The following is a 56519-nucleotide window of genomic DNA, read 5'->3' as shown; positions in this document are numbered from 1 at the left end:
GACGGTCGAAATAGGCCGGAACCGTGCGCACGGCAGGTTGCGCCTTTTGCGTCATCAGCGCCCGGAACAACTGGTCATTGGCCGTCGCCGTCGTTGCCCCGGCATATTGCGGATAAAGCGGCAGGAACACGATCCGGTCACACCCTGCCCTGACCATCCGATCCAGCACATCAGGGGTCGAGGGGTTCCCATAACGCATACAAAAATCGACCATCACCCGGTCGCCCCAACGCGCGGCAGCAGCCTCGGCGATGCGGGCGGTCTGCGCCTTCGTAATCGTCATCAGCGGGCTTTCCCCCGCCTCATGGTTCCAGATCAGCTTGTAATTCGCGCCCGACGTAAATGGCCGCTTGGTCAGGATGATCCCTTGCAGGATCGGTTGCCATTTCCACGCCGGATAGTCGATCACCCTTTTATCCGACAGAAACTCATTCAGATAGCGGCGCATCGACCAGTAATCATAGTTATCCGGCGTGCCAAGATTGGCAATCAGCACCCCAATCTTGCGGGCGGGCAGTTTCGGATGGTCAGCAGGAAGATGGATCATGGTTTGCTCTGGCTATTCAGCGCCTCGGCCAAAGAGGTCGTTGCCGACCCCGGCCGCAGCGGCTTTTGCTGGTTATCGGCCGGAGACCAGCCGGTCAGGAAAATCATCTCATAGGTAACGCTGATCCGCGCCGGATCGTTCACATCAGCCTGCTCGCGGGCCATGATTTCACCCGCACGGGTGAAAATCGCCCGTCGCGACAGGCTGCGCAGCCGGGCCGTCAGCGCGTTGGTTTCCCCCATCGCCCGCAGATCTCGTGCCAGATGCGGAAGGTCACGATAGCTGACCTTCTGGCTGATCTGATCCGCCACCGGCAGTGCCAGCCCGGCCCGGCCCAGCAGCCCGCCCCAGTCACGGATTTCAGCCATCGGCAAGCTGCGCGGCGACAACCCTCCGGTCATTTCAGCCTCGGCCCGACGCAGCGCATCGCGCAGCCCGGCCAGCGTTTCGCCTCCAAGAACCACCCCGATGAACAGCCCGTCCGGGCGCAGGGCGCGAGCCGCCTGCACCATCTGCCCGACCGGATCATTGGACTGATGCAGCGCCAGCGCGTGAATCACCAGATCAAGGCTTGCCGGGGCAAGGTCCAGCACGTCATCATCGTGCAATTGACGCGCCTGTGGGAAGATTTCTGACCAGATTTCAGGAAAACCGCTGATAACGGCGGTGTCGGTAAACCTTCTGTTAATCTCTTCGAGTCTAAAGTGAATCTCGTCACCGGCGATTCGGTGCAGGAAATCCGCCAGCCCAAGGCGCAGGGCGCGGGCGCGATTCCTGCTCAGGGCAGGCCGGTCGATCAATGGTAAGGTTTTGGGATCGGAAGTCATGGGCATTGCCTCTACCCCGTTTCGGCTGATGTTGAAAGGCGCCTTGCGCGTGCTTTACCCGCCACAATGCCCTTGCTGCGCCGAAGGCGTGGCGGGGGATGGGGCGCTCTGCCCAGCCTGCTGGTCAGACATGCACTTTATCACCCGCAGCACCTGCCGGGGCTGCGCGGCACCTCTGCCCGACGCCGGAGAGGTGGCGCGGGACGCGCTATGCGACGATTGCCTGATCTCACCACCAGCATGGGACGGCGCAAGGGCCGCAACCATCTATGACGGCAGCGCCAAACGCATGGTGCTGGCGCTGAAACACGGCGACCGGCCCGACCTTGGGCCGCTGATGGGGCGCTGGCTGGCGCAAGCCCTGCATGGAACCGACCCCGGCAGCGTGGTAATTCCGATACCGCTGCACCCGCGCAGGCTGCTGCGGCGCAAGTATAATCAGGCGGAATTGATGTCGCATATGGTGGCCCGCAGCCTTGGCCTCGCCCATGAACCGCTGGCGCTGCGCCGCGCCCGCAACACTCTGCCACAGGGGCATCGCTCGGCCGAGGACCGGCGGCAAAACATGGACCGTGCCTTTACCGTGCCACGGGTCGCGGCGCAGCGGTTGGCGGGGCGGCCGGTGCTGCTGATCGACGACGTGATGGCCTCGGGCGCAACCATGTCCGAGGCGACGCGGACGCTGCGCATGGCGGGTCTTGGCCCGGTGACGGTCGCGGTGCTGGCGCGGGCGGTCAAGGACAACTAGACAGAGGGTAACGCAACACCAGAACGGAAAGCATCATGGCAAAAGTTGAGATCTACACCACACCGACCTGCCCCTATTGTAAGCGGGCCAAGACTTTGCTGCAAAGCAAGAATGTCACTTACACCGAAATCGACGTGTCGCGTGATCCTTCCCTGCGCGATGCGATGACGGCCCGCGCGAATGGCCGCCGCACCGTGCCGCAGATTTTCATTGACGACAAAGGCATCGGCGGCAGCGACGACCTGCACGCACTGGACGCACAGGGCAAGCTGGACGCCCTTCTGGCCGCCTGATCCATGGAACAGGGGCAAGGTGAGGTGTTGCGGGTGGCGCTGGCGCAGCTTTGCGTCTCGGACGATATGGCAGCCAATCTTGCCTTGACGCAGGAGAGCATCGCACAGGCGGCAGCAGGGGGTGCGCAGCTTGTGCTGACACCCGAGGCAACAAATCTGCTGACGCCTGAGACCGGGCGTCTGCCGGATTTGCTGCACCCCGAGGATAGCAACCCGACGCTTGCCGGGCTGCGGCAGGCCGCGGCGCGGCATGGGATATGGCTGGCCATCGGCTCGCTGCTGTTGCGGGCGGATCATCAGGCCGCGGGGCAACCGCCCTTCGTCAACCGCAGCTTCCTGATCGACCCGACGGGCCGGATCACTGCACGTTACGACAAGATCCATATGTTCGACGTGGACCTTCCCGGCGGGCAGAGCATCCGCGAATCGGCCCGTTACCAGCCCGGCGACCGCGCGGTGCTGGCACAAGGGCCGGGCGGCGCATCCTTGGGGTTAACCATCTGCTACGATCTGCGTTTTCCACATCTTTATCGCAGCCTTGCGCAAGCAGGAGCGCAGATTTTGCTGATCCCGGCGGCGTTTCACCCTCTGACCGGGGCGGCGCATTGGCATACGCTGCTACGCGCCCGCGCAATCGAGACCGGCTGTTTCGTGCTGGCGGCAGCGCAGACCGGGCGACATCCGCTGCGCGATGGTGCCAGCGCCGCACCCCGCGAAAGCTATGGTCACGCACTGGCGGTTGACCCTTGGGGCAAGGTGCTGGCCGATGCGGGGGCAACGCCGGGTGTGATGCTGACCGACCTTGACCTGAGGGCGGTAAAAGAGGCACGATCCCACATTCCCGCCCTTGACCAGACCCGCGCCTTTATCGCGCCCCAAGACCTGCCACAATGAACAAACTTTCGCCCGAATCGCTCTATGACCCGCTGGCTGCCAGCCTGTTTTCCGAATTGCTGATCTCGGAACAGCTTGCGCGTGGACTGTTGCAACGGGCCTTGCCGCGCGGGATGCAGATTTCGCACTTTTCGGTGCTGAACCTGCTGGCCCATGTGAACGAAGAACGCAGCCCCGCACAACTGGCACAGGCGTTTCACGTCACCCGTGGCGCCATGACCAACACGCTGGCACGGCTGGAATGGGCGGGTCACATCCATATCCGCCCGGATTGGGACGATGCCCGGCGCAAGTTCGTGGCGATCAGCCCGGCGGGACGGGCCGCGCGGGATGCCGCGCTGGCCGCCATGATGCCGGTGATGAGCGATATGGTCCGCGATATCGGCACCGATCAGGTGCGCGGAGCCTTGCCCGTGCTGCGTGAATTGCGCAAGAAACTGGATGCCGCGAACGCAGGTTAAAAGGGCCACCATCGCATCCGCATTGGCTTCCATCCACAGGCGCAACAAGGGCGTTTGACCCGTTTGCCGTTTCAGCCGACACATCCCGACGGGACCGGAAAGCGGTAGCATAACGAGAGCAACAACAGCGCCTTATCCCTATGCGGTCGAAACGAGCGGCTTCGATTGACCGATCGGCAGGCCAATGGCTTACCCCTGCGAATATGACGGCAAAGCCATAATCTTGGTCATAGCGTCTGGTCCGCTTTATTCGGCGGCCAGTTTACACCACTTCAAGCGCATCTGCGCATCTGGAAACCGGACGGCCAGCCCACCGCTTCCCCTGCCGATACAGGCTAACAGACCTTCAGCCCTCGCGCCGGGCTGTGATGGCGTAATTCACCGACAGGTCGCGGTCCGACAGCGACCAGCCCCATGAAATCGGGGTGAAAACCATGCCGCTGCGGTCCAGCACCACCAGCCCGGCATTGCGGATCTGCTGAGCCAGTTCATCCGGGGTGATGAAACGCGACCATTCATGCGTCCCGCGCGGCAGCCAGCGCATCACCCATTCCGCCCCGATGATGGCGGCGGCGAAACTGCGGGCGGTGCGGTTCAGCGTCGAACAGACCATCACCCCACCCGGCCGCAACAACCCCGCACAGGTGTCGATGAACGCTTGCGGATCAGCGACATGCTCAACGATTTCAAGGCAAAGGACAACATCGAACGCCTCACCCACCTCGGCCAGCGCCTCTGCGGTGGTGGCGCGATAGTCGATCTGCACGCCCGATTGTTCCGCGTGAATCCGCGCCACTTCGATATTCGCTGCCGCCGCATCCGCCCCGACCACGGTTGCGCCAAGCCGCGCCATCGGTTCCGACAACAGCCCGCCCCCGCAGCCAATATCCAGCAGACGCAGCCCGGCAAAGGGCTGCGGCGCGGTCAGGTCGCGGCCCGTTTCCGCAGCAATCTGGTGGGTGATATAGTCCAGCCGCACCGGGTTCATCATATGCAGCGGCTTGAACTTGCCCGTTGGCGACCACCATTCGGCGGCCATAGCCTCGAACTTGGCGACTTCGGCGGGGTCGATGCTGCTGGTCATGGGCTGTCCTTCTCTGGCGGAGCGCAGGTCTTGCTTATATAGTTGCGCCATGAATGAAAATGCTGGCCATCTGAAATCCGAACCTGCGCGGCTCTATGACGCGACGCAACCCTTCGACCGGCGCCGGATTGAGGTCGGGGACGGCCACACGCTTTATCTGGAGCAGTCCGGCAACCCGGCGGGTCAGCCGGTCATCGTGCTGCATGGCGGGCCGGGCGGCGGATGCAGCCCGGCAATGCGGCGGTTCTTTGATCCTGACCGCTGGCGGGTGGTGATGTTCGACCAGCGCGGCTGCGGACAATCGACACCCCATGCCGAGATCACCGCCAACACCACCGCGCATCTGGTGCAGGACATCGCGCTGATCTGCGACCTGTTGGCGCTGCCCCCTGTGATTTTGTTCGGCGGCTCATGGGGCGCGACGCTGGCGCTGACCTTTGCGCAGGCCCATACTGAACGGGTGGCGGGGCTGGTCCTGCGCGGGGTTTTCCTTGGCCGTCAGGCAGAGCTGGACTGGTTCTATGGCAGCGATGGCCAGCCCGCAGGTCCGGCACGATTTTATCCAAAGGAGTGGGCGCAGTTTATCGCCCCTATCCCCGAGGATGAGCGCGGTGACATGATCGCCGCCTATCACCGCCGTTTGTTTGGCACCGATTACCAAACCGAAGTCACCCATGCCCAACATTGGGCGCGCTGGGAAAACGCACTGGCTTCGGTTGCGGAACACAGCATGGGTATGCCACCCGCCAGCTATGCACGGGCCTTCGCCCGGCTGGAATGTCACTATTTCCACAACCGCTGTTTTCTGGACGAAGGCCAATTGCTGCGCGACCTGCCACGCATGGCGCATCTGCCGGGCGTGATTGTGCAGGGGCGCTGCGATATGATCTGTCCACCGCAATCGGCCTATGATCTGGCGGCGGGCTGGCCGCTGGCACGGTTGCAGCTTATCCCCGGCGCAGGTCACGCAATGACGGAACCGGGGATCGCTGCGGCGCTGGTCCGGGCGATGAACCACTGGCCCCGCTGACCCCTTGCGTTTGCCGATGGTTTGGCCTATATCCCTTTCCAACAGCGGCGCGGGGGTCCACACCCTGCCCCACCGAAGATGACAGCGGGCCGTTGCAGCCCGCTTTTTTATTTTGGAGACGCCATGTCCGACCTGATCGCCAAGACCGCCATTGACCGGCGTCTGGCCGAGATCATCCAGCCGGTGATCGAAGGCATGGGCTATGAACTGGTCCGCGTCCGCCTGCAAGGCGGCAAGACCGCGCTGTTGCAGATCATGGCCGACCGCCCCGAAGGCGGCATCAACGTCGAGGATTGCGCAGAGATTTCCACCATGCTCAGCGCCACGCTGGACGTGGAAGACCCGATCGAGGACAACTACACGCTGGAGGTTTCCAGCCCCGGCATCGACCGTCCGCTGACCCGGATGAAGGATTTTGCGACCTTCGAAGGCTATGAGGTGCGGCTGGAAACCAACCAGCCCATCGACGGGCGCAAACGCTTCAAGGGTGTGCTGGCCGGAACCGAGGGCGATGAGGTTTTACTGAACATTGACGAAGGTGGCGCGGTGCAGACCATCGGCCTGCATTTCGACTGGCTGGCCGATGCCAAGCTGCTTCTGACCGACGAGTTGATCGCGGAAATGCTGCGCCAGCGCAAAGAGGCGGGCGTCGAGATCGAACATCTGGACGAAACCGCCTTTGACGAGATCGAAACCGAAAACGACACCGACAGCGCCAAAGAGTAAGCCGCCATGAACACCAACGAACCGAGCCAGAAAACCGAAACCCGCATCACGGTCGATAAGGAACGCGGCGTCGCCTATATGCGCCGGGTTCCCGTCGATACCCCTGCTGAATCGCTGGAATCGCTGCGCAACCGCGCCGAAACCGCGAAGCCTGCTGTCAAAAAGGACTGACCAATGGCAATCACCTCTGCCAACCAGCTTGAGCTGCTGCAAACCGCCGAAGCCGTCGCGCGCGAAAAGATGATCGACCCGGCGCTGGTGATCGAAGCGATGGAGGACAGCCTCGCGCGGGCCGCCAAATCGCGTTACGGCGCGGAAATGGACATCCGCGTCAAGATCGACCGCAAGACCGGCAACGCCACTTTTACCCGCGTGCGCACCGTGGTCGAAGATGATCTGGTCGAGAATTATCAGGCCGAGTTCACCGCCGAACAGGCCGCGCCCTATTTCGTCGCCGCCAAGAATGGCGCGGCTTTCTGGCTGCGCGACGGTGAGCTGGTCGAGGATTTCACCGGCAAGCCGCAGGTTGGCGACGTGTTCCAGGAACAGGTTCCCGCCGTCGAGTTGGGCCGCATCGCTGCGCAATCCGCCAAACAGGTGATCTTGCAGCGTGTCCGCGAAGCCGAGCGTGACAAACAGTTCGAGGAGTTCAAGGACCGCAAGGGCAGCATCGTGAACGGTGTCGTCAAGCGCGAGGAATACGGCAATGTCATCGTGGACGTTGGCGTGGGCGAGGCAATCCTGCGCCGCAATGACAAGATCGGCCGTGAAAGCTATCGCCCGAACGACCGCATCCGCGCCTATGTCAAGGACGTGCGCCGCGAAACCCGTGGTCCGCAGATTTTCCTGTCGCGCACCGCGCCCGAGTTCATGGCCGAATTGTTCAAGATGGAAGTGCCGGAAATCTATGACGGCGTCATCGAGATCAAGGCCGTGGCCCGCGATCCCGGCAGCCGTGCCAAGATCGGCGTGATTTCCTATGACAACTCGATCGACCCGGTTGGTGCCTGCGTCGGGATGCGCGGCAGCCGCGTTCAGGCCGTCGTGGGTGAATTGCAGGGCGAGAAAATCGACATCATCCCGTGGTCGGAAGATCAGGCGACTTTCCTTGTCAACGCCCTGCAACCGGCCGAGGTCAGCAAGGTGGTCTTTGACGAGGATGCACCGCGCATCGAGGTCGTCGTCCCCGAGGAACAGCTTTCGCTGGCTATCGGCCGGCGCGGCCAGAACGTGCGTCTGGCCAGCCAGTTGACAGGTCTGGACATCGACATCCTGACCGAAGAAGAAGAATCCAAGCGTCGTCAGGCCGAGTTCAACGCCCGCACCAAGCTGTTCATGGATCAGCTTGATCTGGACGAGTTCTTCGCTCAGCTTCTGGTGGCCGAAGGCTTCACCAATCTGGAAGAAGTCGGCTATGTCGATGTGGACGAACTGCTGTCCATCGAGGGCGTGGACGAATCCACCGCCGAGGAATTGCAGGCCCGCGCCCGCGATGTGATCGAGGCACAGAACCGCAAGGCACTGGAAACCGCCCGCGAACTGGGTGTCGAGGACAGCCTGGTTGAATTTGAGGGGCTCACCCCCCAAATGATCGAGGCACTGGCCAAGGATGGCGTGAAATCGCTGGAAGATTTCGCCACCTGCGCCGATTGGGAACTGGCAGGCGGCTGGACGACTTCGGACGGCCAGCGGGTCAAGGATGACGGCGTTCTGGAACCTTTCGGCGTAACGCTGGAACAGGCGCAAGACATGGTGATGACCGCCCGCGTCATGCTGGGTTGGGTCGATCCGACCGAACTGGAGGCTGACGAAGCCACCGACGACACCGAGGAGGCCGGGGTGTAACGCCCCGGAACGCCTTTGAGCCGCGGGGGTCGGGAAAAGGACCGCGAGGTATCGGAACGCCGCTGTCTGGTCAGCGGCGGGGTTCAGCCCAAACACGGGCTGATCCGCTTTGTCGCCGCCCCGGATGGCACCGTAGTGCCGGATCTGGCTGAAAAGCTGCCCGGTCGTGGTTTCTGGGTCGGGGCCGATGCCGCGCTGATTGAAAAGGCTGCCGCCAAGGGGCTGTTCTCTCGCGGCGCCAAGGCGCCGGTGAAGGCTGCCGATGATCTGGTCGCCATGATCGAGGCCGGGCTGGCCCGACGGGTGGTTGATCTGGTATCGCTGGCCCGCAAGGGCGGCTATGCGGTCGCCGGGTTTGAAAAGGTCAAGACCTGGCTGGCCGAGGGCCGCGCAAAGGTTCTGTTACAGGCCAGCGATGGCTCGGACCGGGGCAAGGGCAAATTATGGACGCCGCAGGGGGGCCGCTGGTTCGGCTGCCTGACGGCAAATGAATTGGGTTTGGCTTTCGGGCGCGATCATGTCATACACAGCGCAATTGCGCCGGGTGGCCTGACCGACAAGCTGATCAGGGATGCGGACAGGCTGACGGGCCTGCGCCGGCAAGATGGTGGCACAGCCACCAAGAAGGATTGATGACGCAGATGAGCGATAGTGACGGCAAGAAAACTTTGGGTCTTGGTGGCGGCAACCGCTCTGGTCAGGTGAAGCAGAGCTTCAGCCACGGCCGGACGAAAAGCGTGGTGGTTGAAACCAAGCGCAAGCGGGTCGTGGTGCCAAAACCCGCAGCGGCCTCGGGCGAGCAGTCCAAGACACCGGATAACGTGGCCCGCGCGGTCGCCTCGGCCAGCCGTCGCCCGGCCGGGATTTCTGATGCCGAGATGGAACGCCGCCTGAAGGCGCTGGCCGCCGCCAAAGCCCGCGAGGAGGAGGAAGCTGCCGCCCGCGCCGCCGAGGAAAAAGCCCGCGAGGAGGAGCGCGAGCGCCGCCGCGCCGAAATCGAGGCCAAGGAACGCGAGGAGCGTGAGCGCGAAGAGGCCCTGAAAGCCAAGGCCGAAGAAGACGCCCGTCGCACCCGCGAAGAAGAAGCCCGCGCCAAGCGCAAGGAAGAAATCCGCAAACCCGCCAAAACGGACGCGCCGGCGGCCCCTGCCGACCGCGCCGCGGCCGAGGCGGCGGCTGCGCGTGCCGAAACCAAAGGTGTGCAGGCCAGCGGCCCGCGCAAAACCGACCGCGACCGCACCGATCAGGCCGCCGACCGCAACGACCGCAGCAAGGGCAACCGCGACGAAAACCGCCGCAGCGGTAAACTGTCGGTCAGCGCCGCTCTGGATGGTGAGGGCGGACGCCAGCGCAGCCTTGCGGCAATGAAACGCAAGCAGGAACGCGCCAAGCAAAAGGCGATGGGCGGCGGTCACAAGGCCGAAAAGCAGGTGCGCGACGTGCAACTGCCCGAAACGATCGTGGTCAGCGAACTGGCCAACCGCATGGCGGAACGGGCCGCCGATGTGGTCAAGTCGCTGATGAAAATGGGCATGATGGTCACGGCGAACCAGTCCATCGACGCCGACACCGCCGAACTGGTGATCGACGAATTCGGCCACAAAGCCGTGCGCGTTTCGGATGCCGACGTGGAACAGGTGATCGACACGGTTGAGGATCGCGCCGAAGACCTGCAACCACGCCCGCCGGTCATTACCATCATGGGCCATGTTGACCACGGCAAAACCAGCCTTCTGGACGCGATCCGCAATGCGAATGTCGTCTCGGGCGAGGCTGGCGGGATTACCCAGCACATCGGTGCCTATCAGGTGAAAACCGAATCCGGCGCGCTGCTGAGCTTCCTCGACACGCCGGGCCACGCAGCCTTTACCTCGATGCGGGCGCGTGGGGCGCAGGTGACGGATATCGTCGTGCTGGTGGTCGCCGCCGATGACGCGGTGATGCCGCAAACGATCGAGGCGATTAACCACGCCAAAGCCGCCAAAGTGCCGATGATCGTCGCTATCAACAAGGTGGATAAGCCCGCTGCGAACCCGCAAAAGGTGCGCACCGACCTGCTGCAACACGAAGTCGTGGTCGAAGCCATGTCCGGTGAGGTGCAGGATGTCGAGGTCTCGGCCAAGACAGGCCAGGGCCTGGACAACCTGCTGGAAGCCATCGCGCTGCAAGCCGAAATCCTTGAGCTGAAAGCCAACCCCGGCCGCGCTGCCCAAGGTGCTGTGATCGAGGCCAAGCTGGACGTCGGACGCGGCCCGGTCGCCACTGTTCTGGTGCAGAACGGTACGCTGAAACGCGGCGACATCTTTGTTGTCGGTGAGCAGTGGGGCAAGGTTCGCGCGCTGATTAACGACAAGGGCGAGCGTATCGACGAGGCCGGCCCCTCGGTCCCGGTTGAGGTTCTCGGCCTGAACGGCACCCCCGAGGCCGGCGACGTTCTGAACGTCGTCGAAACCGAGGCACAGGCCCGCGAAATCGCGGATTACCGGATTCAGGCCGCCAAAGACAAACGCGCCGCCGCAGGTGCCGCCGTGACGCTGGATCAGATGCTGGCCAAGGCCAAGGCTGATGAAAGCGTGGCCGAACTGCCTGTCGTGGTTAAGGCCGACGTGCAAGGCTCGGCCGAGGCGATCGTGCAGGCGCTGGAAAAAGTCGGCAATGATGAGGTGCGCGTCCGCGTGCTGCATTACGGTGTCGGCGCGATCACCGAATCGGATGTCGGTCTGGCCGAAGCCAGCCAAGCCCCTGTCATCGGCTTCAACGTCCGCGCCAATGCGCCCGCGCGCAACAGCGCCAACCAGAAGGGTGTCGAGATCCGCTATTACTCGATCATTTACGATCTGGTGGACGACATTAAGGCAGCGGCCTCTGGCCTGCTCTCGGCCGAGGTGCGTGAGCATTTCATCGGTTACGCCGAAATCCGCGAGGTGTTCAAAGTCACGGGCGTGGGCAAAGTCGCCGGTTGCCTTGTCACCGAAGGCGTGGCCCGGCGCAGTGCCGGGGTGCGTCTGCTGCGCGACAACGTGGTGATCCACGAAGGCACGCTGAAAACGCTGAAACGCTTCAAGGATGAGGTCAAAGAAGTGCAATCCGGTCAGGAATGCGGCATGGCCTTTGAAAACTACGACGATATTCGCCCCGGCGATGTCATCGAAATCTTCGAGCGCGAGGAAGTCCAGCGCGCGCTGTGATTCCATTAAAATTGTAAGCAAAAGGTCGCCCTCGGGCGGCCTTTTTCATTCGGCGTTAGGGGGATATTAAAGAAACGGCACTAGGGTTCACGGCAGACCAGAAGGATACCGAGATGCAGAATGTGAAACCCGCCACGACCCCAATCAACATCCGACAACTGCTGGACAATGATCGGTTTCTGTTTCTGGATAGATATCCGCTTTTTTCGGGCTTTGAACCTTTGCCCCTTATGGCAGAGGCTCAAAGACTGCCATCGCCTGAGATGCCATTGTCCGATCTGGATCGCCCGGTCTTTGAATCGCGGTAAATGGGGCCATTGATCGGCGGCATGAACTGACTGTCAGCGGGTAGTGGCGGTCACACCAAAGGAATGGCAGACACAGCCAGTCTTGAGAAACGGGCTTCCTGCGGGCGTCAGGTGAAAGTAGGCGGAGCAGCGACCCCACTGTTCTGGATGGATAAATTTGGGTTCCGCTGCGCCGGACGCTTGTGACGTCGGCAGATCGTAGCCAATCCATAAAGCGCAGCATCTAGCCTGCCGCAGATATAGTTATGAAGAAGGTTAAACGGCCTCACGGACCAAACGGCCTCACGGACCATGCAGAGGGCGCAAACGCCCCCTGCCCATTCCTGCAATCAGGCGACCGGCTGGCCGGTATAGGTCAGATTGCCAACCCGAACCGTCACGCGGCCATCTTCGGCCACATTTTCAACCATGCCCTGCACCGAGATATAGTTGCCGATGGTGATCGTGCGAATCATGTTGAATACTCCCTCTCTTGCGAAGGCAGTATGCAGCAGCGATTCTTAACTTCCAGTTAAAAATGTATTCTTAGTTCACTTTTTCACCCTTCGCGGGTGCGGCGTGAAAATGCTGCACCACAGCGATAGCGGTCACAGAAGGTCGCGCAGCACCGGAATCAGCGGCAAATCAGCGGGGGGCATCGGGTAATCCCGCAATTGATCGACCCGCGCCCAAGCCAGTTTTTGCCCCTCGCGCGGCTGCGGAGTGCCTTCCCACCTGCGGCACGCAAACACCGGCATCAAAAGGTGAAAATCTTCGTAAGCGTGGCTTGCAAAGGTCAGCGGGGCCAGACATGAGGTCCATGTGCCGATCCCCAGCTCCTCATGCAATTCGCGGATAAGCGCGGCTTCCGGGGTTTCGCCGGGTTCGACCTTGCCGCCGGGAAACTCCCACAGGCCAGCCATGGATTTACCCTCGGGGCGTTGCGCCAAAAGCACACGCCCGTCGGGATCAATCAGCGCAACCGCCGCAACCAGAACGACGCGGGTCACGAGCGGTAATCGGCGTTGATGTCGATATAGCGGTGGGTCAGGTCGCAGGTCCACACGGTCCGGCTGAACTTGCCCAGCCCAAGATCGACGCCAAGCACCAGATGATCGCCCTTCATATAGGCGCTGGCCGCAGCCTCGTCGTAAGCGGGGCTGCGCCAGCCGTTTTCGGCCACGACCATATCCCCGAACCTGATCGACAGCAGGTCGCGGTCTGCCTCGGCCCCGGATTTGCCGACCGCGGCAACCACGCGGCCCCAGTTGGCATCCTCTCCGGCGATGGCAGTCTTGACCAGCGGCGAGTTCGCCACGGCCATCGCCACCCGATGCGCGTCAGCATGCGATTTCGCGCCCGTCACCTGCACTTCGACAAACTTGGTCGCGCCTTCTCCGTCCTTTACCACCTGCTGCGCCAGATCCAGCATGACCCCGTGCAGCGCCTTGATGAAATCGCGGGCAATCTTGGACCGCATGTCACGGATTGGCTTGGCGGGCGAAGTCCCCGTCGCGGCCACGATCAGCGCGTCCGAGGTCGACGTGTCGCTGTCCACGGTAATCGCGTTGAAGGTGTCATCCACCTGTTTCGACACGATCCGTTGCAGCACCCCCGGCGCGACATTGGCATCGGTAAAGATATAGACCAGCATCGTTGCCATATCCGGCGCGATCATGCCCGAACCTTTGGCAATCCCGGCGATGCGGATGGTGCCGCCCTCGGCCTCGATCACCGCGCCCGCGCCTTTGGGGAACGTGTCGGTGGTCATAATCGCCCGCGCGGCGGCCTCAATATCGCTGTCAGACAGGCGTGCGGCCATGTCTGGCAGGGCAGCGGTGATCCGCCCGGCGGGCAGCGGTTCGCCAATCACCCCGGTCGAGGATGTGAACACCCGATCCGCAGGCACACCAAGCGCGGCGGAGGCAGCGGCGCTGATCTCATCGACCGACGCCTGCCCACCCTTGCCGGTGAAGGCATTGGCATTGCCCGAGTTCACCACGATAGCCGCGCCCTTTTCGCTGTCCTGCTTGCCCTTCAGCTTGATCTGATTGTCCAGCACGCAGGCCGCGCGGGTGGCGCTGCGGGTAAAGGCCCCGGCGATGGCGGTGCCGGGGGCAAGCTGCACCAGCAGCAGGTCGGTGCGGTTTTTATATTTCACCCCGGCTTCGGCGGTGGCGAACTTGGCCCCCACGATCAGCGGCAATTCCGGGAAAGCTGCCGGGGCCAGCGGCGACACCGGGTTCGCCGCTTTGGCCTTGGCTTGGCTATCTGCCTTGGGGGCCTTTTTCGCGGCCTTGGCCTCTGCCCGTGCCGCCTGCTTGGCAGCCTTTGCGGCGGCTTTTTCGGCAGCTTTCGACAGCTTTTCTTCAAGCTTTTTCAGCTTGCCGCTTTTGGATTGGCCCTTTGCCATAACTTAGTCCCCCAGCAGATCGGTTTTCGTCACCAGCACCGGGTCCAGCCCTTCCATGCGCGTGACCTTGGCATCAGACACAAGTTTCTGAATTGCAGCCTCGACCCGCTCACGGCGGATCTGCATGTCAAGCTGTTCACGCACGGCCTCCAGCTCGGGGCGGGCCTGATCGCGCTGACCTTCCAGCTTGATGATATGCCAGCCGAATTGCGATTGAACCGGGTCGGAGATCTGCCCCTCGGCCATCTCTTTCACAGCATCGCTGAACGGCTGCACCATACGATCCAGCGTGAACCAGCCCAAATCGCCGCCATTCACCCCGGCAGGATCGGTGGATTTTTCCCGCGCCACCTGCGCGAAATCAGTGCCGCCGTCCAGCTCGGCCTTGACGGCCTCGGCCGCGTCCTCGGTCTCCAGCAGGATATGGGCGGCGTGGTATTCCTTGACCGGCTCGGCCGCGGGATCAAAGGTGGTGTTATAGGCGGCGGTGATTTCTTCCTCGGTCGGCGCGGGTTCAGCGACTTTTTCCAGCGCGCGGGACGAATAATAGGCCCGCTGATCCAGCGCCATTGCGGCAATATCGCGCGGGGTCGGGTTCTGCGCCCCGGCCTGCGCAACAGATGCCTGACGCACCGCCTGATCCAGCAGCAGATCCCACACCGCCTGATCCGGCATCTGTTCCAGCATCTGCGCAGGCACACCCTGTTTCATCAGCAGGATCTGACCCAGCGTAATATCCTCGCCATTAACGGTCGCCACCACCGTATCAGCGGTTTCATCAGCCGCCAGCGCCGGCATGGCCAGCACAGCCGTCAGGGCAAAAACGGAAAGAGCAGATCTAAGCATCATGGCCTCGGGGTTCGGTGCCGCGCTTTCGGGGCGCAAGCGTTGACAGACTGGCAGGCGGCGCATACATCCGGCAACAACCGGAAAGGCGCTTCCGCCCTTTTATTCGGGCCTTTGATAGGCAAGGCGGAGGGTTCGGGCAAGTGTCCGCAACACGCCTTCACCCAAACGCGACTGCCTGCTTAGGATGCCTTGATGCTCGGACTTGGAAAATTGGCGAAAAAGGTCTTTGGGACGCCCAATGACCGCAAAATCAAAAGCGCCCGCCCGCTGGTGGCGCAGATCAACGCGCTGGAGGCAGATATTCAGCCGCTGAGCGACGCCCAACTGGTCGAGAAAACCCGCGAATTGCAGGCCCGCGCCCAAGACGGCGAAAGCCTTGACGCGCTGCTGCCCGAAGCCTTTGCCATCTGCCGCGAGGGTGCGCGCCGGGCGCTTGGCCTGCGGGCCTTTGACACGCAGCTTATGGGCGGGATTTTCCTGCATCAAGGCAACATTGCCGAGATGAAAACCGGCGAGGGCAAGACCCTTGTTGCCACTTTCCCTGCCTATCTGAACGCACTGGCGGGCAAGGGGGTGCATGTCGTTACCGTCAACGATTATCTGGCGAAACGTGACGCCGAATGGATGGGCAAGGTGTTCCGCCACCTTGGCATGACCACCGGCGTTGTCTATCCGCAGCAGCCCGACGACGAAAAGCGCGCCGCCTATGCCGCTGATGTGACCTATGCCACGAATAACGAGCTTGGCTTTGACTATCTGCGCGACAACATGAAGGCGACGCTGGAAGATATGGTCCAGCGCGATCACTTCTTCGCTATCGTCGATGAGGTGGACAGCATCCTGATCGACGAGGCCCGCACCCCGCTGATTATTTCCGGCCCCTCGCAGGACCGTTCCGAGCTGTATCGCACGCTGGACGCCTTCATGCCGGAGTTGCAGCCAGAGCATTACAAGATCGACGAAAAGACCCGCAACGCCACCTTTACCGAGGAAGGGAATGAGTTCCTCGAACAGCGGTTGACGCAGGCAGGCGTGCTGCCCGAGGGGCAGACGCTCTATGATCCCGAAAGCACCACCATCGTTCACCATGTCACGCAGGCGCTGCGGGCGCATACGCTGTATCACCGTGACCAGCAGTATATCGTGCGCGACGGCGAAATCGTCCTGATCGACGAGTTCACCGGCCGGATGATGTCAGGCCGCCGCCTGTCCGACGGGCTGCATCAGGCGATCGAGGCAAAAGAGGGCGTCGAGATTCAGCCCGAAAACGTGACGCTGGCCAGCGTGACGTTCCAGAACTACTTCCGCCTTTACGACAAACTGTCCGGCATGACCGGCACCGCCGCCACCGAAGCCGACGAATTTGCCGAAATCTACAAGCTGGGCGTGGTCGAGGTTCCGACCAACCGCCCCATTCAGCGCGTGGACGAACACGACCGCGTGTATCGCACCGGCACCGAGAAATATCAGGCCGTGATCGAGGCGATTCAGGAAGCACATGCCAAGGGCCAGCCGATCCTTGTCGGCACCACCAGCATCGAAAAATCCGAAATGCTGTCGCAGATGCTGACGCAGGCGGGGATTGCTCATAACGTGCTGAACGCCCGCCAGCACGAGCAGGAAGCCTATATCGTGGCCGAGGCAGGCAAGCTGGGTGCCGTTACCATCGCCACCAATATGGCCGGCCGCGGCACCGATATTCAGCTTGGCGGCAATGTCGAAATCAAGGTCATGCAGGCGCTTGACGCCGACCCCGAGGCCAACCCCGACACCCTGCGCGAGCGGATCGAGGCCGAACATGCCGGCGATAAACAGGCGGTTCTGGACGCGGGCGGCCTGTTCGTTCTGGCCACCGAACGCCACGAAAGCCGCCGCATCGACAACCAGTTGCGCGGTCGCTCGGGCCGTCAGGGCGATCCGGGGCGGTCGCTGTTCTTCCTGTCGCTGGAAGACGATCTGATGCGGATTTTCGGCTCGGAACGTCTGGAGGCGGTGCTGTCCCGCCTTGGGATGAAAGAGGGCGAGGCCATCGTTCACCCCTGGGTCAACAAATCACTGGAACGCGCACAGGCCAAGGTCGAGGGGCGCAACTTTGACATCCGCAAGCAGTTGCTCAAGTTCGACGACGTGATGAATGACCAGCGCAAGGCAATCTTCAGCCAGCGCCGCGAGATCATGGAATCCGACGAGGTGGCCGAGGTCGCCCGCGACATGCGCCTGCAAGTGATTGATGATCTGGTCGATGACTTCATGCCGCCGAAAACCTATGCCGAACAATGGGATATGCAGGGGATGCATAAAGCCGTGATGGAGCGGCTGAACATGAACCTGCCGCTGGCCGACTGGGCCGCCGAAGATGGCGTCGATCAGGATGCCATGCGCGAACGGCTGGAGCAGGCCACCGATGGCTATATGAATGAAAAGGCGGAACAATTCGGCGCCGAAAACATGCACCAGATCGAAAAGCAGGTGCTGTTGCAGATGATCGACAGCAAATGGCGCGATCACCTGATCACGCTGGAGCATCTGCGCTCTGTCGTCGGCTTCCGCGGCTATGCCCAGCGCGACCCGTTGTCAGAATACAAGACCGAAGGCTTCCAGCTTTTTGAAACCATGCTGGACGGTCTGCGCAGCGACGTGACCCAGCGACTCGCGCAAATCCGCCCGCTGACTGATGCGGAACGCGAACAGATGCTGGCCCAATACCGGACGCAGCAAGAGGCCGCCGTTTCGACCTCACACGCCGAACATGAGGATACCGAAGGCGGTCCCGTCACCGCCCGCGCCCCCGGTTTCGACGAAAACGATCCCGAAACCTGGGGCAGCCCGTCGCGCAACGACCCCTGCCCCTGCGGCTCGGGCGAAAAGTTCAAACACTGCCACGGGCGGTTGAGCTGATCTTGCGGGGGCTTCGGCCCCCGTTTCCATTTGAGGCAACCGATGATCCAAGGGCTGACCTGCCCCGCTGAACAGCAAAGACAATTTCCCCACCCCGTCAATCTTCTGGCCCAAAACCGCGCCAGAACGGTTCGCGGATCCCCCCCGGCACACGTCCAAAACCAATACCGGATTTCCAACGGCAAAGCCGTCCCCCTCAGACGCCAGCCGAACATCCCCTGAAACTGCACGACTGGCCATAATCGCCCAAAGACGGGGCTTTATGCAGCAACTTGCAATGATGAAGGCAATGATCGGGAACAGTAGCCCCTATCCGCGCCGCAGCGCATCAGGCTGGCCACTGTCTGGACGCAGAGCCACCCCGCTTTCTTCTTCACTTAAATATCCCGGGGTCCGGGGCAGCGCCCCGGAAAGCGTCGCGGCGGCCTTCAGCTATCCGCCTGCAACATATAGCCCGCCCCGCGCACGGTTTGCAGAAAGCGCGGCTCTCGCGGGTCGGCCTCGATCTTGCGGCGCAGGCGGGTGATCTGCACGTCGATGGCGCGTTCGGACTGGTCGCCCTCATCCGATGGGCTGCGGCCAAGGTCTTCGATCAAGTCGGCGCGGCTGACGGGTTCCCCCGGCGTTTCGGCCAGACGTTTCAGCAGCGCGGCCTCGGTGCTGGTCAGGCGGATCAGGCTGTCACCCTGCCACAATTCCCCCTTGGCCAGATCATAGCGCATCGGGCCAAGGCCCAGAAACTTCGGCCCCGCAGGTTCAGCCTGAGGCACACGGCGCAGGATGGCGGCAATGCGCAGCAGCAGCTCTCGCGGTTCAAACGGCTTAGGCAGGTAATCATCGGCGCCGCTTTCCAGCCCCTCGATGCGGTCGCCGGTCTCGCCCCGCGCCGTCAGCAGCAGAATCGGTGTGTCGATCTTGCGGCGCAGATCGCGGGTCAGGCTGAATCCATCCTCGCCCGGCATCATCACATCCAGCACGATCAGGTCAAAGGCCAACCCCGACAACAGCCGCCGGGCCTGCGCCGCATCGCGGGCCGTCGTGACCATATAACCGCTGCGCATCAGGAAACGGCGCAGCAGGCTGCGGATACCCTCGTCATCGTCAACAATCAGGATGTGGCTGTCGGGTTCGTCCATGTCAGGCATCCTCGGGCATGTCCTTCATCGCCTGATACTGCCGCAGGGTCTGCGCGTCCATCATCGCCTCCAGCACCTGCCGGAAACCCGCCACGGCCTGCGGTCCGGCGCTGCGATAGGCGGCACGCATCCGCGCGCGCTGCGCCTCGGACAGACGACGCTCCAGCGCCTCGCCTTCGGAGGTCAGACGCAGCTCACGCTCGCGCCGGTCGCGGCGACCGATACGGCTGTCCACCAGCCCGTCCTCGATCAGCGTGCGCAGCACCCGGTTCAGCGATTGCTTGGTCACGCCCAGCACATCCAGCAGCGCGGTCACGGTCAGCCCCGGTTCACGCTGGATGAAATGCAGCGCCCGGTGATGGGCGCGGCCATAGTCCATCTCCTGCAAAATCGCATCCGGGTCAGCAGTAAAGGCGCGATATGCAAAGAACATCGCCTCGATCCCGCGGCGAAGCTGGTCATCGGTCAGAAACAGCAGCGTCTCACCCGAGGGTGGCGTGATCCGGGCAGGGTCGGCCATGCGCGGTCCTTTCTGTTGGTCGCACCTTATTAGGACAGAGGCGTTGACTTTCCAAGAATGAATTGTTAGCCGGGACCAGATATTGCGCAATTTTATGCGCAATTATATGGCTAAAACGAAATTATCGCAAAGAGAATGAGCATGATCGGCACCTATGACGACCGCGACGGCAAGATCTGGATGGATGGCAAGCTGGTGGAATGGCGCGATGCCAAGGTGCATATCCTGACCCATGCGCTGCATTATGCCAGTTCGGTGTTCGAGGGCGAACGCTGCTATTCCGGCAAGATCTTCAAAAGCCACGAACATTCCCTGCGCCTGATCGAATCCGCGCGTTTGCTGGATATGCAATCGCCCTATAGCGCCGAGGAAATCGACGCCGCCAAGGATGCGGTTCTGGCCGCCAACGGGCTGCGCGACGCCTATGTGCGCCCGGTGATGTGGCGCGGCTCCGGCCCTGATATGGGCGTGTCAGCGGCCCGCAACCCGGTGCATCTGGCCATCGCCGTGTGGGAATGGGGAGCTTATTACGGCGATGCGAAATGGCAGGGTGCAAAACTGGACATCGCCAAGTGGTGCCGCCCCGACCCGCGCACCATCCCCACGGCGGCCAAGGCGGCGGGACTGTATATGATCTGCACCATGTCCAAACACGCGGCCGAGGCCAAGGGCTGCTCCGACGCGCTGTTCATGGATTGGGAAGGCTATGTGGCCGAAGCCACCGGCGCGAACGTGTTTTTCGTCAAGGATGGCGAGGTCCATACCCCCGACGCCGATCGCTTCCTGAACGGTATCACCCGTCAGACCGTCATCGCCATGCTGCGCGACCGTGGCGTGACCGTCCATGAACGCCGCATCAAACCCGAAGAAATGGCCGGTTTCGAAGAATGTTTTCTGACCGGCACGGCAGCAGAGGTGACACCTGTTGCCGAAATCGGGGATTACCGCTTTACTGTCGGGCAAGTGACCCGTGACATTGCCGAGGCTTACGAAGCATTGGTGCGCAGTTAAGACGCGATGAAAGCCCCGACCTCAGAGCAGTGCCTCAGATCAGCGGCAGCGAGGTCAGAAACTTTGCTCGGGGCGGACAGGCAACCACTTGCGGCCGCCCCGCAGGGACGAATCGCGCCGTGCGCGGCGACCAGCTATAGCTGCGCATCTCTGCGCCATTCTGGACAAACAAAACCCCGTGGGGATTGTCAGGAACCGCAGTATAAAAGGCAAACCCCCGCAGATCAGCCAATGACGATACCGGGCCTGCTCCTGATATAGCCAGACAATAAGGCTGTCCTTTGCTGATGGATTTCGCGGAACCGGCAATCACGCCAAGGATCGCCAGCACCAGCATCACAACCCGTCGCAAACGCCCCAGCATCAGGATGCCGGCCCCCGCAGCACAGCACAACATGACACCATGCACGAAAACCAACCATGATCCCGAGAGCAACAGGCTGATAACGCAGGCTATCAGCCCGACCACCCCCACAATCAGGGCCAGCGTAACAGCCAGCCTGTCAACCAGTCGCCATGTGGTGAAATACGCCGTTATTGCGGCACAAAGCGGCAAAAAGGGTGCAATAAGGACAAAGAAAACGCTGGCTCCAAGGATATACCCAAGCCATCCCGGCTCGATCCGCCAAGCATCAGGCAAAAGCAGCGCAGGGCCAAGATTGGCATAACCAAGCGCAACAAGACTTGCCAGAAACACCCGTCGCATGATCCGCCCGCAGGCAGCGCCCCGCCTTACGCCAGCTTCACCCCATTGGCCGCCGCCAGAACCGCGTGCAGCGCCACCGGGTCGGTGTTTGCCCGCAGCTTGTCGCGCAACGCCGCATCGCGCAGGTTACGCGAAACCAGCGCCAGCGCCTTCAGATGCTCGACCCCGCCCTTGTTCGGAGCCAGCAGGCCGAACACCAGATCGACGGGCTGGCGGTCCACCGCGTCGAAATCCAGCGGTTTTTCCAGCCGGATAAACAGGCCCACGACCTTATCCAGCCCATGCAGCCGCGCATGAGGCAGCGCCACCCCATGCCCCACGCCGGTCGGCCCAAGGCTTTCACGTTCCTGCAACGCATCAAGCGTCGCAGCAATAGGCAGGCTGTATTGAGCCTGCGCCATCTCGGCCAGTTCCTGCAACAGACGCTTTTTGCTGTTGACGTTGTTCAGGCTGCGCACTGATCCGGGGCTTAGAATATCGCTGATCTGCATTGCCTTTGGCCATCCCTATACCACGGCCAGATGCCTGACCGTGGCTTTTTCAGGCCGCATGGCGACCTATTTACTGTTGCGGGGGTCAATCCAGCCAATATTGCCATCATCGCGACGGTGAACGACGTTGACGCCCCCATGTTTCTCGTTACGGAACACCAGCAGGGGCGCACCTGCCAGCTCCATCTGCATCACCGCATCACCGACCGACAGGGTTGGCACCCGGCTTTCCATCTCTGCGATGATGATGGGCTGAAGGTCGCCATCCTGCGATTCCCACTCATCTTCATCAGCGGGCAGCACATACATGCCCGCCGCCGCATATTCAACCGGGCCTGTCCGGTCCTTGTTGTGATCCTTCAGCCGGCGCTTATAGCGGCGCAACTGCTTGTCCATCTTTTCGCGGCAAGCCTCGAAAGCGGCGTAAATCTCGGTTGCCTGCCCGGTGGCCTGCACATTCAGGCCGGTGGACAGATGCACGGTCGCCTCGCATTGGAATTGATGCGCATTGCGGGAAAAGATCACCGTGGCATCGGTCGGACGCTGCGAATATTTGCCCAGCGTCTCGCCAAGCTGTTCCTTGACATGGGTTGACAGGGCATCGCCCACATCAATCTGTTTTCCGCTGATCTGATAGCGCATCGCAAGTCCTTTCGGTTGCCCGACTGGCCCGCGCGCCGCACCGGCACGGCGGGCCGGTCAGGTGGTTTCAGAGACGGTCAAATACCCGCCTCATATAGATATTTGGTGACAACCGGCGGGCGAAGTCAACCGGATTGCGGTCAATTCATGCTAAAGCTGTCGCCCAGGTAAACTTCGCGTACGCGGGGGTCCGCGATGATTTCCTGCGTGGTGCCGGATTTGATCAGGTGGCCGTCATGCAGGATATAGGCGCGGTCCACGATCCCAAGGGTTTCGCGCACGTTATGGTCGGTAATCAGCACCCCGATACCGCGCTGTTTCAAGTCATGGACCAGCCCCCGGATCTCGGCCACGGCGATGGGGTCCACGCCCGCAAAAGGTTCATCCAGCAGCAGATATTTCGGGTCCGAGGCCAGACAGCGGGCAATTTCCGCCCGCCGCCGCTCGCCACCCGACAAAGCCATGGCCGGGGCATTGCGCAGATGCGCAATCGAGAAATCACCCAACAATTCTTCCAGCCGGTCCTGACGGTTGCGATGGCCCTTATGCGCGACCTGCAAAATGGCCATGATGTTCTGTTCGACCGTCAGCCCCCGGAAAATAGACATTTCCTGCGGAAGATAACCGATACCAAGCTGCGCACGGCGATACATCGGCAGGCGCGTCGCGTCCTGCCCGTCGATGCTGACCCGCCCTGCATCGGCCTGCACCAGCCCGGCGATACCGTAAAAGCAGGTCGTCTTACCCGAACCATTCGGCCCCAGCAGGGCCACGACCTCGCCACGTTTCAGGTCCATGGACACATCGCGGATCACCGGGCGGTTGCGATAGGATTTGCGCATCGCCCGGACAGAAAGACCTTGCGGCAAGACGGCTTCTTCGGTCATGGGCGGGTCGGCTCCAGCACGGATTGCACGCGGCCATCGACCTGCGCGGTGCCTGCACCAAGGTCGATCACCATGCGGTTGCCGGTCAGCACATTCGGCCCTTGCGACAGAATCACATTGCCGGTCAGCACCACGGTTCCGGCGTCCACATCATAAACGGCCTCGGCAGCCTCGGCGGCGTCAGGGCCGCTGACCAGCGTCACCCCACCGCTGGCGTGCAGCGACTGGATACGGCTGCGGTCGCCTTGTGCATAGGTCACGCTGACCCGGCTGGCACCAAGGCGCATATCCCCCTGCCCGATCACCACATTGCCGCTGAACACCGCGCTGCCGCCGGTCTGATCCACCTGCAAACTGTCGGCGGTCATCTGCACCGGGGCTTTGGTGTCGGCCTGCATCGCGCCAAATCCGGTGGTTTGCGCCAATGCGGGCGCGGCAAGCAGGGCAAAAGCGGTCAGGCTGGCGCGGAACATGGGAACCTCTATGACGGGATCAGGGCTGGTATAGCAGACGCACGCCGCCGGTAAAATCCAGAAGCGTATGACCATCGGTATTGCGTGACAGGCGCATCGCTCCGGCCTCGATCGCGCCAAGCGGTGCCTGCCCGGCAATCCCATCCGGCGCATCCAGCGTGGAACGGTCGGTGGTGCCCTCCAGCCGTGGGGCCTGCACCTGCCAGCCGTCCGAGGTGGACAGCCGCACACCGCCATCCAGCACCAGCCGGTCGCCGTCCAGACTGCCGGTCAGGGCGCGGGCCTGCGCCTCACGCCCGTCGGGGCTGAGCCAGTTCAGCGAAACCTGATCCGCGGCCGCCCCCTCGCCGGTCTGGCTGACCGAGGCGGCACGGAAGGTCAGTTGCGTGCCGTCGTCAGCCACGCCGGAATAGGCGGGGGCGGTAATGCCGGGACCATCGCCACGCAACTCTCCCTCGACATAGGGAATCGCCGCATCCGGGTCGGCCTTGCGCGACAACAGGAACAGCGTGGACAGAATCGCCAGTGCCGCCAGTGGCAGCGCGACCCGCAGGATCGCCACCACCTTGCTGCGCAACGGGATGCTGGCGCGCGGGTCCATCAGAGCATCCCGGCCCGCAGGCAGTCATGGATGTGCAGGATACCGGCAGGCTTGCCGTTTTCCTCGACGAACAGGCAGGTAATCTTGCGGTCCTGCATCTGCGCCAGCGCGGCCTCGGCCAGTTGATCGGGCTGAATGGTGCGCGGGTTGCGGGTCATCACATCCGCCGCGCGCCGATCCAGCAGCCCATCCATATGCCGCCGCAAATCGCCGTCGGTGATAATCCCGGTCAGCCGGCCATCGGCATCGGTCACGCCGGTGACACCAAAGCCCTTCTGGCTGATGGTCAGTAGGGCCTCGGTCATCGGTGTGTCCTCGGCCACCAGCGGCAGATCGTCGCGGTGCATCAGATCACCCACGCTTGCCAAAAGCGCACCCAGCTTGCCGCCGGGGTGGAAGGTGCGGAAATGTTCGGGGGTGAAATGCCGATGCTCCATCAGCGCCACGGCCAGCGCATCGCCCAGCGCCAGCGTCATCGTGGTCGAGGTGGTCGGCACAATGCCCGTCCCGCAAGCCTCGGGCGCGGGCGGCAACAACAGCGCCACATCCGACTGTCGCAGCAAGGTCGAGCCGTCACGCGACGCCACCCCGATCAGCGGGATCGAAAATCGTCGCGTATGGGCAATCATATCCGCCAGTTCGGGCGTTTCGCCGCTGTTGGACAGCATCAGCACCACATCGGATTGCGTGACCATGCCAAGATCGCCGTGGCTGGCCTCGGCCGGGTGGACGAATTGCGCGGGCGTGCCGGTGCTGGCAAGCGTCGCCGCCAGCTTGCGCCCGATATGGCCGGATTTGCCCATGCCGGACACGATCACCCGCCCCTTGGCCGCCAGAACCATCTGAACGGCACGGTCGAAACTGTCACCAAGGCTGTCAGCCAGCAGGGCCAACCCTTCGGCTTCGGTGCGGATCACGCGGCGGGCGGTGTCGAGATAAGCGGTCATGGTCAGAACCTAGTGACGAAAGATGTCGGTTTCATCCCCCCAGCCCATCAAATCCAGATGCGCACGGGCGGGCAGAAAATCAAAACAGGCCTTCGCCAGACCGGCGCGGCCCTCACGTTCCAGCCGGGCCTCCAGCACGTCTTTCAGCTTATGCAGATACAGAACATCGCTGGCCGCATATTCAAGCTGCGCATCGGTCAGATCCTCGGCACCCCAGTCGCTTGTCTGCTGCTGCTTGGAAATATCCACCCCGACCAGTTCCGACAACAGGTATTTCAGCCCGTGCCGGTCGGTAAAGGTGCGCACCATCTTGGACGCGATCTTGGTGCACCAGACCGGGGCCGTCACCGCGCCAAAGGCACTTTCCAGCGCGGCAATATCGAACCGGGCGAAATGGAACAGCTTGACCACATTCGGATCAGTCAGCAGCCGCACCAGATTGGGCGCATGGGTCTGACCACGGGCGATCTGCACCAAATGCGCCTCGCCGTCGCCCCCCGACAGTTGCACAAGGCACAAACGGTCGCGGCGCGGGTCAAGGCCCATCGTCTCGGTATCAATCGCCACGACGGACCCAAGGTCCAGCCCGTCTGGCAAATCGTTCTGATAAAGGTGAATCGTCATGGATGGCCCCGAAATCTGCGTTTATGCGGCGAATAAATCACCATCACGGTATTTTCCAGCCCATCACGCAGGATTGCACTTCACGGGAACGAATCCGGCAGTATTTTCGTTGCCCATCAAAATGCTGCCACATTTCTAAGGAATCACCATGTTCAATCGCCTGACGATGATCCCCGCCGCGCTGACCCTTGCCGCCCTTGCGGCCTGCGGCCCGACGCCCGCACAGCGCGTTGCCGATGAAACCCCCGCCGGGCTGGAAGGCCTGTGGCGGATCGAAAGCATCGGCGGCATCAAGACCGAAAACCCGATGTCCACCTATATGCGCTTCAACGGGCTGGTGATGGAGGCCAACCTGGGCTGCAACACCTTTACCGCACCCTTCTCGATGGATGGCAACGTCATCACCATCGGTTCGCCCTCGGGCATCGTACAAAGCTGCGGTGGTACTGCGGGCAAGCAGGAAACCAACGGCCTGAACCTGATGAAATATTCCATGGGCATGGTCGCACAGACGCAGCACAGCGTCGTGATGTCCGGCCCCGCCGGTCAGTCCTTCCTGATCCAGCGCACGGAAATGCCTGCCGCACGCCGTTAAGCGCCGCTTCGAAACGACAAACCCCGGCCTTGCGCCGGGGTTTTTCACGGCCATAGGCGCGGCTTAACGAACCGTCGCAAGCACCTCGGGCGTGATTGTCAGGCTGTTGCCGCGCTGCCACCTTGCATCGACCCGCAGCAAGGACTGACCATCCGGGCCAAGCGCCATAAAGCTGACATGCTGCGCCGCGCCCTCACGGCGGCTTTCCGGCGGCTGAAACGCAACCCCGGCCTTGCGCAGCAGCGTATCGACCAGCGCCAGCCGCACCTCAGACAAGGCATCAAGCCGCGGCTGATGCAGCATCGCCAACAATCCGGCCAAAGCACGAGGGTCGCTGTCCTCATGCGCGCAGGCATCCAGCACCCGCAGCCCCATATCGCCGGAATCAACCAGCGCCCAACCCTCGGGCAATTGCACGACAAGCTGCGCGGCCGTGGGGCCTTTCACCCGCATGTCCAGCGCATCGACCAGCCCGCAGGCCAACCCCGGAATCTGCACCGGCGACAGTTGCAATGCCTGCGCCGGGACACCTGTCAGCGCCGCAATCTGGGCCTGCGCCGCCTGATCCGGGGTTTCGGCCTGTATCGCACCATTCATCGTCACACCCATCACCAGCCCTATCAATCCAGCCCGCATCATTGCACCCTGTCAGCCATTGTCGAGATTATTCGGATCATCCGAAAAGGCCGGAACTGGCGCAGGTGCCGGGCCACGATTGTTGAAGTTGTGAAAGTCGTTCACATCCTCAAAACTTGCCGTCGCCGGGTCCAGCCCCATCAGTTGCGCCATAAACGCAACGATCTGCTTTTGATCCTCGCTGCCCTCATCCCGAAACGCCTTGCCAATATTCCCATAGCTGCCGGTTTCGCTGGCGGTCAGATAGCTGGCCCGGTCATAGGCATCACGGGCGCTTGGCGGATGGCCGTTTTCCGCCTGATAACCCACATACCAAGCCCGGTATTCGTCCATGAAATAGCCATAGGACTGTTCGTTCCCGCCGGGGGTGATGGTATGGTTGATCTCATGCGCAAGCGTGTTTGACACGACATGAACAGCATCACCATCCGAAGGATCGATCTTATCCGGTCCGGCAGGCACAAGATCGCTGTTCAGCTCGATATAGGGCTTTCGCCACCACAGCAGCCCCTTTTCACCCGCCTGACCGTATGTCACCGACCCTTTCGGCGCGTCGATACTGGTCCAGCCGACATCGACATCATCACTCGACAGGATACGATCAATCGTGTTGCGCCGGGTCTGATTGTCACCGGGGGTCGTGTCACTGACGTTAAAGGCCACCATCTTGGCCGAACGCTGTTTGTCCTCAAAGGATTGCTCGCGGAACCATTCGCGTTCACCAAGGCGGCCAAGATCACGGATAACATCCGCTTCGGGATAGTTCTGCACCTGCTCCAGCAAGGCAACACGCGAATCGGCAGCACCATGGCCAACGCTGGTGCGCGTAAAAGCATCTGTCTCCAGCAGATCTTCATAGGCGGCCAACGCATCGGGCTTGTCGGCAAGATTGGTGCGAATCTGCGTGTCCAGCTCTTGCTCGCGCGGGGTGCTGAGCGGTTCTTCGCGCGGCAGGCCGCCGATGATCCCGCCGTTATACGGCTGGCGCTCTGACGCATCCGGTGCCGGGGTTGGCTTTTGCGGCAATGCGGCAAGTGCCCTCGCCCCCATCGCCAGCCCACCCGCCTGCGGCCGAACAACCGCAATATCATGGCGCAACGCCCCGACAGCCAAAGCCTTCATAGCAGCCTCTCCATCCCTACCCAAACGGATACAGGCAAAGGCTAGGCGCGGCATATGACAGTTCCATGACCGCGCAAGACAAGCGGCAAGAACCCGCCACCAAACGGAAACCTGCGGGGTAACTTACTGAAAAATCAGAAAACAAAGCCCGGAAAGCAACGAAGCCGCTGCGGTTGCAGCGGCTTCTTGAAGCGTTGGTGCCCAGGAGAAGACTCGAACTTCCACGCCTTGCGGCACACGGACCTGAACCGTGCGCGTCTACCAATTCCGCCACCTGGGCCGGTCGCGTGAGGGGGGCTTCTAAAGGTGTTATCGGGGGCCGTCAACAGGTTTTTCGAAAAAACTTTCATAAAATGCGAAACAGTTTGTCATGCCCGGTTTCAGCCCTGATGCTTGCCCGCGAAGGCCCGCCGCGCTATCACGCGAAAGAACAAGGCGGCGGGGCCGCTGATGGCTTGGATTTGCGGAGAAAACGCGATGTCGAAACTTGTCACCATCTATGGCGGTTCTGGTTTTCTTGGCCGGCAGATCACCCGGATCATGGCCGCAAACGGCTGGCGGGTCCGTGTCGCCGTGCGCCGCCCCGATGAGGCGCTGTTTCTGAAAACCGCAGGCGCGGTTGGTCAGGTGGTGCCGGTGCTGTGCAATATCCGCGACGATCTGTCGGTGCGCGCCGCCATGGCCGGGGCCGATGCGGTCATTAACTGCGTGGGCCTGCTGGTGCGCGAGGGCAAGAACACATTTGACGGCGCGCATGTTCAGGGCGCAGGCCGTGTGGCGCGGATTGCCGCAGAAACCGGCGTGGCGCAGATGGTGCATGTCTCGGCCATTGGCGCCGATGCCGAATCCATCAGCAACTATGCCCGTACCAAGGCCGAGGGCGAGGCCGAGGTCCTGAAACACCGCCCCGACGCGGTGATTTTGCGACCTTCGGTGATGTTCGGTCAGGGCGACAGTTTCCTGAACAAGTTTGCCGCACTCAGCCGCTTGGGTCCGGTCATGGCGATCACCGGCGGCAAGACCCGCCTGCAACCCGTCTGGGTCGAGGATGTGGCGCAGGCCGCCGCCAAGGCCGCCGAAGGGCAGGCCGCGGCTGGTATTTATGAGCTTGGCGGCCCCGATGTGCTGACCCTGCGCGACGTCGTGGGCCAGGTGCTGAAAACCGTGGACCGCCGCCGTCTGGTCATCAACCTGCCCTTTGCCATGGGCGAATTCGTGGGCTTCGGCTTTGACGCCGTACAATTCCTGACCGGCGGGCTGGTGACGAACCGGATGCTGACCGTGGATCAGGTGCGCAGCCTGCGCACGGACAATGTGGTGGCTGATTCAGGCGTGAAAACCTTTGCCGATCTGGACATCACCCCCAGCTCTACCGCGCTGATCCTCCCGGAATACCTGTGGCGCTTCCGTCCTTCCGGCCAATATGAGACGATCAAGGCTTCGGCCAAGAACCTGCGGCACCCGCAATAATGGAACACAGCACGATTGTCGCCGCGATCCTCGGGCTGCTTGAGGGGCTGACCGAGTTCATCCCGGTTTCGTCAACAGGGCATATCCTGCTGGCCGGGCATTTCCTTGGCTTTGATTCGCCCGGTCGCGCGTTCGAGGTGCTGATTCAGCTTGGCGCAATTCTGGCGATTTTGGGTGTCTATGCCGGGCGGCTGTGGCAGATTTTCAGCACCGCGCCGCATGACGCCCGTAACCGGCGCTTTATTCTGGCGATCCTGCTGGCGTTCCTGCCGGCCGTGGTGATCGGCGTTCTGGCGCATGGGTTCATCAAGGACGTGCTGTTCGAAACCCCGATGCTGATTGCTGTCATGCTGATTGCTGGCGGTGTGATCCTGCTGTTCGTGGACCGCATGGCGCAAAACCCACGCTATCACGAGGCCGAGGACTTTCCCCTGCCCGTCGCCTTTGCCGTGGGCGTGATCCAGTGCCTTGCCATGATCCCCGGCGTATCGCGGTCGGGTTCAACCATCGTCGGCGCGCTGCTGATGGGGGCCAGCAAACGCGCCGCGGCAGAGTTCAGCTTTTTCCTGTCCATGCCGACCATGGCCGGGGCCTTTGCCTATGATCTTTACAAGAATCAGGACATGCTGACCGGGGCGGCACTTGGCAATGTCATCATCGGCTTTGTCTGCGCCTTTCTGGCGGCGGTCGTGGTGGTGCGCTGGCTGCTGGGCTACGTCTCGCATCACGGCTATGCGCTGTTCGCATGGTGGCGAATCATTGTCGGCAGCGTGGCGTTACTGGCGCTTTGGGTGGGTGCGTAAGTAATGCTGACCTAATTTGCGCGCCGAAAGATCGTTTTTTCAGCGCCGCGCGCACAAATCTTGCATTTAGGTCAGCATAGCTGCCTTTTTATCGCTTTTCCCTTGCGCTATCGCAGCCTTGACCAGAAACAAGGATGCGCAGCCATGGCCACGCAAAAGATGCTGAAATTCGTCTCGGTCGGGCGTCAGATGCCCGAAAAACGCGCGGCCTCTGACCGCACCGAGGATTTCCATGAGATCTACCGCGAATTCGCCGCCGAAAAGGCTGCCGAACAGGCCAGCCGATGCAGCCAATGCGGCGTGCCTTATTGCCAATCGCATTGCCCGCTGCACAACAACATCCCAGACTGGCTGCGCCTGACCGCCGAAGGCCGTCTGGCCGAGGCCTATGCCCGGTCGCAGGAAACCAACACCTTTCCCGAAATCTGCGGCCGCATCTGCCCGCAGGACCGACTGTGCGAAGGCAATTGCGTGATCGAACAATCAGGCCATGGCACCGTCACCATCGGCGCGATCGAGAAATACATCACCGATACCGCATGGGAAAACGGCTGGGTCAAGCCCGCCACCATCACCGAGGAGCGCAGCGAATCCATCGGGATTATCGGTGCAGGTCCGGGCGGGCTGGCCGCTGCCGACCGGCTACGGCGCATGGGCTTTCAGGTCACGGTTTACGACCGCCACGACCGCGCGGGCGGGCTGATGATTTATGGCATCCCCGGTTTCAAGCTGGAAAAAGAGGTGGTCGAGCGCCGCAACCGCCTGCTGGAAGATTCCGGCGTCGAATTCGTCCTGAACGCCAATGTGGGCGAGGATATTTCCTTTGACGCCATTCGCGGCAAGCATGACGCGGTGCTGATTGCAACCGGCGTTTACAAGACCCGCGATCTGGATATCGACAATGCGGCGGCGCAAGGCGTCGTGCGGGCGCTGGATTATCTGACCGCCAGCAACCGCGTGGACCTTGGCGACGAAATCCCCGATTTCGAGGACGGAGAGCTGAACGCCGCCGGCAAGCGCGTGGTGGTGATCGGCGGCGGCGACACCGCGATGGATTGCGTCCGCACCGCCATCCGTCAGGGTGCGGTCTCGGTCAAATGCCTGTATCGCCGCGACCGCGCCAACATGCCCGGCTCGCAGCGCGAAGTGCAGAACGCCGAGGAAGAAGGCGTCGATTTCGTGTGGCTGTCCGCGCCGGGGGCCTTTAGCGGCCATGTCACCGGCGAGGCTGCACAGGCGCAGGAAGCCGACGTGGCGGGCGGCGAACAGCCGCAGATTGCCTCGGTCCGGGTCCAGAAAATGCGCCTTGGCAAGCCCGATGTCACCGGCCGCCAGTCGCCGGAGCTGATCGAGGGCGCGGATTACGACGAACCCGCCGATCTGGTCATCAAGGCGCTGGGTTTTGAACCCGAGGATCTGCCGAAACTGTGGGGCGTGGACGGGCTGGAAGTCACGCGCTGGGGGACGATCAAGGCCGATTTCGGCACCCATATGACCAGCCTGCCCGGCGTTTTCGCGGTAGGCGACATCGTGCGCGGGGCCAGCCTTGTGGTGTGGGCGATCCGCGACGGGCGCGAGGCCGCTGACCAGATCAACCAATGGCTGTCGGGTGCCGAACGGATTGCAGCGGAATAAGCGATGCGCCCCTTCATCCTGATCGCCGCCCTGCTGGCGGCCCCAGCCACGGCACAGACCTTCTCGCCACCCGAGGGCTGCACGTTGCAGGTCACGGTGCAAAACCACGGCTGCACCGTCGAACAGCATCTGATCTGCGCAAACGACCAGCCCGGCGATATGCGCACGGTCATTTATGGCGCCGACGGTGCCACCTATATCTCGCGCATTGACCGTGAAACCCGCTGGCTGGAAAGCTATTCCCCGGTCAGCGGCATCAGCGAAGTGCTGGTCGAGGGCGGCCCGGTGGACGCCTCGTTCAGCCGTCTGGCCCAAACCGGGCGCGACGATTTCGACTTCTGGACCCGGATCGAGGGTGGCGGGCTGCTGAACCATGTGGGCCATGACGAGCTGAGCGGCGAAACCGCCACCATCGACGGCGTGGTGCTGGACCGCACCCGATTTCACCTGACGACCAGCGATCAGGACGGCAACCTGCTGATGACCCGCGAAGGCGAACAGTTCATCAGCCGCGAACATGGCCGCTTTTACGCCGGAACCGAAACCATCACCGACGCCGAGGGTAATGTCGAAACCTTTGACGGCACACCGGCGCGGTTCGATTTCCCCGGCGACCGCGGCTTTGGCAGCATCACCCCCGAATATAACTGCGGGATGCAGATGGTGCGCTTTGAAACTTACGGCCTTGGGCTGATTTATGAAAAGGGTCTCTGACGATGGATCAGAACATGCAAGCGACTGACTGGCTGGAACAGGAAGAAGCCCGCCGCAACTGGATGGCCGAAAACAGCCTTTACCGCGCGGATGATGAACATTCGTCCTGCGGCGTGGGCTTTGTGGTCAGCATCGACGGCAAAGCCAGCCGTCAGGTGGTGCAGAACGGCATCGACGCGCTGAAGGCGATCTGGCATCGCGGCGCGGTGGATGCGGATGGCAAAACCGGCGATGGCGCGGGGATTCACGTCCAGATCCCGGTGCCGTTCTTTTACGACCAGATCCGCCGCACCGGCCATGAACCCGATCAGGACAAGCTGATTGCCGTGGGTCAGGTGTTCCTGCCCCGGACCAATTTCGCGCAGCAGGAAACCTGCCGGACCATCGTCGAAACCGAAGTCATCCGGATGGGCCATTATATCTATGGCTGGCGGCATGTGCCGGTGAACACCGCCGTGCTTGGCGAAAAGGCCAATGCGACCCGCCCGGAAATTGAACAAATCCTGATCCGCAACGAAAAAGGCATCGACGCCGAAGCCTTCGAGCGCGAATTGTATATCATTCGCCGCCGCATCGAACGCGCGGCCATCGCAGCGCAGATCAACGGGTTGTATTTCGCCTCGCTGTCCTGCCGCTCGATCATCTACAAGGGCATGATGCTGGCCGAGCAGGTGGCCGAGTTCTATCCCGACCTGAAAGACGCGCGTTTCGAATCTGCCTTTGCGATTTACCACCAGCGTTATTCGACCAACACCTTCCCGCAATGGTGGCTGGCGCAGCCGTTCCGTATGCTGGCCCATAACGGCGAGATCAACACGCTGAAAGGCAACCTGAACTGGATGCGCAGCCATGAAATCCGCATGGCCTCCAGCGCGTTCGGGGAATGGGCCGAGGACATCAAGCCGATCGTTCCGGCAGGTTCATCCGACAGCGCCGCGCTGGATGCGGTGTTCGAGGTGATGGTGCGTTCGGGCCGCTCGGCACCGATGACCAAGACGATGCTGGTTCCCGAAGCCTGGTCCAAGGCGACCACCGACATGCCAAAAGCATGGGCGGATATGTATGCCTATTGCAACGCCGTGATGGAGCCGTGGGACGGCCCTGCCGCGCTGGCAATGACCGATGGCCGCTGGGTCTGCGGCGGTCTGGACCGCAACGGTTTGCGCCCGATGCGCTATGTGGTAACGGGGGATAACCTGCTGATCGCCGGGTCCGAGGTCGGCATGGTGCCGACCGACGAGGCCAGCGTACGCGAGAAAGGCGCGCTGGGTCCGGGTCAGATGATCGCCGTCGATATGCGCGACGGGCGCATGTATCACGACACGGAAATCAAGGACCGTCTGGCCGCCAGCCAGCCTTTCGGGGAATGGATCGAAAAGGTCGTCCAGCCGTCCGCAGGGATGGCCCGCCTGCCGGAAACCGCCAGTTTCACCGGAGATGAGTTGCGCCGCCGCCAGATCGCAGCGGGCTACACCATCGAAGAAATCGAAAGCGTGCTGGCCCCCATGGCCGAGGATGGCAAGGAATCGCTGGCCTCGATGGGTGACGACACCCCCGCCGCGGTACTGTCCAAGCAATACCGCCCGCTGGCGCATTTCTTCCGCCAGAACTTTTCGCAGGTCACGAACCCGCCCATCGACAGCTTGCGCGAAACGCGGGTGATGAGCCTCAAGACCCGGTTCGGCAACCTGAAAAACGTGCTGGACGAAAGCAGCAGCCAGACCGAAATCACCCAGTTGGAAAGCCCGTTCCTTGCGAATGGCGAGTTTGCCGAACTGCTGCGGATGTTTGCGGGCAGCGTGACGCAGATCGACTGCACCTTTGCCGATGGCGCGGGGCAAGAGGCGCTGGCCGAAGGGCTGGCCCGCATCCGCGCCGAGGCCGAGGACGCCGTGCGTTCCGGCGCGGGCCATATCGTGCTGAGCGATGAAAAGCAGGGACCGGACCGCATCGGGATGCCGATGATTCTGGCGACCAGCGCAGTACATAGCTGGCTGGTGCGCAAGGGGTTGCGGACCTTCTGTTCGATCAACGTGCGGTCGGCGGAATGTATCGACCCGCATTATTTCGCCGTGCTGATCGGCTGTGGCGCGACCACGGTCAACGCCTATCTGGCGCAGGACAGCCTGGCCGAACGGATCGAACGCGGGTTGCTGGACAGCAACCTGACCGATGCAATGAACCGCTATCGCGAGGCGATTGACGGCGGCTTGCTGAAAATCATGGCCAAGATGGGGATTTCGGTCATCTCGTCCTATCGCGGCGGGCTGAATTTCGAGGCCGTGGGCCTGTCGCGCGCCATGGTGGCGGAATATTTCCCCGGTATGCACAGCCGCATTTCCGGCATCGGTCTTCACGGGTTGCAAGCCAAGCTGGAGGAAATCCACCAGAAGGGGTTCCACAGCGACAGCGCCGATCTGCTGCCAGTGGGCGGTTTCTACAAAATGCGCCGCTCGGGCGAGAAACACGCGTGGGAGGCGAACACCATGCGCCTGCTGCAACTGGCCTGCGAGCGCGCGTCTTATGATGTGTGGAAACAATTCTCCGCCGCGATGCGGGCGAACCCGCCGATCCACATCCGCGACCTGCTGGACATCAAGCCGCTGGGCAAGCCGGTGCCGATCGAGGAAGTGGAAAGCATCACCTCGATCCGCAAGCGCTTCGTGACGCCGGGGATGAGCCTTGGCGCGCTGTCGCCCGAGGCGCATATGACGCTGAACATCGCCATGAACCGCATCGGCGCGAAATCCGACAGCGGCGAGGGTGGCGAAGACCCGGCGCACAGCCATCCGCTGCCCAATGGCGACAACCCCTGCGCCAAGATCAAGCAGGTGGCGTCGGGGCGGTTCGGGGTCACGGCGGAATATCTGAACGCCTGCGAGGAACTGGAAATCAAGGTTGCGCAGGGTGCCAAGCCCGGCGAGGGCGGGCAGTTGCCGGGCATGAAGGTCACGTCGCTGATCGCACGGCTGCGGCACTCGACGCCGGGCGTGACGCTGATTTCGCCGCCGCCGCACCACGACATCTATTCGATCGAGGATCTGGCGCAGCTCATCTATGACCTGAAACAGATCAACCCGCGCGCCAAGATCACCGTGAAGCTGGTCGCCGGTTCCGGCGTCGGCACCATCGCGGCCGGCGTGGCCAAGGCCAAGGCCGACATCATCCTGATTTCCGGCCATAACGGCGGCACCGGGGCCTCGCCTGCGACCTCGATCAAATTTGCGGGCCTGCCGTGGGAAATGGGCCTGACCGAAGCGCATCAGGTGCTGGCGATGAACCGCCTGCGCGAGCGTATCACCCTGCGCACCGATGGCGGGCTGCGCACCGGGCGCGACATCGTGATGGCGGCAATGATGGGGGCCGAGGAATACGGCATCGGCACCGCCGCGCTGATCGCCATGGGCTGCATCATGGTACGCCAGTGTCAGTCGAACACCTGCCCCGTGGGCGTCTGCACGCAGGACGAAAAGCTGCGCGCGGTGTTCAACGGCACCCCGGATAAGGTCGTGAACCTGATCACCTTTTACGCGCAAGAAGTCCGCGAGATCCTTGCCAGCATCGGCGCACGGTCCTTGGACGAGGTGATCGGACGTGCCGATCTGCTGACTCAGGTCAGCCGTGGCGCGGCGCATCTGGACGATCTGGACCTGAACCCGCTGCTGATTACCGTCGATGGCTGGGACAAGATCGTTTACGACCGCTCCAAGCCGCGCAATGCGGTGATGGACACGCTGGACGCGGAAATCATCCGCGACGCCGAACGCTTCTTTACCGACGGGGAAAAGATGCAACTGTCCTATGCCGTGCGCAACACGGAACGGACCGTCGGCACCCGCACCTCCAGCCTGATCGTGCAGACCTTCGGGATGCGCAACAAGCTGCAACGCGACCATCTGACGGTGAAACTGACCGGCAGCGCGGGGCAGTCGCTGGGGGCCTTTGCCGCGCCGGGGCTGAAGATCGAGGTTTCGGGCGATGCCAACGACTATGTGGGCAAGGGCCTGTCGGGCGGCACGATCGTGGTGCGCCCGCCAATGATCTCGCCGCTGGAAGCCGCTGATAACGTCATCATCGGCAACACCGTGCTTTACGGCGCAACCGACGGCTATCTGTTCGCCGCAGGCCGCGCGGGCGAGCGTTTCGCCGTCCGCAACAGCGGCGCAAAGGTGGTGATCGAAGGCTGCGGCACCAACGGCTGCGAATATATGACCGGCGGTGTGGCGGTCATCCTTGGCCGGATCGGCGCGAACTTTGGCGCGGGTATGACCGGCGGCATGGCCTATCTTTACGACCCCGAGGGCGTGGCGGGCGATTACATCAACATGGAATCGCTGGCCACTTGCCCGGTCACGGTCGCGCATTGGGAAAACCAGTTGCACGACCTGATTCAGACCCATGCCCGCGAAACCGGCAGCCGCCGGGCGCAGGACATCCTTGCCAAATGGGACGAGGAAAAGGCCAACTTCCTGCAAATCTGCCCGCGTGAAATGCTGCGCCACCTGCCGCATCCTCTGGCGGAAACCGGCGATCTGGCGGCGATCCCGGCAGAGTAAGGCCCGTTAAATGCGGTCAGCGACCTGACCATAAACCGGGCGGTGCAGCGATGCGCCGCCCGGTTTGCACATCGCCGCCTGCGGAACCGGGCCATCTGGAAAGCGTTGTCCAAGGGATTGCACCCGTCAAAGAGGTTCCCATGCGTTTCCCCCTGATCCTGACCGCCGCCCTGCTGGCCACCCCGGCCCTTGCCGCAGATGAACTGGCCGCGCTGAACTATTCCTGCGACGACAACAAGGTGCTGCGGGCGGTCTATGTGAATACCGCGACCGGCAATTCCTATGCCATCATTCAGGACATGGGTGAAATGATCCCGATGCGGCTTGTCACCTCGGCTTCCGGCGCGCGTTATGAGGCGATCAGCACGGACTACAGCTATCAGCTGGACAGCAAAGGCATGGAAGCGACTGTTCATGCCACGACTGACGGGCAAGAACAGGTCGTTTACGCCAATTGCACCGCAGAATAGGCGGAACCAAACAAGACAATGCACGTTGACAACCACCTAGCTCATGGAGAACCCTGATGTCTGATCTGCTTGTGATGGCCTTTGACGATGAGGCGACGGGCTTTGCCCTGCGCACCGAACTGGTCAAGCTGCAAAAGGAATACCTGATCCAGCTTGAGGATGCGGTCGTCGTGACCCGCCCGACCGCCGATGATATACAACTGCATCAGGCGATGAACCTGACCGCTGCCGGGGCGATTGGTGGGGGCTTTTGGGGCACGCTGGTCGGGCTGATCTTTCTGAACCCGCTGGTCGGTGCCGCCGTGGGCGCTGCCTCGGGGGCGCTGGCCGGGCGGCTGTCGGATTTCGGCATCAACGACGATTTCATGCGCGAGCTTGGCCAAAAGGTCACGCCGGGCGGCTCGGCCGTGTTTGTGCTGGTGCGCGAGATGACCGCCGATAAAGTGCTGGAAAAGCTGCGCGAGCAAGGCTACCACGGCCGCATCATCCAGACCTCGCTGTCCAATGCCGACGAGGAAAAGCTGCGCGAGGCCATTGCCGGGCGCGGTCAGGCGCAGATCGACGAGCAAAGCGCCTGAAAGGCTTGACCAAAGGGCGCGGGGGTGACACTTCCCGTCCATGGTCAGGACAAAGCCAGACAGCAAAACCGGAACCCTCCGCCTGCGGGGGGGTATTTTGCGTCCGGCGTTTTGGCTGCTTGGCTGGCTGCGCTGGCTGGCGTGGCGCGGTTTGCTGGTGATGCTGGCGCTGGTGGCATTTTACGCGCTGATGAACCCGCCAACGACATGGACCATCCTGACCGAGACCCGCGAACATCCCGGCGTGGGTCGCAAATGGACCCGCGCCGATGCCATCGCCCCGGTCATGCTGCGATCAGTGGTTGCCGCCGAGGATGCCAATTTCTGCAACCACTGGGGCTTTGACATGGCGGAAATCCGCAAGGTCGTGGCCTCTGGGTCCAGCGGCGGAGCCTCGACCCTGACCCAGCAGGTCGCCAAGAACGTCTATCTGTGGCAGGGCCGCAGTTGGCCCCGAAAGGCGCTGGAAACACTTTATACGCCGATGATCGAGGCGCTGTGGTCCAAGCGCCGCGTGGTCGAGGTTTACCTGAACGTGGCCGAGTTCGGCCCCGGCGTCTTCGGTGTCGAGGCCGCCGCGCGGCATTATTTCAATACCACCCCCGACAAGCTGACCGCCCGTCAGGCCGCACGGCTGGCCGCCGTTTTGCCTGCCCCCAAAACGCGCGACCCGCGCAGCGATGCGATGGGCCGCCGCGCCGCACGGATCATGGACGGGGCCGCCACCATCGCCCGCGATGGCCGCTCTGCCTGTTTCCAGTAGCGGTTGAAACCCTGCTCCGCGCCGCGTATCACCCCGCCAACCAACCCGGAAGATACGCCATGAGCCAGGTCACGCGCCTTTATCACCTGCCCCTGTCCCCATTTTGCCGCAAGGTGCGGCTGGTGCTGGCCGAAAAGAAGATCGAGGTCGAACTGGTCGAGGACCGCTATTGGGAAGCCGGGTCCGAGCTTTTGCGCCGCAACCCCGCCGGGCGGCTGCCGGTGCTGCGCCATGACGGGCGGCTGATGGCCGAAAGTCAGGCGATCTGCGAATATCTCGACGAGACCGTGCCGACCCCGCCACTGATCCCCGACAATCCTGCCGACCGTTACGAGATGCGCCGCCTCTGCGCATGGTTCGACGACAAGTTCAACACCGAGGTCACGGTGCCGGTCCTGACCGAACGGGTCTGGAAGAAAATCCGCAAGCAGGGCTATCCCGACAGCCGCGCGGTCAAGGACGGACTGCGGGCGATCAAGGATCACATCGACTATCTGACGCACCTGCTGGAACATCGCCGCTGGCTGGCGGGGCCGGTGATGACGCTGGCCGATTTCACCGCTGCGGCGCATTTCTCCTGTCTGGATTATATCTCGGACGTGGATTGGGACCGCAGCGAATCGCTGCGTGTGTGGTATTCCGCGATCAAGTCGCGCCCGGCCTTCCGCAATATTCTGGCCGATCAGGTCGCGGGGATTGCGCCCGCCCGACATTATGCCGAACTGGACTTCTGATCCTGCGGAACCGGGGGTTTCACCCCGTCGCCGGCTGGAGCTTGAACCGGGGGTTTCACCCCCGGACCCCCAGGATATTTGGGTGAAGAAGAAAGACGCGCTGGCGGCGCAGGCGCGGGCCGAGGGGTTTGCCGCCATGGGGGTGATGCGCCCGGATACGGTTCCGGAACTAGCCCCGCGGCTGGCGGCCTATGTCGATCGGGGGCGGCATGGCCAGATGGGCTGGATGGCCGAGCGCATGAACTGGCGCGGCAATCCGGCGGCGCTTTGGCCCGAGGCGCGGGCGGTGGTGATGCTGGCCGAGCCTTACACCCCACTGCATGATCCGCGTGAGGTTCTGGCCCATCCCGACCGGGGCGCGATCAGCGTCTATGCGCAGGGGCGAGATTACCATGACATCGTGAAAAAGCGGCTCAAGCGGCTTGGCCGCTGGTTTCTGGAAACGCAGGCTGCGGGCGAGCAGATCAAGGTTTTCGTCGATACCGCGCCGGTGATGGAAAAACCTCTGGCACAGGCAGCGGGGCTTGGCTGGCAGGGCAAACATACGAACCTGCTGTCGCGGGAATTGGGATCGTGGTTCTTTCTTGGTGCGATTTTCACCACCGCGCCGCTGCCGCCTGACACGCCCGAGGTGCAACATTGCGGTTCCTGCCGCGCCTGTCTGGATGCCTGTCCAACCGACGCTTTTCCTGCGCCGTTTCAGCTGGATGCACGGCGCTGCATCTCTTATCTGACGATTGAGCATCATGGCCCGGTGCCGCTGGATCTGCGTGAACGGCTGGGGAATCATATCTTTGGCTGTGATGATTGCCTTGCCGCCTGCCCGTGGAACAAGTTTGCCGTGGCCGCGCATGAGATGCGCTACCTGTCGGATGCCGGAGCGCCCCCCTTGGCAGAGCTGGCAGGGCTGGATGATGCCGCCTTTCGGGAACGCTTTGCCGGCACGCCGGTCAAGCGGCTGGGGCGTGACAGGTTCATCCGCAACGTGCTTTACGCCATCGGCAACAGCGGTCAGCCGACGCTGATCCCGGTGGCGCAGGGCTTGACGGGCGACCCCGACCCGACCGTGCGCGATGCCGCCGAATGGGCCGTGACCCGGCTTCAGAGGTCGCGGGAAAAGCCGAACATCACATAGTCGCGCAGATAGGCGTCATGGGCGGCCTTGGTCAGTTCCCTGGCACCAAGATCCGCGGGAAAGGCGTCATGCTGATAGCTGTCGCCAGCCGCATCAATCCCCGTGCTTTCCGCCAGCCAGTCCAGATCGCGATGCAGCGAGCCTTCGCGCAGCACCATATCGGGCGTGGTAAAGCGAGCGAAACCGGCCAGAACCTCGGACTGGCTGGCCCAGATAGGGTGCACCGGCAGCGTGGTCTGGCCCAGCAGATTGCGGCGCAGGAAATCAAGAAACGCGGCGAAACAGTCCATCTGTGCGGCCTCGGGCCAGTCGGCCAGCGCGTCATCAGCGGGCAGCGGCACGCGATGGATGTCGCGCAAAAGCTGGCGCAGATCGGGGTTCGGGGCGGTCAACATCTGCTGCCACGCGACCCACGCCCGGCGCAGCGGGTGACGCAGGACGGTAAAGCTGCGATGGCCGGGGTGCTTGCGCTTCCACTGGCGCAGGGCGTTTTGGGTCAGACCCGATTCGTTGCGACCCAAGCCCCCCATCCAGCGCCGCACCGCCGCATCCGGCCCACCACGCACCGGCAGGAACAACAGGCCCGCGCCTGCATCATTGGCCACCCATGACGGCACCGCAGGCCCGCGCGAAGGCTCGAACCCCGGAATCTTCGTGAGCTGGAACGGGTCCATCTGTGCCAGATCGCCCTGCATCTGGTCGTAATTCTGCACCTTTTGCGACATTTCACGGGGATTCTGCGGCACCTGATCGCTGGCCGGGTCCACCCGCTCCAGATCGGTACGGCCCAGCCAGTGCAGCAGCCCGGTCATCGCATCCGCATCACGCAGATCGTCATAATTCAGCCAGAAGCCCGCCTGCCCCGAGACCTGAAGCCCATGCTGAATCCGCCGCAGAAAGGCAGCGTTATCGTCCAGAATCTGCTGAAACTCGGCCCCGTCCCAGGTGATTGCGGCGGGTTTGGGAATCTCGGTCTCGTTCAGCTTCCACTGGTTCGTTTCCCAAGCCAGCCGGGTCGAAACATAGCTGTCCACCGGGTTGCGGGTCAGAACGATCTTGGCGCAGTCGCGGTCGGCCATGATCGCATCGAACACGCGCGGATCATGGTCAAAGAAATAGCGGAACCCCGGCAGGTGGTCGGGTTTGTCGAACAGCGCCTGCAACAACACATCCGGGTCGGCGTCGCGTTCCGCCATGGTCACGCCGCGCAACTCGTCCTTGTCGGGCCAGCCCATCATATAGGGGTTGAACGCCTCGCCAAAGCAGGTCACGCGCTTGATCTTGTTCAGCGTGGCTTCCAGCAGGTTCGAGCCAGTGCGCATCCCTGCAAAAATCACGAAACGCTTGAAAGCCATCGTCAGCCTTTCTTGGTCAATGGTGCATCAACGGGCAGATTCCCGGTCATGCGCGGATAAAGACCCGCGTTGCGCAGGCTTTGCACGAAACGCCCGATCTGTCGATGATCGCGCATCACCGGCAGGTCATGGGTGTAAAGCCCGCGCTGCGGGTCGATCAGGTCCAGCGCCTCGTTCATAACCTCCGTCGGGTCGGCCAGAAACTCGCCCAAATCCCACACCCGCACCCGCGCCTTGACCCAGACAGAGCGCAGGATGGACAGTTGCGTCACCTCGCTCTGCTCCAGCCGCGAGGCGATGCGGCGGATGTCATCGAACGGCATCCCCGACAGCATCAGGGGCATCAGCCATGCCCCCGTCACCACAATAATGGTGGCGTTCGGGTCGGTGGCCATGAACCAGTTCAGGCTTTGCGTGTCGCGCGGGGAATACTGGAACAGGCTGACGCTTTTCTGACTGCGGATCAGCGAGGTCAGAAAGCCTTGCGGGTCCAGATCGCGGATCAGCGCGGAATTGGTCAGCGCACCGGGGCCAATGTCACCGCGACCGCTGAACTCGACCTGATCGGCTGCAAACAGATGGCCGTGGACAGGCATATCGGCGCGGTCCCACAACCATTCCTCGAAATCCTCGAACAGATCGGTAAAGCCCTGCATCACGACATAAGGATGCGCGGTCTTGCCGTTCTCGCGGTCCTTGCCGGGAAAGCGGCTTTGCATATACAGCCCCGGCCGCCCCAGCGTGCGGCGGCTGACGGTTGCGTCGATCAGCCGGTCAATGGCCAGCGGGTCCGGCTCGACCACCGCATTACAGGGCGGACGCGGGAAATAACCGTAAAGCCCATCCGCGCGCGGCCAGACCTTGCGGGCGACGAAACAGCCGGATTGTTCCAGCATTCCGGCGTGATCGTCATAAAGGATATAGGGTTTCCCCTGCATATCGAACTTGGCGACCGTCAGCGAGCGACTTTCGATATGGACGGAATGTTTCCGCGCGAGGCTTTGAAAATAGCTTTCGTCGGGAATCCAGACATGGCGGAAATAGCGATCATATTCAGCCCGCTGCGGATCGTTCAGGATCGCCGCCAGCGTATCGCGGGTCAGACACCACCATTGCGACCCAAGATGCGGTTGCAACCCATCCGGCAGCTTGCGGCGGATGCGCAACCGGCGCTGCCACTTGACCAGCCGGTCGAACATCTTGCGGCGACGGCGGAAAGACACCGGAAAGAACATATGGAACCGCTCGTCCCCTAGCCCGCCGATGATCCAGCCCGCCTCGGAACAGGTCACGCTTTCGATAAAGTCGCGGTGCGGATGCTGCGCCAGATAGGCCGTCAGATCCGAGACCGCACGCAGCGGCAGGCAAGCCCCCGAAGCCAGATAGATATGGCTGACATCGGCAAAACGCTCCAGCATCAGTTCCGCCGCAGCCTGCGTGGCCTGCACCAGCGAGAACATCCCCCATTCGCAATCGTGGCGCTGGTCGGTAAAGGCCACATCGGCGCAATCGGCCAGTTGCGCCTGCATCGCGGCAAATTCTTCCGGGTCGGCCTTGCTGTCCACATGGATCACCACCGCCGCGCCGCCCGTGTTCCAGAGCCGCACCATCTGCGCAGCGAGCGCCAGATTATCGTGGCACAGCATCAGCACGCCAAGGCGCACCACCCCATGAAAGGCCGGAACAGCGCGGCGCGGGTTGAACAACTGGTTCATGCCCAGTTCCCCTGCGAGATCAGGCCAATGTCCTCTAGCTGGCGCCAGTCCTGATATTGCACGGATTCCTCGCACCACAGGTCCAGTTCGTCCTGCTGCAAGCCGGCATGATAGGCGCGGTATTCCTGACTGTTGGCGTAATGCTGCTTGCGGTCCAGCTCCTCGGCGGATTTGTCGATGAAGGTGGACAGGAACTTGGTGTGCAGCAGCACGCCCGAAGCCTTCTCGCCCCCGTCCTCGGCATAGGTCAGGTTCAGCGAGCGCGGCAGCAGCATATGGGTCGAGCTGACATAGGCATATTCGCGCCGCCAGCGCACCAGCGGCGTCTTGTTCAGCGCCGGGGCCTTGTTGGGCTGGTTGCGAAAGAACCGCCGGGCGCGGGGGCCACCCTGAATCCACAGATTGCCCATCATCCCGTTCTTGCGGATGGTGTAATTCGCCGGATCAAACCAGCTTGCGATTTCCAGCGGGTCTTGCCCGGCGGAATAGGGGTGCGCGCTGATCGGGCCTTGCGGATACATGTCCAGCAACATCGCCGGGAACGACCGCTGCGCCGAGGCATCCAGCCAGTCAGTCAGCGCCCGCAACGGGCGGCTGTCGCAATGCGGATAGACCAGCAATTCGTCAGGGTCCACGGTCAGGCACCAATGCCCCGAGCCATAGCGAAACAGCAGCCAGTTGAGCCAGTCCATGCCAAACCGCGACGCCTTATAGCTGGCGGTCGTGGTCCAGACCGAGATATCAGGCTGTTCAGCCAGATATTCCCGGCTGCCATCATCGGAATCATTATCCACGATCAGGAAATGGTTAATGCCCTGCTTGCGGTAATAATCCAGAAACCACGGCAGGCGCAGATATTCATTCCGCAAGGTGACAAAAGCCAACAGGTCATGCGGCTTGATCTGATCGGTCTGGTTGCGCAGCGACACCAGCACATTTCGCCGCCGGATCGCCCGCAGCAGCAGATATTGCCGCCACGCCCGCAGACGGAAAAAGTTCCGGTTTCGTGTCAGCCAGCTCGCCAACGGCCACCCCCATCTTTCGCCGTGCCTTCGACCAGCCCATGCAGAGCGGTTTCAGCAGTTGCAAAATGTGCGGCCCAATTAGGCACGATCCGGGGCGGCAAGCGCAAGGGGGCCTCGGCCGCCAACAGGGAAACCGCCCCGGCCCATGGGCGCGGATCGTCAGCGGGCAGGTAACGGGCATAATCCCCCAATACCTCACGCGAGGACGGCAGGGACGAGGACAGCACCGGCAGGCCCCGCCCGGCAGCCTCGGTCAGCGGCAGGCCAAACCCCTCGGCATGGCTGGGCATCAGCAAGCCGTGGCTGCGTTCCAGCAGCGCGGCAACTGCGCTATCGGACAGGCCCGACAGTTCGCGCACCGGACTGTCCGGCGACAGCGCATCCAGCCGCGCGAACACATCGCGGTTCAGCCAGCCGCGCCGCCCGATCAGGAGCAATTGCGGCATCTTTTCCGGGGCCAGCCGTGCGGCCAGCAAATCCCATGCGTCCAACAGCAGGGCATGATTCTTGCGCGGCTCAATCGTGCCTATGCTGAGGAAAAAGGGTCGCGTCAGATCCAGCCCGGCAGGGATCGCCTGCGGGTCGGAATCGGCCAGCCGGGTGCCGATATGGGCCGGGACCACCGGCGCAGTTTCAGGCAGGCCAAGCCGTCCGCGCCAATCCCGCACCCGCGCGGCCGTCGCCTCTGAAATGGTCAGCGCCAGCGCCGCGCCCTGCATCGCAACGGTGAACCTCTGGCGGAACCGCGCCACCTGATCGGGGCGGGTATATTCAGGATGGTCCAGCGGGATGGTGTCATGGATCAGCACCGCCACCGGCACCCCAAGCGCAGCCCAAAGCCCCGCGTCGATGTTGCTATGCCCCACGTTCAGCAACACCGCCCCCGGCAGGCGGCGCAGTCCACGCGCAAGGCCCCTGCCCCGACGGTCGCCCTTGCGCAGCGCATGCCGCGCCAGTGCCGTCATGGCCCGCTGTCGTGGCGTATCGCGCCCCAGCGCCCGCGCCAGCCAGCCCCGCGCGGACGGCTCGGCCCGGCCAGCGGCCCAGTCAAGGATCAGCGCACCGGCCTTGGGCGGCAACAATACCTGCCGCTGCCCCAGACGGCACAGCAGCAGATGCGGACGATTTTGCAGATATGTCAGCCACTCGGCTTCAACCCGGTCAATGCCGGTCAGCGGCCCCTGACCGATGCGTGACACCAGACGACTGACATCCAGCAGCACCGGAAGGGGCGAAGGTTGTTCCCCTTCACCCGCCATAGCCACCCGTCTGGTGCCAGCGCCACGCGTCCCCGATCATCTGTTTCAGGGTCGAGCGGTCCGGCTGCCAGCCCAAATCGGTCTTGGCCCGCGCGCTGCCAGAGACAAGCTGCACCGCATCACCACCGCGACGCGGGCCTTCGGTCAACGGAACCTCGCGGTTGGTGCTGGCGCGGGCGGCGTCGATCACCTCACGCACGGAAAAGCCCGAGCCGGTGCCAAGGCAGAACACATCCACCCCGCCCCTGGCCGGAACCCGCCCGTCCAGCAGCCATTTCAGCCCCAGCACATGCGCATCCACAAGATCCATCACATGCACATAATCACGGATGCAGGTGCCATCCGGCGTCGGGTAATCGGTGCCGTGAATGGTCAGTGCCGGGCGCTGGCCGTCAATGGCCTGCAAGATCAGCGGGATCAGGTGGGTTTCGGGGTCATGCGCCTCGCCCACCTCGGCGTCAGGATCAGCGCCCGCCACGTTGAAATAGCGGAAAATCACGCTGCGCAACCCGTCGCTGGCGGCGAAATCCTTCAACATATCCTCGATCGCGCGTTTGCTGGCGCCATAGGCGTTCAGCGGCGTTTGCGGAGTGCTTTCGTCCAGCACCACGCCGTCATGGTCGCCATAGGTCGCACAGGTCGAGCTGAACACGAAATCGCGCACCCCGGCAGCCAGCGTCGCCTCGATCAGCGACAGGCTGGCACTGACATTGCCGCGCCAGTATTTGCCGGGATTGCTCATCGCCTCACCCACCTGGCTGAGCGCAGCAAAATGCATCACCGCAACCGGCTGATATTTGGCGAAAACCTCGTCCAGCCGGGCGCGGTCCATCAGGTCGCCCTGTTCAAACGGGCCGAACTTGACCGCCTCTGCATTGCCCGTGCAAAGATTGTCATAGGTCACGGGCAGATAGCCCGCATCCCGCAGCACCTTGCAGGCGTGCGAGCCAATATAGCCCGCGCCACCTGTGACCAGAACGGCCTGAACCATGGCTTAGTCCTTCCTGATTCCGTCCACGACGGCAGACAGATAATCGACGAATTCTTCGCGCAGATCGTCGCGCTCCAGACCAAAGGCGACGGTCGCCTGCAAGAAGCCCGCCTTGCTGCCGCAGTCGTAACGCTGCCCCCGGAAGCGCAGCCCGTAAACGTCACGCCCGGCTTCGATCTCATCCGCAATGGCGTCGGTCAACTGGATTTCACCGCCAGAACCCTGCCGCAGCTTGTTCAGGTTTTGCATGACCGTCGGGGCAAGGATATAGCGCCCGATCACCGCCAGATTCGACGGCGGGTTTTCCTTGGGCTTTTCAACCATGCCCCGCGCCTTGACGATGGCGCCCATATCCTCGGACACATCCAGAACGCCATAGGATTTGGTCTTTTCCATCGGCACTTCCATGGTGGCAACCATCGAACCGCCGGTCTCGGCATGGGCCTCGATCATCTGCTGAAGGCAGGGCGGCTCGCCCTTGATAACGTCATCGGTCAGGATCACGGCGAAAGGCTCGTCATGGATCAGACGACGGGCGCACCAGACGGCATGACCCAGCCCCAGCGCCTTGTGCTGGCGCAGATAGGCAATCGCGCCCGAATCCATATTGGTCGAACGCAGCAATTCCAGCAGGTCGTCCTTGCCCGCTTTGCGCAGGTTGGATTCCAGTTCGTGCGCGTGGTCGAAATAATCCTCCAACGCGCCCTTGCCGCGAGAGGTCACAAAGATGAACTCCTTGATCCCCGCCGCGCGGGCCTCGTCGATGGCGTATTGGATCAACGGACGGTCAACCAGTGTCATGATTTCTTTCGGGACGCTTTTCGTCGCCGGAAGAAAGCGCGTCCCCAAACCGGCGACCGGAAAAATCGCCTTCGTGACCTTGCGTTGCATAACCACAACCCCTTGCGATATTATAATAAAGCAACCGCCCGGAATCACCGGCGGCTTTCGATAAGATGTCGTCCGGTATATTGATAACAGATGCCTGGCAAGACACGCCAGCATTTTGAACAAATTGAACTGACTTTCAAAAATACGGTTTCAGCCACCTCGGACGGCGGAAATGTGCCGCGCAATCCGCGCAGCCTGCGCCGCCTTTCGGGTCAGGCGCAAAGGGGGCTCACCGGGGCCGTCCGCGCCCCATAATCCGCCGCGCCATTCCCACCAGCCACCTTGGGTCAACATTGACCGCGCTGGTAAAAAGCTGGGACTGAACAGGATCAGCGTAACCACATTCCCCTGCGCGACCAGCGCAGCAGCCTGCGCGCGCAAAGCTTGCGCCTGCCATTGCCAGCCACTCAGCAGATGGTGGTCATGTTGACGCCGGGGCATGGGCCGGAAATCAGGCGCAGGCGGAAATTGGCGCATCGGCGGTTTTATCGCAGTCACAGCCCCCGCCCTGCGCCCTTGATCCAGCCGTTTGAGCAGCGGCGCGATGCCGAACGGATCCAGCGCCCCCGACAGCATAGCGCGAATCAGCCGTTTGCGCTGTGCAGCGGCGACCCAATCATCACCGCCGCCATGCTTGCGCGCAAAAATCGCATGAGAGCGGCCAATGTCGTAAAGATCCGTCGGCACCCGGTCACGGCGGGCGCTGGCGGCCAGCCCATGCGTGACCTCGGCGCCCGGCACCACCGCCGTCAGCCCGTCAGGCCGCACCGCCGCCAGCCGCATGTTCACATCGCTTTCGTCCAGATGAAAGGCGAAATCCGGGTCGAAGCCACCGACCTGCACCAGTGCCGCCCGACGAAAGGCGCAGTTGGTGCCAATGGTGCTGATCTGCTCAAGCGCGGGGAAAAGCTGTGTTTCCTGCGGCGCGGGCAGGGTTGCGGCGCGACCATCACGGCTGATCCGCTCGGCCCGGACCTGCCAGCCGATACCATCCGGTCCGCGCGTGAACCCCGTCGCCGCATCCACCCGCGCATCCGCGAACGGCGCGGTCAGCCGGGCCAGCCAGCTTGGTTCCGCCACCGCATCATCATCGATAAAGGCAACCACATCCCCCGCCGCCCGCGCGATACCGATGTTTCGGGCGCGGCTGATGTTTGGCACATCAAACACCACGCGCCGCAGGGGCAGATCCGGTCGCGTCAGGATGCTGCCCGGATCGGCAATCAGGATCACCTCGAACGCAGGATGGGTTTGCAGCGACAGCGCGTGCAGACAAAGCGCCAGCGAGTCGGGCCGGTGCCGAGAGGTCACGACCACCGACACCCGCATGGGATCAGTCCAGCCCCATTTCAGCCATCATGGCTTCCAGCTTGGCCACATCTGACGGGTTGTTCAGCTCCCAGAATTGCCGACCGCGCGATTCCACCTGAACGCACAGCACCCGGCGGCCACGTTCCAGAAAGCGCAACTGCTCCAGCCCTTCCAGCTTTTCCAGAACCCCCTCGCCCCAACCGGGATAGGCCGCCAGCGCCTGCGGGCGATAGGCATAAACGCCGACATGATGAAACACCGGCGAAGGCGCATCCGGGGCAATCTCATGCCCGACATAGGGGATGACCTCTTTCGAGAAATACAGCCCTTGCCCGTCATGGCCGAACACCGCTGTCGTGCCACCAACCCGGCCCGCCGCACGATCGGCCAGCAGATCGGCACGCATCTGGCCGGTGCATTGCAGAACCGGCGTGGCAATATCCGCTGCCGGATCAGCCCGCAGCCCGGCAATCAGGTCGCTGATGAACCAGGCCGGCGTCAGCGGCGCATCACCTTGCAGATTGACCACGATTTCCGGGGTCAGCCCCAGGTTGGCGACGGCCTCGGCCACGCGCTCGGTGCCATTGCGGGCGTCAGGACTGGTCATGGCGACCTCGGCCCCGAAGCCCCGCGCGTGATCCGCGATACGGTCATCGTCGGTCGCCACGATCACCCGGTCAATGCCCGGCACCGCCTGCGCCGCATCCCACGACCGCCGGATCAGACTGCGCGCCTGCCCCGAAGCGCCGCGCAATTCCACCAGCGGCTTGCCCGGATAGCGGCTGGACGCATAACGGGCCGGAATGACGATAACCGTCTGCATCAGGCTTGGGCCAGCAAAACGCCGGGCGCATAGGCAATAAAGAACGGGTTTTCAAAGCCCGGCTTGCCATAGACAAAGGTGGTGTGATCGTCGAAACGCACGACCTCGCCCCCCGCACCGCGCAGCACGGCATCACCGGCAGCGGTATCCCATTCCATCGTGCGGCCAAGGCGCGGGTAAAGGTCGGCCTCACCCGTGGCGACCAGACAGAACTTCAGCGAAGACCCCGCGCTGGTCATGTCACGCACGGCATATTGGTTGATATAATCATCGGTCGCCTGATCGCGGTGCGATTTCGAGGCCACCACCATCAGCCCCCGGTTATCCGGCATGGCGTTGACGCCAATCGGCGCGACCTCACCCGGCTGATCGCCAAAGGGACCGGTTTCCTCGACGCTGCGCCCATCGGGAAGGGTATAGAACAGCCGCCCCTTGGCCGGGGCATAGACCACCCCCCGCAGCGGCACGCCATCTTGGACATAGGCGATATTCACCGTGAAATCGCCACGGCGGTTGATGAACTCTTTGGTGCCGTCCAGCGGATCGACGATCAGGAAAGTGCGGACATCCTGTCCGTGGCTGGCGGATTGCTCCTCGGTCACAAGCGGCACATCGGGGAAAGCCGCCCGCAACCCGGCGGAAATCAGCGCATCCGCCGCCTCATCCGCCGCCGTCACCGGCGAATCATCAGATTTCGAGCGGACATCGAAACCGTCAGCGTCATAAATCTCCATGATCTTCGCGCCTGCCTGAAGGGCCAGACGGCGCATCTCGGCGGTCAATTTCTCGAAATCCATGGTCATTTCCTGCACTCCGGCATGGTTTGCTGCCCGACAAGGGGGCGTCGCTCATTGAATCTTAACACTTGTCCTTTATGATCGCGCCATTCTGGAACGGCAAGCATCTTGCCATCCTCAACAAACGGATTGGGCGGCAAATGTTCGGCGGACGTCAGAATACCAGCATGATCGGCAGCGCGTTCATCACCGCTGCCCTGATTTTTGAGGTGACGGTCCACAATATCCGCAAGTCCGACCGCAGCCCTATCTGGGGGCTGGTGCAGAACATCGTGACCGCCATGGTCATGGTGTCCGTGTTTTTGCTGTTGTATCTGGCGCTTGGGGTGCGCAGCTCGCCCATCCGCGGCGATTTTATCCTGTATATCCTGTCGGGGATTTTCATGTTCCTGACCCATACCCAGACGGTCGGCGCGGTCGGCGCCGGCAATGCGCTGGATGCAATGACCAAGCACCAGCCAATCAACACCTTTATCCTGATCGTCTCCTCGACGCTGGCCGTGCTGTATAAGCAGACGCTTAGCCTGTTCGTCATCCTTGGCTTTTACAGCCTTGCCATTGAACCCATCCATATCGACAAACCGTTTCAGGCTTTTGGCATGTTCCTGCTGGCCTGGTTCAGCGGCGTCTGCGCCGGCATGGTGTTTCTGGCGGCGGAACCGTGGTGGCCCAAGGGCGTGGGCGTTATGAAGCTGTTTTATCAGCGCGGGAACATGATCGCCTCGGGCAAGATGTTTGTCGCCAACAGCCTGCCGGGCTTCATGGTGGCGCTGTTCGACTGGAACCCGCTGTTCCACATCATCGACCAGACGCGGGGATTCGTGTTTATCAACTACAACCCCCACAATTCGAACCTTGAATATCCGATCTATGTGTCTCTGACGCTGCTGATGGTCGGGCTGATGGGCGAATTCGTCACCCGCAACGCGCAATCGCTCAGTTGGTCGGCAGGCCGATGATTTCTGCCGGTCAGAGTGCTTGAAGGGGCCAGCCGCGAAACCTATATAGCCAGCCGAAAGCCGGTTCCGGGGCGTATGCGCGCCGGGGCCATGAACCAAGGGATCGGGCCACGGGGGCCGGAACGGACCCGCAAGCCTGAATATCGCCGCAAGAAAGGTCATAAGAATATGTCGAAAGTTATCGGGATCGACCTCGGAACCACCAATAGCTGCGTCGCCATCATGGACGGCAGCCAGCCCAAGGTCATCGAAAACAGCGAAGGCGCACGCACCACGCCCTCGATCGTCGGCTTTACCGACACTGAGCGACTGGTCGGCCAGCCCGCCAAGCGTCAGGCCGTCACCAACCCCACCAACACCGTTTTCGCCGTCAAGCGCCTGATCGGCCGCCGCGTCACCGACGCCGAGGTTGAAAAGGACAAGGGCCTTGTTCCCTATGCCATCGTAGATGGCGGCAATGGCGACGCCTGGGTTGAGGTCCGGGGCGAGAAATATTCCCCCGCGCAGGTCAGCGCGATGATCCTCTCCAAGATGAAGGAAACCGCCGAATCCTATCTGGGTGAGGCCGTGACTCAGGCCGTCATCACCGTTCCGGCCTATTTCAACGACGCTCAGCGTCAGGCGACCAAGGACGCGGGCAAGATCGCGGGCCTTGAGGTGCTGCGCATCATCAACGAACCGACCGCTGCTGCGCTGGCCTATGGTCTGGACAAGAAAGACACCAAGACCATCGCGGTTTATGACCTTGGCGGCGGCACTTTCGACATCACCATTCTGGAAATCGACGACGGGCTGTTCGAGGTGAAATCGACCAACGGGGACACGTTCCTTGGCGGCGAAGACTTCGACATGAAAATCGTCAGCTATCTGGCGGATGAGTTCAAGAAAGAACACGGCGTCGATCTGACCAAGGACAAGATGGCGCTTCAGCGTCTGAAAGAGGCCGCCGAAAAGGCCAAGATCGAGCTGTCCTCGGCCAGCCAGACCGAAATCAACCAGCCGTTCATCAGCATGGACCCGAACTCGGGGACGCCGCTGCATCTGGTCGTGAAACTGACCCGTGCCAAGCTGGACAGCCTCGTGGGTGAGCTGGTCAAGCGCACCATGAAGCCGGTTCAGGAGGCATTGAAAGACGCCGGCCTGTCCAAAGGCGACATTGACGAGGTGATCCTTGTCGGCGGTCAGACCCGGATGCCGCTGGTGATCGAGGAAGTGACCAAGTTCTTTGGCAAGGAACCGCACAAAGGCGTGAACCCCGATGAGGTCGTGGCGCTGGGCGCGGCAATTCAGGGTGGTGTTCTGCAAGGCGACGTCAAGGACGTGGTGCTGCTGGACGTAACCCCGCTTTCGCTGGGGATCGAGACGCTTGGCGGTGTGTTTACCCGCCTGATCGACCGCAATACCACCATCCCGACCAAGAAATCGCAGATCTTCTCGACTGCCGAGGACAATCAGGGTGCCGTGACCATCCGGGTGTTCCAGGGTGAACGGGAAATGGCTGCGGATAACAAGCTGTTGGGTCAGTTCAACCTTGAAAACATCCCGCCCGCACCGCGCGGTATGCCGCAGATCGAAGTGACCTTCGACATCGACGCGAACGGCATTGTCTCGGTCTCGGCCAAGGATAAAGGCACCGGCAAAGAGCAGAAAATCACCATTCAGGCATCGGGTGGCCTCTCGGATGAGGACATCGACCGCATGGTGAAGGACGCCGAGGCCAATGCCGACGCCGACAAACAGCGCCGTGAGCTGGTCGAGGCCCGCAATCAGGCCGAAAGCCTGATCCACTCGACCCGCAAATCGCTGGAAGAACACGGCGACAAGGTGGACGGCTCGACCGTCGAGGCGATCGAACTGGCCGTGACCGCGCTGGAGGACACGCTGAAAGGCGATGACGCCGGCAAGATCAAGGGCGGCATCCAGAACGTCATGGACGCCTCGATGAAGCTGGGTGAAGCCATCTACAAAGCCAGCCAGGGCGAAGGCGACGATGCCACCGATGAGGACGTTGACGGCCCCCGCGCCACCGACGACGACATCGTGGATGCCGACTTCGAGGATCTTGGCGAAGACAAGCGCAAGTAAGCGCAGGACAGAACCGGGCCGGTCCGCCACGGCGCGGGCCGGCCTTTCCTATCCCGCCCCGGCGACAGCCCGGCCACTGGCAGGACGAATATGGCAAAAAACGACTATTATCAGACGCTTGGCATTGATCGCGGCGCTTCCGCCAATGAGATCAAGAAAGCCTATCGTCAAAAAGCCAAAGAGCTTCACCCCGACCGCAACGGGTCTTGCGCCAATTCCGAAGCGCAGTTCAAAGAGGTGAACGAAGCCTACGACTGCCTGAAAGACCCGCAGAAAAAGGCGGCTTACGACCGCTTTGGCCACGCAGCCTTTGATGGCGGCATGGGCGGCGGCTTTGGCGGCGGGCGCGGTCATCCCGGCGGCGATTTCGGCTCGGCCTTCGCCGATGTGTTCGAAGATCTGTTCGGGGACTTCATGGGCCAGCGCGGCGGCACTCCCCGCAGTCGCGCCAGCCGTGGCGCCGACCTGCGCTATGACCTGCGCATCACGCTGGAGGAAGCCTTCACCGGCGCACAGAAAACCATCACCGTTCCCGGCTCGACCGCCTGCGGGGCCTGCAACGGCACCGGGGCCGAGGGCGCGGCAGAACCGCAGACCTGTCCCACCTGCGCAGGCATGGGCAAGGTCCGCGCGCAGCAGGGTTTCTTTACCGTCGAACGCAGTTGCCCGACCTGTAACGGCGCGGGCCAGATCGTCAAAAACCCCTGCAAGGAATGTCACGGCCAAGGCCGGATCGAACGCGAGCGCGCGCTGGCCGTCAACATCCCGGCAGGCGTTGAAACCGGCACCCGCATCCGCCTTGCCGGCGAGGGCGAAGCCGGGATGCGCGGTGGCCCAGCAGGTGATCTGTATATTTTCCTTGAGGTCCGCCAGCACGAGATCTTCGCCCGAGACGGCCGGATGCTGGCCTGTCAGGTGCCGGTCAGCATGGTGACAGCCGCGCTTGGCGGCGAGGTCGAAGTGCCAACCATCGACGGTGGCCGCTCGCGCGTCAAGGTTCCCGCCGGCAGCCAGTCTGGCCGCCAGATGCGCCTGCGCGGCAAGGGGATGCCCCCCCTGCGCCACAACGGACGCGGCGGCGAGGCAGGCGATATGCTGATCGAATTGCTGGTCGAAACCCCGGTCAATCTGACCGCCCGCCAAAAAGAGCTGCTGCGCGAGTTCGAAGGCGTCAAAGCCGACAACAACCCGCAAACCACCAGCTTTTTCGACAAGGTGAAAAGCTTTTGGGAAGGCATGACCAGCTAAGCCGTTAACGGAATCTTCAGGGTTTTCGTGCAAAGCTGGGGCATGAGCACGAATCATGCCTTTTCCGATGTCTCAATGCCGCTGTTTCAGCCTGTCGAGGCGATTCCGGGCAGTGGCGGTGCCTCTGACGAGGTGCCCGCGCCTAAAACACGGGCACCCTCTTACCTTGCCGATCACCGCGCCCGGCTGCGCGAACGGTTCATGGCAGGCGGCGCGGCGGCAATGCCCGAGTATGAGCTGCTGGAACTGATCCTGTTCCGCGCCGTGCCGCGCCAGGATATGAAGCCCCTCGCCCGGCGCCTGCTGGAGGTTTTCGGGGATTTCAACCGGGTGATTTCGGCCAGCCCGGCCCGGCTGGCGGCAGTTCCCGGCGTTGGCCCTGCCGTGATTACCGAATTGAAAATCGTCGAGGCCGCAGCAACCCGCATGGCCCGGTCCCGCGTGATGCACCGCCCGGTTCTGTCCGGTTGGGATGCGCTGCTGGACTATTGCCACACCGCCATGTCCCACCGCGAAACGGAACAGTTCCGCGTCCTTTATCTGGATCGCAAGAATGTGCTGATCGCGGATGAGGAACAGGCGCAAGGCACCGTCGATCACGTCCCGGTCTATCCCCGTGAAATCATGCGGCGCGCACTGGAGCTGAACGCCAGCGCTTTGATTTTAGTGCATAACCACCCAACTACCCCTATTTCTCGCACATTCAAGCACGCTCGATCAT

The 56519-nt window shown here is 62.5% G+C and carries 55 protein-coding genes and 1 tRNA gene (1 of these 56 running past the window's edge); 27 read left to right on the top strand and 29 right to left on the bottom strand.

The annotated features are described in order from the left end of the window. On the bottom strand, window positions 1-547 hold the 5' portion of the coding sequence (gene hemH, locus Q4G24_RS09975) for a ferrochelatase (protein ID WP_303366379.1). The gene continues 476 nt to the left of window position 1, outside the view; only the first 547 of its 1023 coding nucleotides appear in the window; its start codon is at window positions 545-547; its stop codon lies beyond the left edge, outside the window. Next, window positions 544-1374 carry a class I SAM-dependent methyltransferase gene (locus tag Q4G24_RS09970; RefSeq protein ID WP_303366378.1) on the bottom strand — a complete coding sequence of 277 codons (831 nt, stop codon included), beginning with the start codon at window positions 1372-1374 and terminating at the stop codon, window positions 544-546. The genes hemH and Q4G24_RS09970 overlap by 4 nt, the downstream gene beginning before the upstream one ends. A 49-nt stretch (window positions 1375-1423) precedes the next feature. Here Q4G24_RS09970 and Q4G24_RS09965 point away from each other — a divergent pair, with 49 nt between their 5' ends. Genes Q4G24_RS09965 through Q4G24_RS09950 form a run of 4 tightly spaced genes read left to right on the top strand, consistent with a single transcriptional unit; the run spans window position 1424 to window position 3770 of the window. Next, a complete protein-coding gene (locus tag Q4G24_RS09965) occupies window positions 1424-2122 on the top strand; it encodes a ComF family protein (protein WP_303366377.1) in 699 nt (232 codons plus the stop codon). 35 nt (window positions 2123-2157) lie between these two features. Beyond that, complete coding sequence (grxC, locus tag Q4G24_RS09960) at window positions 2158-2415, top strand: glutaredoxin 3 (RefSeq protein WP_303366376.1); 258 nt, start codon at window positions 2158-2160, stop codon at window positions 2413-2415. Between the two features lie 27 nt (window positions 2416-2442). Next, entirely contained in the window at window positions 2443-3309 is an 867-nt protein-coding gene (locus Q4G24_RS09955) for a carbon-nitrogen hydrolase family protein (protein ID WP_303366423.1), read from the top strand. Further along, window positions 3306-3770 carry a MarR family winged helix-turn-helix transcriptional regulator gene (locus Q4G24_RS09950; protein ID WP_303366375.1) on the top strand — a complete coding sequence of 155 codons (465 nt, stop codon included), beginning with the start codon at window positions 3306-3308 and terminating at the stop codon, window positions 3768-3770. Before Q4G24_RS09955 ends, Q4G24_RS09950 begins: the two co-directional genes overlap by 4 nt. Before the next feature lie 346 nt (window positions 3771-4116). Here the strand turns inward: Q4G24_RS09950 and ubiG are convergent, their stop codons facing one another. Further along, window positions 4117-4854: a bifunctional 2-polyprenyl-6-hydroxyphenol methylase/3-demethylubiquinol 3-O-methyltransferase UbiG gene (gene ubiG / locus Q4G24_RS09945; protein ID WP_303366374.1), complete on the bottom strand. Its 738-nt coding sequence runs from the start codon at window positions 4852-4854 to the stop codon at window positions 4117-4119. 49 nt (window positions 4855-4903) lie between these two features. On the opposite strand from ubiG, the gene pip reads away from it, so the two are divergent. The 6 genes from pip to infB all read left to right on the top strand — a co-directional run bounded on the left by pip (window position 4904) and on the right by infB (window position 11643). Further along, window positions 4904-5884, top strand: a complete 981-nt coding sequence (gene pip, locus Q4G24_RS09940) for a prolyl aminopeptidase (protein ID WP_303366373.1) — start codon at window positions 4904-4906, stop codon at window positions 5882-5884. 123 nt (window positions 5885-6007) lie between these two features. Next, window positions 6008-6610 carry a ribosome maturation factor RimP gene (rimP, locus tag Q4G24_RS09935; protein WP_303366372.1) on the top strand — a complete coding sequence of 201 codons (603 nt, stop codon included), beginning with the start codon at window positions 6008-6010 and terminating at the stop codon, window positions 6608-6610. Window positions 6611-6616: 6 nt separating this feature from the next. After that, the gene (locus tag Q4G24_RS09930; RefSeq protein ID WP_303366371.1) at window positions 6617-6781 is read left to right on the top strand and encodes a hypothetical protein; all 165 of its coding nucleotides are present in this window, start codon (window positions 6617-6619) and stop codon (window positions 6779-6781) included. A gap of 3 nt (window positions 6782-6784) precedes the next feature. After that, on the top strand, window positions 6785-8455 hold the full coding sequence (nusA, locus tag Q4G24_RS09925) for a transcription termination factor NusA (protein WP_303366370.1): 1671 nt from the start codon (window positions 6785-6787) through the stop codon (window positions 8453-8455). A gap of 15 nt (window positions 8456-8470) precedes the next feature. Continuing rightward, window positions 8471-9088 (top strand): RNA-binding protein, encoded by a 618-nt coding sequence (locus Q4G24_RS09920; protein ID WP_303366369.1) that lies wholly within the window; start codon window positions 8471-8473, stop codon window positions 9086-9088. An 8-nt stretch (window positions 9089-9096) separates the two neighbouring features. After that, entirely contained in the window at window positions 9097-11643 is a 2547-nt protein-coding gene (infB, locus tag Q4G24_RS09915) for a translation initiation factor IF-2 (protein ID WP_303366368.1), read from the top strand. A gap of 637 nt (window positions 11644-12280) precedes the next feature. Here infB and Q4G24_RS09910 read toward each other — a convergent pair. The 4 genes from Q4G24_RS09910 to Q4G24_RS09895 form a co-directional block, all read right to left on the bottom strand. After that, window positions 12281-12406 carry a hypothetical protein gene (locus Q4G24_RS09910; RefSeq protein WP_303366367.1) on the bottom strand — a complete coding sequence of 42 codons (126 nt, stop codon included), beginning with the start codon at window positions 12404-12406 and terminating at the stop codon, window positions 12281-12283. A 132-nt stretch (window positions 12407-12538) separates the two neighbouring features. Further along, entirely contained in the window at window positions 12539-12940 is a 402-nt protein-coding gene (mutT, locus tag Q4G24_RS09905; RefSeq protein WP_303366366.1) for an 8-oxo-dGTP diphosphatase MutT, read from the bottom strand. After that, window positions 12937-14343, bottom strand: coding sequence for a bifunctional glutamate N-acetyltransferase/amino-acid acetyltransferase ArgJ (argJ, locus tag Q4G24_RS09900; protein ID WP_303366365.1), 1407 nt, complete (start codon window positions 14341-14343; stop codon window positions 12937-12939). Before argJ ends, mutT begins: the two co-directional genes overlap by 4 nt. Before the next feature lie 3 nt (window positions 14344-14346). Continuing rightward, entirely contained in the window at window positions 14347-15192 is an 846-nt protein-coding gene (locus Q4G24_RS09895; RefSeq protein WP_303366364.1) for a peptidylprolyl isomerase, read from the bottom strand. 192 nt (window positions 15193-15384) lie between these two features. On the opposite strand from Q4G24_RS09895, the gene secA reads away from it, so the two are divergent. After that, complete coding sequence (gene secA, locus Q4G24_RS09890; RefSeq protein WP_303366363.1) at window positions 15385-18090, top strand: preprotein translocase subunit SecA; 2706 nt, start codon at window positions 15385-15387, stop codon at window positions 18088-18090. Window positions 18091-18518: 428 nt separating this feature from the next. Here the strand turns inward: secA and Q4G24_RS09885 are convergent, their stop codons facing one another. Together Q4G24_RS09885 and Q4G24_RS09880 are read right to left on the bottom strand one after the other, a co-directional pair. Further along, window positions 18519-19226: a response regulator gene (locus Q4G24_RS09885; RefSeq protein ID WP_303366362.1), complete on the bottom strand. Its 708-nt coding sequence runs from the start codon at window positions 19224-19226 to the stop codon at window positions 18519-18521. 1 nt (window position 19227) lies between these two features. Next, window positions 19228-19746 carry a MarR family winged helix-turn-helix transcriptional regulator gene (locus Q4G24_RS09880; protein ID WP_303366361.1) on the bottom strand — a complete coding sequence of 173 codons (519 nt, stop codon included), beginning with the start codon at window positions 19744-19746 and terminating at the stop codon, window positions 19228-19230. A gap of 141 nt (window positions 19747-19887) precedes the next feature. Here Q4G24_RS09880 and Q4G24_RS09875 point away from each other — a divergent pair, with 141 nt between their 5' ends. Further along, the gene (locus tag Q4G24_RS09875) at window positions 19888-20757 is read left to right on the top strand and encodes a branched-chain amino acid aminotransferase (protein WP_303366360.1); all 870 of its coding nucleotides are present in this window, start codon (window positions 19888-19890) and stop codon (window positions 20755-20757) included. A 34-nt stretch (window positions 20758-20791) separates the two neighbouring features. Here the strand turns inward: Q4G24_RS09875 and Q4G24_RS09870 are convergent, their stop codons facing one another. The 8 genes from Q4G24_RS09870 to Q4G24_RS09835 form a co-directional block, all read right to left on the bottom strand. Beyond that, entirely contained in the window at window positions 20792-21463 is a 672-nt protein-coding gene (locus tag Q4G24_RS09870) for a hypothetical protein (RefSeq protein ID WP_303366359.1), read from the bottom strand. 26 nt (window positions 21464-21489) lie between these two features. Continuing rightward, window positions 21490-21954 (bottom strand): PTS sugar transporter subunit IIA, encoded by a 465-nt coding sequence (locus tag Q4G24_RS09865; protein ID WP_303366358.1) that lies wholly within the window; start codon window positions 21952-21954, stop codon window positions 21490-21492. 66 nt (window positions 21955-22020) lie between these two features. After that, window positions 22021-22596, bottom strand: coding sequence for a ribosome-associated translation inhibitor RaiA (gene raiA / locus Q4G24_RS09860; RefSeq protein WP_303366357.1), 576 nt, complete (start codon window positions 22594-22596; stop codon window positions 22021-22023). A gap of 140 nt (window positions 22597-22736) precedes the next feature. Next, window positions 22737-23483 carry an LPS export ABC transporter ATP-binding protein gene (gene lptB / locus Q4G24_RS09855; protein WP_303366356.1) on the bottom strand — a complete coding sequence of 249 codons (747 nt, stop codon included), beginning with the start codon at window positions 23481-23483 and terminating at the stop codon, window positions 22737-22739. Beyond that, on the bottom strand, window positions 23480-23956 hold the full coding sequence (gene lptA, locus Q4G24_RS09850) for a lipopolysaccharide transport periplasmic protein LptA (RefSeq protein WP_303366355.1): 477 nt from the start codon (window positions 23954-23956) through the stop codon (window positions 23480-23482). The genes lptB and lptA overlap by 4 nt, the downstream gene beginning before the upstream one ends. A 19-nt stretch (window positions 23957-23975) precedes the next feature. After that, entirely contained in the window at window positions 23976-24557 is a 582-nt protein-coding gene (locus Q4G24_RS09845) for a hypothetical protein (RefSeq protein WP_303366354.1), read from the bottom strand. After that, complete coding sequence (locus Q4G24_RS09840; RefSeq protein ID WP_303366353.1) at window positions 24557-25504, bottom strand: SIS domain-containing protein; 948 nt, start codon at window positions 25502-25504, stop codon at window positions 24557-24559. Before Q4G24_RS09840 ends, Q4G24_RS09845 begins: the two co-directional genes overlap by 1 nt. 9 nt (window positions 25505-25513) lie before the next feature. Continuing rightward, window positions 25514-26128, bottom strand: a complete 615-nt coding sequence (locus tag Q4G24_RS09835; protein ID WP_303366352.1) for a ribonuclease D — start codon at window positions 26126-26128, stop codon at window positions 25514-25516. Between the two features lie 148 nt (window positions 26129-26276). Between Q4G24_RS09835 and Q4G24_RS09830 the strand changes: the two genes are divergently transcribed. Continuing rightward, the gene (locus tag Q4G24_RS09830; protein WP_303366351.1) at window positions 26277-26723 is read left to right on the top strand and encodes an META domain-containing protein; all 447 of its coding nucleotides are present in this window, start codon (window positions 26277-26279) and stop codon (window positions 26721-26723) included. Between the two features lie 63 nt (window positions 26724-26786). On the opposite strand, the gene Q4G24_RS09825 is transcribed toward Q4G24_RS09830, so the two are convergent. The 3 genes from Q4G24_RS09825 to Q4G24_RS09815 all read right to left on the bottom strand — a co-directional run bounded on the left by Q4G24_RS09825 (window position 26787) and on the right by Q4G24_RS09815 (window position 28761). Beyond that, window positions 26787-27359, bottom strand: a complete 573-nt coding sequence (locus Q4G24_RS09825; RefSeq protein ID WP_303366350.1) for a hypothetical protein — start codon at window positions 27357-27359, stop codon at window positions 26787-26789. Window positions 27360-27371: 12 nt separating this feature from the next. Next, window positions 27372-28481, bottom strand: coding sequence for a hypothetical protein (locus tag Q4G24_RS09820; RefSeq protein WP_303366349.1), 1110 nt, complete (start codon window positions 28479-28481; stop codon window positions 27372-27374). A gap of 195 nt (window positions 28482-28676) precedes the next feature. Further along, window positions 28677-28761, bottom strand: a tRNA-Leu gene (locus Q4G24_RS09815). A 197-nt stretch (window positions 28762-28958) separates the two neighbouring features. On the opposite strand from Q4G24_RS09815, the gene Q4G24_RS09810 reads away from it, so the two are divergent. The 10 genes from Q4G24_RS09810 (at window position 28959) to queG (ending at window position 41339) form a co-directional block, all read left to right on the top strand. Continuing rightward, the gene (locus Q4G24_RS09810) at window positions 28959-29951 is read left to right on the top strand and encodes a complex I NDUFA9 subunit family protein (protein WP_303366348.1); all 993 of its coding nucleotides are present in this window, start codon (window positions 28959-28961) and stop codon (window positions 29949-29951) included. Continuing rightward, complete coding sequence (locus Q4G24_RS09805) at window positions 29948-30754, top strand: undecaprenyl-diphosphate phosphatase (protein WP_303366422.1); 807 nt, start codon at window positions 29948-29950, stop codon at window positions 30752-30754. The genes Q4G24_RS09810 and Q4G24_RS09805 overlap by 4 nt, the downstream gene beginning before the upstream one ends. Window positions 30755-30898: 144 nt before the next feature. Next, entirely contained in the window at window positions 30899-32389 is a 1491-nt protein-coding gene (locus Q4G24_RS09800) for an NAD(P)-dependent oxidoreductase (RefSeq protein WP_303366347.1), read from the top strand. Between the two features lie 3 nt (window positions 32390-32392). Continuing rightward, a complete protein-coding gene (locus Q4G24_RS09795; RefSeq protein WP_303366346.1) occupies window positions 32393-33103 on the top strand; it encodes a hypothetical protein in 711 nt (236 codons plus the stop codon). Between the two features lie 2 nt (window positions 33104-33105). Beyond that, on the top strand, window positions 33106-37659 hold the full coding sequence (gene gltB / locus Q4G24_RS09790) for a glutamate synthase large subunit (protein WP_303366345.1): 4554 nt from the start codon (window positions 33106-33108) through the stop codon (window positions 37657-37659). A 140-nt stretch (window positions 37660-37799) separates the two neighbouring features. Then, on the top strand, window positions 37800-38129 hold the full coding sequence (locus Q4G24_RS09785; protein WP_303366344.1) for an MliC family protein: 330 nt from the start codon (window positions 37800-37802) through the stop codon (window positions 38127-38129). Window positions 38130-38185: 56 nt separating this feature from the next. Then, window positions 38186-38707 (top strand): DUF1269 domain-containing protein, encoded by a 522-nt coding sequence (locus Q4G24_RS09780; protein ID WP_303366343.1) that lies wholly within the window; start codon window positions 38186-38188, stop codon window positions 38705-38707. A 160-nt stretch (window positions 38708-38867) separates the two neighbouring features. Continuing rightward, complete coding sequence (mtgA, locus tag Q4G24_RS09775) at window positions 38868-39470, top strand: monofunctional biosynthetic peptidoglycan transglycosylase (protein WP_303366421.1); 603 nt, start codon at window positions 38868-38870, stop codon at window positions 39468-39470. Window positions 39471-39529: 59 nt separating this feature from the next. Beyond that, window positions 39530-40204, top strand: coding sequence for a glutathione S-transferase family protein (locus Q4G24_RS09770; protein WP_303366342.1), 675 nt, complete (start codon window positions 39530-39532; stop codon window positions 40202-40204). A gap of 82 nt (window positions 40205-40286) precedes the next feature. Next, window positions 40287-41339, top strand: a complete 1053-nt coding sequence (queG, locus tag Q4G24_RS09765; RefSeq protein ID WP_303366341.1) for a tRNA epoxyqueuosine(34) reductase QueG — start codon at window positions 40287-40289, stop codon at window positions 41337-41339. Here queG and Q4G24_RS09760 read toward each other — a convergent pair. The 9 genes from Q4G24_RS09760 to cysQ form a co-directional block, all read right to left on the bottom strand. Then, window positions 41306-42694: a hypothetical protein gene (locus tag Q4G24_RS09760; protein ID WP_303366340.1), complete on the bottom strand. Its 1389-nt coding sequence runs from the start codon at window positions 42692-42694 to the stop codon at window positions 41306-41308. The genes queG and Q4G24_RS09760 overlap by 34 nt on opposite strands. Window positions 42695-42696: 2 nt before the next feature. Further along, a complete protein-coding gene (locus Q4G24_RS09755) occupies window positions 42697-44409 on the bottom strand; it encodes a beta-1,6-N-acetylglucosaminyltransferase (RefSeq protein ID WP_303366339.1) in 1713 nt (570 codons plus the stop codon). Next, window positions 44406-45434: a glycosyltransferase family 2 protein gene (locus tag Q4G24_RS09750; RefSeq protein ID WP_303366338.1), complete on the bottom strand. Its 1029-nt coding sequence runs from the start codon at window positions 45432-45434 to the stop codon at window positions 44406-44408. The genes Q4G24_RS09755 and Q4G24_RS09750 overlap by 4 nt, the downstream gene beginning before the upstream one ends. Beyond that, the gene (locus Q4G24_RS09745) at window positions 45419-46693 is read right to left on the bottom strand and encodes a glycosyltransferase (protein ID WP_303366337.1); all 1275 of its coding nucleotides are present in this window, start codon (window positions 46691-46693) and stop codon (window positions 45419-45421) included. Before Q4G24_RS09745 ends, Q4G24_RS09750 begins: the two co-directional genes overlap by 16 nt. Next, the gene (gene galE, locus Q4G24_RS09740; protein ID WP_303366336.1) at window positions 46683-47684 is read right to left on the bottom strand and encodes a UDP-glucose 4-epimerase GalE; all 1002 of its coding nucleotides are present in this window, start codon (window positions 47682-47684) and stop codon (window positions 46683-46685) included. Before galE ends, Q4G24_RS09745 begins: the two co-directional genes overlap by 11 nt. A gap of 3 nt (window positions 47685-47687) precedes the next feature. Further along, window positions 47688-48575, bottom strand: a complete 888-nt coding sequence (locus Q4G24_RS09735; RefSeq protein WP_303366335.1) for a UTP--glucose-1-phosphate uridylyltransferase — start codon at window positions 48573-48575, stop codon at window positions 47688-47690. Between the two features lie 150 nt (window positions 48576-48725). Beyond that, entirely contained in the window at window positions 48726-49904 is a 1179-nt protein-coding gene (locus tag Q4G24_RS09730; protein ID WP_303366334.1) for a glycosyltransferase family 2 protein, read from the bottom strand. Between the two features lie 4 nt (window positions 49905-49908). Next, window positions 49909-50709: a 3-deoxy-manno-octulosonate cytidylyltransferase gene (locus Q4G24_RS09725; RefSeq protein WP_303366333.1), complete on the bottom strand. Its 801-nt coding sequence runs from the start codon at window positions 50707-50709 to the stop codon at window positions 49909-49911. Beyond that, window positions 50709-51506, bottom strand: coding sequence for a 3'(2'),5'-bisphosphate nucleotidase CysQ (cysQ, locus tag Q4G24_RS09720; protein ID WP_303366332.1), 798 nt, complete (start codon window positions 51504-51506; stop codon window positions 50709-50711). Before cysQ ends, Q4G24_RS09725 begins: the two co-directional genes overlap by 1 nt. A gap of 167 nt (window positions 51507-51673) precedes the next feature. Here cysQ and Q4G24_RS09715 point away from each other — a divergent pair, with 167 nt between their 5' ends. The 4 genes from Q4G24_RS09715 to Q4G24_RS09700 all read left to right on the top strand — a co-directional run. Further along, window positions 51674-52465 (top strand): ABC transporter permease, encoded by a 792-nt coding sequence (locus tag Q4G24_RS09715; RefSeq protein ID WP_303366331.1) that lies wholly within the window; start codon window positions 51674-51676, stop codon window positions 52463-52465. A gap of 168 nt (window positions 52466-52633) precedes the next feature. Continuing rightward, window positions 52634-54550 carry a molecular chaperone DnaK gene (gene dnaK, locus Q4G24_RS09710; RefSeq protein ID WP_303366330.1) on the top strand — a complete coding sequence of 639 codons (1917 nt, stop codon included), beginning with the start codon at window positions 52634-52636 and terminating at the stop codon, window positions 54548-54550. A 90-nt stretch (window positions 54551-54640) separates the two neighbouring features. Next, window positions 54641-55798, top strand: coding sequence for a molecular chaperone DnaJ (gene dnaJ, locus Q4G24_RS09705; RefSeq protein WP_303366329.1), 1158 nt, complete (start codon window positions 54641-54643; stop codon window positions 55796-55798). 42 nt (window positions 55799-55840) lie between these two features. Beyond that, window positions 55841-56519, top strand: a 679-nt coding sequence (locus tag Q4G24_RS09700) for a RadC family protein (RefSeq protein WP_303366328.1), incomplete at its 3' end; no start/stop codon positions are given.

The sequence above is a fragment of the Paracoccus sp. (in: a-proteobacteria) genome, from assembly GCF_030538695.1.
GTDB lineage: Bacteria > Pseudomonadota > Alphaproteobacteria > Rhodobacterales > Rhodobacteraceae > Paracoccus.
Note: the sequence above shows the minus strand (reverse complement) of the source record. Positions and strands in the feature narration are given on the sequence as shown.

Excerpts from the sequence above, each read along its gene's own strand:
- Q4G24_RS09970 (WP_303366378.1), bottom strand. The coding sequence starts at position 1,374 with ATGACTTCCGATCCCAAAACCTTACCATTGATCGACCGGCCTGCCCTG.
- grxC (WP_303366376.1), top strand. The coding sequence starts at position 2,158 with ATGGCAAAAGTTGAGATCTACACCACACCGACCTGCCCCTATTGTAAG.
- Q4G24_RS09950 (WP_303366375.1), top strand. The coding sequence starts at position 3,306 with ATGAACAAACTTTCGCCCGAATCGCTCTATGACCCGCTGGCTGCCAGC.
- ubiG (WP_303366374.1), bottom strand. The coding sequence starts at position 4,854 with ATGACCAGCAGCATCGACCCCGCCGAAGTCGCCAAGTTCGAGGCTATG.
- pip (WP_303366373.1), top strand. The coding sequence starts at position 4,904 with ATGAATGAAAATGCTGGCCATCTGAAATCCGAACCTGCGCGGCTCTAT.
- rimP (WP_303366372.1), top strand. The coding sequence starts at position 6,008 with ATGTCCGACCTGATCGCCAAGACCGCCATTGACCGGCGTCTGGCCGAG.
- Q4G24_RS09930 (WP_303366371.1), top strand. The coding sequence starts at position 6,617 with ATGAACACCAACGAACCGAGCCAGAAAACCGAAACCCGCATCACGGTC.
- nusA (WP_303366370.1), top strand. The coding sequence starts at position 6,785 with ATGGCAATCACCTCTGCCAACCAGCTTGAGCTGCTGCAAACCGCCGAA.
- infB (WP_303366368.1), top strand. The coding sequence starts at position 9,097 with ATGAGCGATAGTGACGGCAAGAAAACTTTGGGTCTTGGTGGCGGCAAC.
- Q4G24_RS09910 (WP_303366367.1), bottom strand. The coding sequence starts at position 12,406 with ATGATTCGCACGATCACCATCGGCAACTATATCTCGGTGCAGGGCATG.
- argJ (WP_303366365.1), bottom strand. The coding sequence starts at position 14,343 with ATGGCAAAGGGCCAATCCAAAAGCGGCAAGCTGAAAAAGCTTGAAGAA.
- Q4G24_RS09895 (WP_303366364.1), bottom strand. The coding sequence starts at position 15,192 with ATGATGCTTAGATCTGCTCTTTCCGTTTTTGCCCTGACGGCTGTGCTG.
- secA (WP_303366363.1), top strand. The coding sequence starts at position 15,385 with ATGCTCGGACTTGGAAAATTGGCGAAAAAGGTCTTTGGGACGCCCAAT.
- Q4G24_RS09885 (WP_303366362.1), bottom strand. The coding sequence starts at position 19,226 with ATGGACGAACCCGACAGCCACATCCTGATTGTTGACGATGACGAGGGT.
- Q4G24_RS09880 (WP_303366361.1), bottom strand. The coding sequence starts at position 19,746 with ATGGCCGACCCTGCCCGGATCACGCCACCCTCGGGTGAGACGCTGCTG.
- Q4G24_RS09875 (WP_303366360.1), top strand. The coding sequence starts at position 19,888 with ATGATCGGCACCTATGACGACCGCGACGGCAAGATCTGGATGGATGGC.
- Q4G24_RS09870 (WP_303366359.1), bottom strand. The coding sequence starts at position 21,463 with ATGCGACGGGTGTTTCTGGCAAGTCTTGTTGCGCTTGGTTATGCCAAT.
- Q4G24_RS09865 (WP_303366358.1), bottom strand. The coding sequence starts at position 21,954 with ATGCAGATCAGCGATATTCTAAGCCCCGGATCAGTGCGCAGCCTGAAC.
- raiA (WP_303366357.1), bottom strand. The coding sequence starts at position 22,596 with ATGCGCTATCAGATCAGCGGAAAACAGATTGATGTGGGCGATGCCCTG.
- lptB (WP_303366356.1), bottom strand. The coding sequence starts at position 23,483 with ATGACCGAAGAAGCCGTCTTGCCGCAAGGTCTTTCTGTCCGGGCGATG.
- lptA (WP_303366355.1), bottom strand. The coding sequence starts at position 23,956 with ATGTTCCGCGCCAGCCTGACCGCTTTTGCCCTGCTTGCCGCGCCCGCA.
- Q4G24_RS09845 (WP_303366354.1), bottom strand. The coding sequence starts at position 24,557 with ATGGACCCGCGCGCCAGCATCCCGTTGCGCAGCAAGGTGGTGGCGATC.
- Q4G24_RS09840 (WP_303366353.1), bottom strand. The coding sequence starts at position 25,504 with ATGACCGCTTATCTCGACACCGCCCGCCGCGTGATCCGCACCGAAGCC.
- Q4G24_RS09835 (WP_303366352.1), bottom strand. The coding sequence starts at position 26,128 with ATGACGATTCACCTTTATCAGAACGATTTGCCAGACGGGCTGGACCTT.
- Q4G24_RS09830 (WP_303366351.1), top strand. The coding sequence starts at position 26,277 with ATGTTCAATCGCCTGACGATGATCCCCGCCGCGCTGACCCTTGCCGCC.
- Q4G24_RS09825 (WP_303366350.1), bottom strand. The coding sequence starts at position 27,359 with ATGCGGGCTGGATTGATAGGGCTGGTGATGGGTGTGACGATGAATGGT.
- Q4G24_RS09820 (WP_303366349.1), bottom strand. The coding sequence starts at position 28,481 with ATGAAGGCTTTGGCTGTCGGGGCGTTGCGCCATGATATTGCGGTTGTT.
- Q4G24_RS09810 (WP_303366348.1), top strand. The coding sequence starts at position 28,959 with ATGTCGAAACTTGTCACCATCTATGGCGGTTCTGGTTTTCTTGGCCGG.
- Q4G24_RS09800 (WP_303366347.1), top strand. The coding sequence starts at position 30,899 with ATGGCCACGCAAAAGATGCTGAAATTCGTCTCGGTCGGGCGTCAGATG.
- Q4G24_RS09795 (WP_303366346.1), top strand. The coding sequence starts at position 32,393 with ATGCGCCCCTTCATCCTGATCGCCGCCCTGCTGGCGGCCCCAGCCACG.
- gltB (WP_303366345.1), top strand. The coding sequence starts at position 33,106 with ATGGATCAGAACATGCAAGCGACTGACTGGCTGGAACAGGAAGAAGCC.
- Q4G24_RS09785 (WP_303366344.1), top strand. The coding sequence starts at position 37,800 with ATGCGTTTCCCCCTGATCCTGACCGCCGCCCTGCTGGCCACCCCGGCC.
- Q4G24_RS09780 (WP_303366343.1), top strand. The coding sequence starts at position 38,186 with ATGTCTGATCTGCTTGTGATGGCCTTTGACGATGAGGCGACGGGCTTT.
- mtgA (WP_303366421.1), top strand. The coding sequence starts at position 38,868 with ATGCTGGCGCTGGTGGCATTTTACGCGCTGATGAACCCGCCAACGACA.
- Q4G24_RS09770 (WP_303366342.1), top strand. The coding sequence starts at position 39,530 with ATGAGCCAGGTCACGCGCCTTTATCACCTGCCCCTGTCCCCATTTTGC.
- Q4G24_RS09760 (WP_303366340.1), bottom strand. The coding sequence starts at position 42,694 with ATGGCTTTCAAGCGTTTCGTGATTTTTGCAGGGATGCGCACTGGCTCG.
- Q4G24_RS09755 (WP_303366339.1), bottom strand. The coding sequence starts at position 44,409 with ATGAACCAGTTGTTCAACCCGCGCCGCGCTGTTCCGGCCTTTCATGGG.
- Q4G24_RS09745 (WP_303366337.1), bottom strand. The coding sequence starts at position 46,693 with ATGGCGGGTGAAGGGGAACAACCTTCGCCCCTTCCGGTGCTGCTGGAT.
- galE (WP_303366336.1), bottom strand. The coding sequence starts at position 47,684 with ATGGTTCAGGCCGTTCTGGTCACAGGTGGCGCGGGCTATATTGGCTCG.
- Q4G24_RS09735 (WP_303366335.1), bottom strand. The coding sequence starts at position 48,575 with ATGCAACGCAAGGTCACGAAGGCGATTTTTCCGGTCGCCGGTTTGGGG.
- Q4G24_RS09730 (WP_303366334.1), bottom strand. The coding sequence starts at position 49,904 with ATGCGGGTGTCGGTGGTCGTGACCTCTCGGCACCGGCCCGACTCGCTG.
- Q4G24_RS09725 (WP_303366333.1), bottom strand. The coding sequence starts at position 50,709 with ATGCAGACGGTTATCGTCATTCCGGCCCGTTATGCGTCCAGCCGCTAT.
- cysQ (WP_303366332.1), bottom strand. The coding sequence starts at position 51,506 with ATGGATTTCGAGAAATTGACCGCCGAGATGCGCCGTCTGGCCCTTCAG.
- Q4G24_RS09715 (WP_303366331.1), top strand. The coding sequence starts at position 51,674 with ATGATCGGCAGCGCGTTCATCACCGCTGCCCTGATTTTTGAGGTGACG.
- dnaK (WP_303366330.1), top strand. The coding sequence starts at position 52,634 with ATGTCGAAAGTTATCGGGATCGACCTCGGAACCACCAATAGCTGCGTC.
- dnaJ (WP_303366329.1), top strand. The coding sequence starts at position 54,641 with ATGGCAAAAAACGACTATTATCAGACGCTTGGCATTGATCGCGGCGCT.